This window comes from Aequorivita vitellina (assembly GCF_022008365.1).
In the GTDB taxonomy this organism is placed as follows: Bacteria; Bacteroidota; Bacteroidia; order Flavobacteriales; family Flavobacteriaceae; genus Aequorivita; species Aequorivita vitellina.
Genome location: NZ_JAIRBA010000021.1, coordinates 1 through 57,671 on the forward strand (window position 1 = coordinate 1; position 57,671 = coordinate 57,671).

The 57,671-nt window shown below is 37.5% G+C and carries 48 protein-coding genes and 2 CRISPR repeat arrays (1 of these 50 running past the window's edge); of the genes, 12 read left to right on the plus strand and 36 right to left on the minus strand.

Going from position 1 to position 57,671, the window contains the following annotated elements:
* The first annotated feature begins 49 nt into the window (after positions 1–49).
* Positions 50–1,157: direct repeats of the CRISPR family, unit length 46 nt; unit sequence GTTGTGAATTGCTTTCAGAATTGTAATTTAGTTGACTATTCACAGG.
* 121 nt (positions 1,158–1,278) lie between these two features.
* The 8 genes from cas2 (K8089_RS10840) to K8089_RS10875 form a co-directional block, all read right to left on the minus strand.
* Entirely contained in the window at positions 1,279–1,629 is a 351-nt protein-coding gene (gene cas2 / locus K8089_RS10840; RefSeq protein ID WP_237603310.1) for a CRISPR-associated endonuclease Cas2, read from the minus strand.
* Positions 1,630–2,544 (minus strand): type II CRISPR-associated endonuclease Cas1, encoded by a 915-nt coding sequence (gene cas1 / locus K8089_RS10845; RefSeq protein ID WP_237603311.1) that lies wholly within the window; start codon positions 2,542–2,544, stop codon positions 1,630–1,632. It abuts the gene before it with no gap.
* Positions 2,541–7,109 carry a type II CRISPR RNA-guided endonuclease Cas9 gene (gene cas9, locus K8089_RS10850; protein WP_237603312.1) on the minus strand — a complete coding sequence of 1,523 codons (4,569 nt, stop codon included), beginning with the start codon at positions 7,107–7,109 and terminating at the stop codon, positions 2,541–2,543. Before cas9 ends, cas1 (K8089_RS10845) begins: the two co-directional genes overlap by 4 nt.
* A 394-nt stretch (positions 7,110–7,503) precedes the next feature.
* Entirely contained in the window at positions 7,504–8,157 is a 654-nt protein-coding gene (locus K8089_RS10855; RefSeq protein ID WP_237603314.1) for a hypothetical protein, read from the minus strand.
* On the minus strand, positions 8,154–8,984 hold the full coding sequence (locus K8089_RS10860) for an ABC transporter permease (protein WP_237603315.1): 831 nt from the start codon (positions 8,982–8,984) through the stop codon (positions 8,154–8,156). Before K8089_RS10860 ends, K8089_RS10855 begins: the two co-directional genes overlap by 4 nt.
* Positions 8,981–9,835: an ABC transporter ATP-binding protein gene (locus K8089_RS10865; protein ID WP_237603316.1), complete on the minus strand. Its 855-nt coding sequence runs from the start codon at positions 9,833–9,835 to the stop codon at positions 8,981–8,983. The genes K8089_RS10860 and K8089_RS10865 overlap by 4 nt, the downstream gene beginning before the upstream one ends.
* Entirely contained in the window at positions 9,832–10,281 is a 450-nt protein-coding gene (locus K8089_RS10870) for a hypothetical protein (RefSeq protein ID WP_237603317.1), read from the minus strand. The genes K8089_RS10865 and K8089_RS10870 overlap by 4 nt, the downstream gene beginning before the upstream one ends.
* A 533-nt stretch (positions 10,282–10,814) precedes the next feature.
* Positions 10,815–11,231, minus strand: coding sequence for a helix-turn-helix domain-containing protein (locus K8089_RS10875; protein WP_237603318.1), 417 nt, complete (start codon positions 11,229–11,231; stop codon positions 10,815–10,817).
* Positions 11,232–11,592: 361 nt separating this feature from the next.
* Between K8089_RS10875 and K8089_RS10880 the strand changes: the two genes are divergently transcribed.
* From K8089_RS10880 to K8089_RS10890, 3 genes are all read left to right on the plus strand, one after another.
* Positions 11,593–12,396 (plus strand): hypothetical protein, encoded by an 804-nt coding sequence (locus K8089_RS10880; RefSeq protein WP_237603319.1) that lies wholly within the window; start codon positions 11,593–11,595, stop codon positions 12,394–12,396.
* A gap of 62 nt (positions 12,397–12,458) precedes the next feature.
* A complete protein-coding gene (locus tag K8089_RS10885; protein ID WP_237603320.1) occupies positions 12,459–12,788 on the plus strand; it encodes a hypothetical protein in 330 nt (109 codons plus the stop codon).
* Between the two features lie 49 nt (positions 12,789–12,837).
* The gene (locus tag K8089_RS10890; protein WP_237603321.1) at positions 12,838–13,191 is read left to right on the plus strand and encodes a hypothetical protein; all 354 of its coding nucleotides are present in this window, start codon (positions 12,838–12,840) and stop codon (positions 13,189–13,191) included.
* Positions 13,192–13,290: 99 nt separating this feature from the next.
* A CRISPR array of direct repeats spans positions 13,291–17,474; the repeat unit is 37 nt; unit sequence GTTTCAATCCTAGTTTCTAGATGGAGTGGTGGGGTAT.
* A gap of 194 nt (positions 17,475–17,668) precedes the next feature.
* Here the strand turns inward: K8089_RS10890 and cas4 are convergent.
* From cas4 to K8089_RS10945, 11 genes are all read right to left on the minus strand, one after another.
* Positions 17,669–18,244, minus strand: coding sequence for a CRISPR-associated protein Cas4 (gene cas4 / locus K8089_RS10895; protein ID WP_237603322.1), 576 nt, complete (start codon positions 18,242–18,244; stop codon positions 17,669–17,671).
* Positions 18,244–18,534 (minus strand): CRISPR-associated endonuclease Cas2, encoded by a 291-nt coding sequence (cas2, locus tag K8089_RS10900; RefSeq protein ID WP_237603323.1) that lies wholly within the window; start codon positions 18,532–18,534, stop codon positions 18,244–18,246. Before cas2 (K8089_RS10900) ends, cas4 begins: the two co-directional genes overlap by 1 nt.
* 10 nt (positions 18,535–18,544) lie before the next feature.
* Positions 18,545–19,537 (minus strand): CRISPR-associated endonuclease Cas1, encoded by a 993-nt coding sequence (cas1, locus tag K8089_RS10905; RefSeq protein WP_237603324.1) that lies wholly within the window; start codon positions 19,535–19,537, stop codon positions 18,545–18,547.
* Complete coding sequence (locus K8089_RS10910; protein WP_237603325.1) at positions 19,538–20,221, minus strand: CRISPR-associated endonuclease Cas6; 684 nt, start codon at positions 20,219–20,221, stop codon at positions 19,538–19,540.
* 19 nt (positions 20,222–20,240) lie between these two features.
* The gene (cas3, locus tag K8089_RS10915) at positions 20,241–22,601 is read right to left on the minus strand and encodes a CRISPR-associated helicase Cas3' (protein WP_237603326.1); all 2,361 of its coding nucleotides are present in this window, start codon (positions 22,599–22,601) and stop codon (positions 20,241–20,243) included.
* Positions 22,602–22,627: 26 nt separating this feature from the next.
* Positions 22,628–23,350, minus strand: coding sequence for a type I-B CRISPR-associated protein Cas5b (gene cas5b, locus K8089_RS10920; protein WP_237603327.1), 723 nt, complete (start codon positions 23,348–23,350; stop codon positions 22,628–22,630).
* A 1-nt stretch (position 23,351) separates the two neighbouring features.
* A complete protein-coding gene (gene cas7b / locus K8089_RS10925; RefSeq protein WP_237603328.1) occupies positions 23,352–24,239 on the minus strand; it encodes a type I-B CRISPR-associated protein Cas7/Csh2 in 888 nt (295 codons plus the stop codon).
* Positions 24,236–25,993 (minus strand): TM1802 family CRISPR-associated protein, encoded by a 1,758-nt coding sequence (locus K8089_RS10930; RefSeq protein ID WP_237603329.1) that lies wholly within the window; start codon positions 25,991–25,993, stop codon positions 24,236–24,238. The genes cas7b and K8089_RS10930 overlap by 4 nt, the downstream gene beginning before the upstream one ends.
* A gap of 874 nt (positions 25,994–26,867) precedes the next feature.
* Positions 26,868–27,221, minus strand: a complete 354-nt coding sequence (locus K8089_RS10935; protein ID WP_237603330.1) for a hypothetical protein — start codon at positions 27,219–27,221, stop codon at positions 26,868–26,870.
* Between the two features lie 319 nt (positions 27,222–27,540).
* Positions 27,541–27,855, minus strand: coding sequence for a hypothetical protein (locus tag K8089_RS10940; protein WP_237603331.1), 315 nt, complete (start codon positions 27,853–27,855; stop codon positions 27,541–27,543).
* Between the two features lie 91 nt (positions 27,856–27,946).
* Positions 27,947–28,555, minus strand: a complete 609-nt coding sequence (locus tag K8089_RS10945) for an alpha-ketoglutarate-dependent dioxygenase AlkB family protein (protein ID WP_237603332.1) — start codon at positions 28,553–28,555, stop codon at positions 27,947–27,949.
* Positions 28,556–28,735: 180 nt separating this feature from the next.
* On the opposite strand from K8089_RS10945, the gene K8089_RS10950 reads away from it, so the two are divergent.
* Together K8089_RS10950 and K8089_RS10955 are read left to right on the plus strand one after the other, a co-directional pair.
* Positions 28,736–29,296, plus strand: a complete 561-nt coding sequence (locus K8089_RS10950) for a LemA family protein (RefSeq protein ID WP_237603333.1) — start codon at positions 28,736–28,738, stop codon at positions 29,294–29,296.
* Between the two features lie 105 nt (positions 29,297–29,401).
* Positions 29,402–31,126, plus strand: coding sequence for a DUF2207 domain-containing protein (locus K8089_RS10955; protein WP_237603334.1), 1,725 nt, complete (start codon positions 29,402–29,404; stop codon positions 31,124–31,126).
* Between the two features lie 173 nt (positions 31,127–31,299).
* Here the strand turns inward: K8089_RS10955 and K8089_RS10960 are convergent, their stop codons facing one another.
* The 3 genes from K8089_RS10960 to K8089_RS10970 form a co-directional block, all read right to left on the minus strand.
* Positions 31,300–31,959 (minus strand): hypothetical protein, encoded by a 660-nt coding sequence (locus K8089_RS10960; RefSeq protein WP_237603335.1) that lies wholly within the window; start codon positions 31,957–31,959, stop codon positions 31,300–31,302.
* Positions 31,960–32,031: 72 nt separating this feature from the next.
* Complete coding sequence (locus tag K8089_RS10965) at positions 32,032–32,412, minus strand: hypothetical protein (RefSeq protein ID WP_237603336.1); 381 nt, start codon at positions 32,410–32,412, stop codon at positions 32,032–32,034.
* A 446-nt stretch (positions 32,413–32,858) separates the two neighbouring features.
* On the minus strand, positions 32,859–33,677 hold the full coding sequence (locus K8089_RS10970) for a 2,3,4,5-tetrahydropyridine-2,6-dicarboxylate N-succinyltransferase (RefSeq protein ID WP_237603337.1): 819 nt from the start codon (positions 33,675–33,677) through the stop codon (positions 32,859–32,861).
* 214 nt (positions 33,678–33,891) lie between these two features.
* Between K8089_RS10970 and ruvX the strand changes: the two genes are divergently transcribed.
* The 5 genes from ruvX to mazG all read left to right on the plus strand — a co-directional run bounded on the left by ruvX (position 33,892) and on the right by mazG (position 36,927).
* Positions 33,892–34,302, plus strand: coding sequence for a Holliday junction resolvase RuvX (gene ruvX, locus K8089_RS10975; RefSeq protein ID WP_237603338.1), 411 nt, complete (start codon positions 33,892–33,894; stop codon positions 34,300–34,302).
* A gap of 150 nt (positions 34,303–34,452) precedes the next feature.
* Complete coding sequence (locus tag K8089_RS10980) at positions 34,453–34,713, plus strand: four helix bundle protein (protein WP_338149251.1); 261 nt, start codon at positions 34,453–34,455, stop codon at positions 34,711–34,713.
* A 45-nt stretch (positions 34,714–34,758) separates the two neighbouring features.
* Positions 34,759–35,349, plus strand: coding sequence for a peptide deformylase (gene def, locus K8089_RS10985; protein ID WP_237603340.1), 591 nt, complete (start codon positions 34,759–34,761; stop codon positions 35,347–35,349).
* A gap of 63 nt (positions 35,350–35,412) precedes the next feature.
* Positions 35,413–35,958: a DUF5606 family protein gene (locus tag K8089_RS10990; protein ID WP_338149250.1), complete on the plus strand. Its 546-nt coding sequence runs from the start codon at positions 35,413–35,415 to the stop codon at positions 35,956–35,958.
* Positions 35,959–36,132: 174 nt separating this feature from the next.
* A complete protein-coding gene (mazG, locus tag K8089_RS10995; protein ID WP_237603341.1) occupies positions 36,133–36,927 on the plus strand; it encodes a nucleoside triphosphate pyrophosphohydrolase in 795 nt (264 codons plus the stop codon).
* A gap of 58 nt (positions 36,928–36,985) precedes the next feature.
* Here mazG and K8089_RS11000 read toward each other — a convergent pair whose 3' ends face one another.
* The 14 genes from K8089_RS11000 to recG all read right to left on the minus strand — a co-directional run bounded on the left by K8089_RS11000 (position 36,986) and on the right by recG (position 55,395).
* A complete protein-coding gene (locus K8089_RS11000; protein ID WP_237603342.1) occupies positions 36,986–39,139 on the minus strand; it encodes a DUF349 domain-containing protein in 2,154 nt (717 codons plus the stop codon).
* 102 nt (positions 39,140–39,241) lie between these two features.
* A complete protein-coding gene (locus K8089_RS11005; protein ID WP_237603343.1) occupies positions 39,242–39,973 on the minus strand; it encodes a shikimate dehydrogenase family protein in 732 nt (243 codons plus the stop codon).
* Entirely contained in the window at positions 39,966–40,988 is a 1,023-nt protein-coding gene (locus K8089_RS11010; RefSeq protein ID WP_237603344.1) for a DUF368 domain-containing protein, read from the minus strand. The genes K8089_RS11005 and K8089_RS11010 overlap by 8 nt, the downstream gene beginning before the upstream one ends.
* Positions 40,989–41,036: 48 nt before the next feature.
* Positions 41,037–42,014, minus strand: a complete 978-nt coding sequence (locus tag K8089_RS11015; protein WP_237603345.1) for a DUF368 domain-containing protein — start codon at positions 42,012–42,014, stop codon at positions 41,037–41,039.
* A gap of 36 nt (positions 42,015–42,050) precedes the next feature.
* Positions 42,051–43,451, minus strand: coding sequence for a tetratricopeptide repeat protein (locus tag K8089_RS11020; RefSeq protein WP_237603346.1), 1,401 nt, complete (start codon positions 43,449–43,451; stop codon positions 42,051–42,053).
* Between the two features lie 142 nt (positions 43,452–43,593).
* Positions 43,594–44,778, minus strand: a complete 1,185-nt coding sequence (locus K8089_RS11025) for an aspartate aminotransferase family protein (protein ID WP_237603347.1) — start codon at positions 44,776–44,778, stop codon at positions 43,594–43,596.
* Between the two features lie 74 nt (positions 44,779–44,852).
* On the minus strand, positions 44,853–46,568 hold the full coding sequence (locus K8089_RS11030; RefSeq protein ID WP_237603348.1) for an OstA-like protein: 1,716 nt from the start codon (positions 46,566–46,568) through the stop codon (positions 44,853–44,855).
* Between the two features lie 47 nt (positions 46,569–46,615).
* Positions 46,616–47,887, minus strand: coding sequence for an adenylosuccinate synthase (locus K8089_RS11035; protein ID WP_237603349.1), 1,272 nt, complete (start codon positions 47,885–47,887; stop codon positions 46,616–46,618).
* A 6-nt stretch (positions 47,888–47,893) separates the two neighbouring features.
* Positions 47,894–48,367: a Fur family transcriptional regulator gene (locus K8089_RS11040; RefSeq protein WP_237603350.1), complete on the minus strand. Its 474-nt coding sequence runs from the start codon at positions 48,365–48,367 to the stop codon at positions 47,894–47,896.
* Between the two features lie 136 nt (positions 48,368–48,503).
* A complete protein-coding gene (locus K8089_RS11045) occupies positions 48,504–50,708 on the minus strand; it encodes a RelA/SpoT family protein (protein ID WP_237603351.1) in 2,205 nt (734 codons plus the stop codon).
* A 154-nt stretch (positions 50,709–50,862) separates the two neighbouring features.
* Positions 50,863–51,189: a hypothetical protein gene (locus tag K8089_RS11050; RefSeq protein WP_237603352.1), complete on the minus strand. Its 327-nt coding sequence runs from the start codon at positions 51,187–51,189 to the stop codon at positions 50,863–50,865.
* 175 nt (positions 51,190–51,364) lie between these two features.
* Entirely contained in the window at positions 51,365–52,528 is a 1,164-nt protein-coding gene (locus K8089_RS11055) for a M28 family peptidase (RefSeq protein WP_237603353.1), read from the minus strand.
* Between the two features lie 215 nt (positions 52,529–52,743).
* A complete protein-coding gene (locus K8089_RS11060) occupies positions 52,744–53,115 on the minus strand; it encodes a hypothetical protein (RefSeq protein WP_237603354.1) in 372 nt (123 codons plus the stop codon).
* 150 nt (positions 53,116–53,265) lie between these two features.
* The gene (gene recG / locus K8089_RS11065; RefSeq protein ID WP_237603355.1) at positions 53,266–55,395 is read right to left on the minus strand and encodes an ATP-dependent DNA helicase RecG; all 2,130 of its coding nucleotides are present in this window, start codon (positions 55,393–55,395) and stop codon (positions 53,266–53,268) included.
* Positions 55,396–55,590: 195 nt separating this feature from the next.
* On the opposite strand from recG, the gene K8089_RS11070 reads away from it, so the two are divergent.
* On the plus strand, positions 55,591–57,168 hold the full coding sequence (locus tag K8089_RS11070) for a T9SS type A sorting domain-containing protein (RefSeq protein ID WP_237603356.1): 1,578 nt from the start codon (positions 55,591–55,593) through the stop codon (positions 57,166–57,168).
* Positions 57,169–57,258: 90 nt separating this feature from the next.
* A protein-coding gene (locus tag K8089_RS11075) for a M1 family metallopeptidase (protein ID WP_237603357.1) crosses the window boundary here: on the plus strand, positions 57,259–57,671 show its 5' end (the start). It continues 1,666 nt past the right edge of the window; 413 of the gene's 2,079 nt are visible here — the first part of the coding sequence; it begins with the start codon at positions 57,259–57,261; its stop codon lies beyond the right edge, outside the window.

Sequence of the window (57,671 nt, forward strand, 5' to 3'; positions counted from 1 at the left end):
TTAGTTGACTATTCACAGGTAGAATGAGGTCGCTGCCTTCATTTAAGTAGTTGTGAATTGCTTTCAGAATTGTATTTTAGTTGACTATTCACAGGCCATTGCTTTGTTAAATCTTTCTTGGCTTAGTTGTGAATTGCTTTCAGAATTGTATTTTAGTTGACTATTCACAGGTTTAGAAGTTGCATTAAATCACCCAATACTGTTGTGAATTGCTTTCAGAATTGTATTTTAGTTGACTATTCACAGGACACTTAATACCAAAAAGACAACATAAGTAGTTGTGAATTGCTTTCAGAATTGTATTTTAGTTGACTATTCACAGGTGCCATCTTTATTTAATGCTTCAATTTTGTGTTGTGAATTGCTTTCAGAATTGTATTTTAGTTGACTATTCACAGGTATATTGAAGCGTTTAAAATAAGCAAAACCAGTTGTGAATTGCTTTCAGAATTGTATTTTAGTTGACTATTCACAGGAAGCTCTTTTGTTCTACTGTACCAATAATCGTTGTGAATTGCTTTCAGAATTGTAATTTAGTTGACTATTCACAGGTTTTCTAACTGTTTTCTAAAGCTGGTCTCCGTTGTGAATTGCTTTCAGAATTGTAATTTAGTTGACTATTCACAGGAACTTCCCGAATTCCTTTTGCCAATCGTCGTTGTGAATTGCTTTCAGAATTGTAATTTAGTTGACTATTCACAGGCTGTAGCAACAACAACCGTACCATTTCCAAGTTGTGAATTGCTTTCAGAATTGTAATTTAGTTGACTATTCACAGGAGCCATTTTTAAGAGTTCTACTCTATCCTGTTGTGAATTGCTTTCAGAATTGTAATTTAGTTGACTATTCACAGGACTGTAGCAACAACAACCGTACCATTTCCAGTTGTGAATTGCTTTCAGAATTGTAATTTAGTTGACTATTCACAGGCAAATGAAATTTTCTACACATACGCATCCGTTGTGAATTGCTTTCAGAATTGTAATTTAGTTGACTATTCACAGGAATCTACAAATTCCCTAGTGGTTATCTTATGTTGTGAATTGCTTTCAGAATTGTAATTTAGTTGACTATTCACAGGAATAGAGGGTATATTAATCGAATTAAATAAGTTGTGAATTGCTTTCAGAATTGTAATTTAGTTGACTATTCACAGGATACCCGCCGTAAGTGGCTGGTATCCTGTTTTTTATAGGTCTTGTTAGAATTGGGAATGTCAGGTTGAGCGCAGTCGAAACCCTTTTGGAACGCCCGTTTTCTATTCCTGTTTCTGGGTTTCTAAAACAATTCCAACTGTTGCGATGGAGTATCTGGCTCTACTTCTTTTTGTCCGTGAAAAAGTTCCATCATGCCAAATTGCTTATCCGTTATCTGCATAATACACACTTTCCCCTTTTTTGGAAGGTTATTTTTAGTTCGTTTAATATGTACACTACTATTTTCTCTACTGGCGCAAAATCGCATATAAATACTGAATTGAAACATGCCAAATCCGTCGTCTAAAAGATTTTTTCGAAAACGTGCCGCCACTTTTCGTTCGGTTCGGGTTTCGGTCGGTAAATCAAAAAATACAAGTACCCACATACTGCGGTATTGGTTTAATCTTGAAAAATTGTTTTGGTCAATCATTTATACCGCACTAACTATAAATTGCGGATATAGAATCTTTCGGCTATCTCCTTTAAAACAGTCGTGTAAACTGTTAGTGGTTCTACTCACGGCATTCATCAACGGGCTCCATTTGTCGTCAATAAACACATCGAGTGCGGGAATTGTTAAAAGCTGTGATTTTATTGCAGTAGTAAGCTCCTCGATGTTTGCACCCGTTTCTAAAATTTCATAAACAACAGCATCCACATAAATGCGGTATGGCTCCATAATATCATCGGCCAAACAAAAGGCGTTGTATTTATTGCGATGGAAAATGCCCACCGATGGGAGCATACCACTACTTATTAATGCTCTTGCCACTACGGCCCTTAAAATGGCGTAACCGTAGTTCAATAAATTGTTAGGCGCGATGCCTTTCTGGTTTCGACTGAATCCGGATACCAAATCGCTATAAATATTCTGAAAATAATATGCCGCGGCATAAGCTTCGTGATTATCGCCATCGCCACTTTTTACTTGGGTTGCCCATCGTTTTAATTTTAATTCGTTTTTATCCCTGCCTTTCAAATGCGCAGCTTGGTTCTCAATTTTGGCCTGTACGGTCTGTTGCCACAGATTTTTCTTTAACGGCTGGCTTGCGTCCAGCTGATAGCGAATACGCTCCGTTTGCTCAGTATGGCCTACAAGAGGTTGCAAGAGCGAGCAGGGGAGGTGTTGTTTGTCGCAAGTTATTACAGCAGTTTTGTTTTGCACCAGTTTCATCAACAATCCATTAGTAATGGTAATCTGCGGATCTTCCAAAACAATATAGCCTAAATCCTCTATGGGGACGGTGGCTTCCTTCTTTTCATCATTAGGGAAATTTACCACTAACTGTTCATTTTTTGTGCTGAGGTAGGCGGGATTGCCGAAAAAGAGGGTGCGTTTTATCATTTAATTATTTGTTCAATTTTCCCTAAGCGATTTACAGTAAGTTTCCAGCATCTTTCCTTAACCATATTGCCCTCTATGTCTCTTTCTATTTTATTAAGAGCTGAAAACTCTCTTTTGTTCCAAATTGTTTTGGATATTTCATGTTTTATAAAGAAACACTGATTACCCGAGGAACTTACCATTTTATAAATTTTATTTAGTTGGCTACTTGAAAGGTTTTTCCCATAAGAGCCAGATTCATGTATCTCCTCGTCAGTTGGTACATAAACCAAATCATCTGGGGAAAGAGAGAATAAAAATTGTCCCAATTCTGGTTTAATCGGTATTTCTGTTCGTACTTCTTTTGGTAAGTGCAACCTTTGTTTTTGGTGTTCCACCACCTCATTTAAAGGTATGGTCTCATAATTTCTTTTTTGTTTTTCCTCATCCCAATAAACGGCAAAAAACAGATTGGTGCCTTTTGCGGCTTCCACATATTTGTCTTTCTTATTGCCCGTTTCTCCCAGTTTGAATTTATTGCCGACCTCCGATAGCCTGACTTTATAAATTGGTTGATGGGGCTTTCCGTTGTTCAAGGTCTGGATGTTCTTGTTCATCGCAAAAACTCCTTCAGGTGAAAAGGCAAGATCAAAGCTTTCATTCCCCTTCTCATCTTTATAATTTGCAAGATGTCTCTCCAAAATTCTCTGGATGCTGAGATCTGTAATGCTTACCAATTGCTTTCGGCTGGAAATGGATGTTACATATCTCCGAACCGCATCTGCTTCAATATATTCATACATCAATACTTTCGAAACTACTTCCTCATTAATTTTAATTGGAAAAGCCTTGAAGTGTTTTTTAAGATCCTTGATGTTGTCATTGTAAAAGAGTGCCTTGGGGCGAACAATAGATTTTACTTTTTTGTCAGCGATCATCTCCCAGTCCATCAGGGCTCGGTTTAAGGCAACCTCACCTTTAATTCTTTTTAACTTGGACTTGCTATAAACAGTTTCTTTGTGCATGGGTTTACGCACGGTACGCATATCTCCTTTTGTTTGCGGCACCATTTTCTTTTTGAATATTCCCTCGCCATCTTCCACCCATTTTTGATACTTATTATTGGTCTTGGTGAGGACTCTTTTATTTTGTTTAAAACTGACCACTATATTTTCTAATTTTTCTTGAGCTTCCGAGGCAAATCCTTTCCAAGGTTTTTTATATGACTTTGCAACTTTATATTTTGTGCCATCTTTTCGAACCATTTCTTTGGTATGTCGCAGTTTTTCAACTAAACTATAGTTCTTTCTTTTCGTATTTAATGATGTTATATAATTTGTATGATCCTTGGTTATACATGCAACTACAAGAGCATCCAATGCATGGTGTCTGTGGTCAATCCGTTTAGAGCTGAATCCTGACTTTAAGTCCTCTGGCACGGTAAGTCTATAAATGTTTCCGTCCTGAAAACCGAAATCATTTGTGTTCGTAATTTTGTTCAAACGCTTAAAGCGAGGAGCTATTAAATCATTCCATTTGTCATTGAGTCCCCAGTCCTGTCTCAACTTTGCCGTTATGGCACCAACAACTGGCACAAGTTTCTTGGCGGTAGATTCCTGTTCATTCTCTTCGCGCACAATATTGCTCAACAGGCTTTTGATTAATTTACTGATGTATCTACTATCATTTAATTGTCTTTCTGTAAAAGAATCTGGAATTTCTTCGCTTAAAAGTTTTTTGAGCTTTGAACGGCTTTTTGAAAAATATTGCTCACAATGAGCTTGATACTCTTCAAGAGTTAATAAAGAAGTGCTTCCGTTAAAAGATAGTTCTGGCACAAGGCTTCCACCCTGATTTTTGATAAATTCAAATGCGGTTTGGTTGCCTTTGTAGGGGTGGGGGTTTATGGCACTCTCACAAATTATTTTGTTGCTTAATGAATTATCAAAATAGCGAGATTGGGGAATAATGTGTTCAATTTCGTATTCTGTGGTAAATAGTTTTGATAGGGGTATAATTTTTCCGGTATAGGGAGAAACGTATCCCTGCTCCAGCCATAATCTGTATTTTTGGATTTCATTTTTGGAAGGGCTGTTTTTTCTTCTTATACTGTCAATATCTTCCAATGAGATATTCTGATATTTTTCAGGAGAATTATCATAAACACCTTCTTCATAAATCTTTAATATCTCCTGCTGCGAAGGAGAATATGATTTTGCGTCTTTATTGCCCGCATCATATATTTCTCGTAGGAGATGGCGCATTCGCTCGTTAGTGGTCTCTCTTTCGATATTGAGTGAAGATAACTTCTTACGTGATGCTTTATCCATTTTCATCTCCCGGCCCAGTTCAACATGGATTTCATCAAAAAAATCGAAATCACCATTCCCATATTCTTCCCAGATTGTTTTTACCATCCGCAAGGTCTCTAAAACCACCTGCTCTACAATTGGGTTTCGCAAACTGTGTTGTTTGAAATCCTTTAAAAAGTTTTCAATATCTTTGGGAGAACGCCAAGGGGTTAACTCTTTTATTTCCGAAAAACGGTTGTAAACTGCATAACTCGCTTGATACGTGTTGAGACCGCTATATGGATTTATTGTATTTGAAAAGCTTCTTAGTAACCGCAATGGAACATCATCATCACTAACGTTTTCAAGGGGAATATTGTTACTTTTTGCATCATCAATTCTTGTAATAATCTGTTGTATTCGATCTTTGGTTTTTTCGTCAATCTTATTTTCAACCCAATATTTTCCCATCCGCATTAATGGCAATAGTTTTTTGAGTGCTTTTTGTGAATAGGCACCGTAATCATTTGCAAAAGGAGGGAAACTTTTGAAAGCTTCGACAAAAACATCCTCATTGAGATTGTTTTTTTGTGCAAATGTTTTTAAAGCTTTTTTATATTCTTGTGGCTCCTTAACCGAATAAATAATATGCCAAAGATTAAGCTCCATCCGTTTAGAAAGAATTTCTTCCCTATCCACATTCTCCAAGTATGAGAGCCGGGAAACAATTTGGGATCTAGTTTCAAACGTGGGATAGGTCTTGTCCTCAGGGTAGTTCCATCGAAATTTTTTTAGGTTTAACCCAAAATATTTCAGTAAGACTTTTTGGTCAACTTCCTTTCTATGTGCCAAATAATCAAATAGTTTTACATAATCTTCCTGGTTCTTTACAATAGTATCCGTAATGGGATGGTTAAGGGTTGGTTTCCCTTTAATATTCACTTCTCTTTCATAGATACTCAGGTTTTGTATAAATTGCCACAATCGAAATTCTTGGAATAATGGATGTGATTTGGGTATGCATTTAAGTTCCTGTTCCTCTATTTTTCCTTCCTTGTTTCTATAGAATCGTGATTCAAATGGGCAATTGGCAATAGAGGATTTTTTGCTTTTGAGAGGCCGCTGATAAAAAATAAGATCATCTAAAAATAAATAAATAAAATCTTCATTGGCAATTTTAGATCGGTGCGCTTCATTTCGCGGATAGAGTTCCGTTATGCACGCTTGATAAATATCAGTATTTTGTAACTCCCGATGATGCTTTTTTTGTTCCTCAAGGATCTGCCTAAGTTCATTCTTGTAAAATTCTCTTTCGATAGTACGAATTAGCTTACCTCGAATTTTCTGATTCGGAACTTTCAATAAAGTATCATAAATATAACAACCTACGGTTTTATGGGCCTGTTCCAAATCTTGCTCTGTTTTCTTCTTTATGGCAATCCAATCGGCTTCGGAATTTACAGCCTTAAATGATTTTTTTATTTCACCCTGCTTATCGCGTTTTGGGTTTCCTTCATTATCTAATGTGGTTGTAACGATGAATTCTTTTATAGTTCCTATCCAGTCCGATAAGGATTCCTTACTTTGTCTCCTGTAGATCAGACCATTTTCCAAATGTACATTATACCAGATTCCTCTTGCATTTTTATCGGCTGTTGCTTCAACGTTTATCACTTTTAAGGCGTAATATTCCTCAAACTTCTTTGTGGATGTTTCATCTATTTCATCTCCCCTTAATTGGTAATACCCTCTTTTCTGATTGAAATTAAGAAGTATCCAAGCCAGTTCTTCTTTAGTTATTGGTTGGGTAAGTGCTTTTTTTCTTAAATAATATATTGTCCAGTCATAAGGAATTTTTTCGATACCTTGCTCTTGAAAGTCACTCACCATTTCATCGAAACTTTTTTTGAAAATAAACTCGAACCTTCCATTTTCGATTTCCTTATAATTTAATTTTGGTTCTTTATCTTCTTTAAATTGTCCAAATCTTGTACTGAAATCAATGCCCTTTTTGTAGTGCTCAGGAAGAAACCCTAAAATATTTAGCACTCTGTGCAAACGATCCCTTCTTAAATTCCTGCGTTCATATAGCCTACGAACACCCCTGTAATGAGTGCGTTCTGCAGTTTGGGAGACTGTTTTTCCACTATCAAATTTTCCCATTAATTCTTGACTCATAGGGATTATCCTGCTCCCGAGGTCAATTATGTTTCCTTCTTTTTTGTCAAAATCCTGTTCTATAAGTGCCCATCCAATAGAGTTCGTCCCCAAATCCAATCCTAAAATTTGTTTCATAATTTTATTACTTTAATAGATAAACCTTAAAAATATTAAAAACAATTCTTTATTCTTTACGGTTTTCCGTAAAGACCTTTAAATATTTTTTTAATATCTTTGATTCACAATTCTAAAAGCAATTCACAATAAGGATTATTCCGTTGTGAAAACATTTAAGGCGGTACATTAATTTGTGTCGCCTTCCTTTTTTAAATATTTCTCGAACTCCATAATCTAAAACGCCTTCGCAATCAAACCGATAGGATAGTAGTGCGTTTTTGAAGTTTAGCCACAATGATCGTAGTTTATTGCAAAATGCTTTTGACCAAAACAAAAGACCTTTACAACGAAGCAATTCCCGCATCCTATTTCCCACAGCAAAGCGAGTCCTATTTTCAGCAGAGAAGCGAATCTAACCGCCTTTCCCAATCCTACTATAATCTAAATCCAGAATAATTCTCCCCTTCTTTTCATCCTCTTCCCGCATCTTTTTACGATCTACTTTCACATCCTTTCCTGCAAAATTTAAGGGGATACGGATTTTTTCAATTTCGAAGGAAATAGTAAGATTACTAGGCAAAACGGCTTTATTATCCGGATATACTAATTTTAAAGCATAGGTACCGTCTTTTTTGGTATTGATCTCTGCCCAAACAATCCGCAGGTTTTTTGTGTCTATGTGAAGTGTTGCCAAACTAAAATCCGCCTTCTCGCTAGTAGGAAGTATGGAAACGGCGCGTAAATTAGCTTTATTAGAAATCTCACCCCTATCTACAGTAATAAAAGGATGTTCAAACAATTCCCGAAACGAAAGATCTAAACCGCGTTTGGGAATAAGTGTAAAGTCTTCGGAAGTAATAACAATGGGCTCTCCTTTTGTAAAAACCGCCGCAGCTTCCTTATCGGGCATTTGAATAAAAGATATGTCGGCATGCAATTTTATAGTCGCCGAAAAGCCTTCAATACTGTCTAGCCTTGATTTAACTTTTAACACATCTTCTTCGGCAGTTTGAGCTGTGGCTGTAAAGACTGTAAAAATTGCGACTATTATAAATAGTTGTTTCATGCGGTATCGTTTTTTTGAAATACAAAAAGCCCTATTCCTATGGTAAGTAAGGTATAGAAAAGCAATAATGCCGAATTAATAAGAATTAGCGGCCAATCGATTTTAAAAGTGAAAAAATGTTGCCAGGTATTATTCAATTTAAAATACACAATTTGGTTTAAGAAATCGTTCGGCAGGTCAATCTTCAACAAGAGTGTAGAGATAATTAAAAATAAAGCTGCAACGATTAATGTTTTAAAACTCTCTTTAAAAAGCACCGCCAAGGTTAAGCTCACCACCGAAAAGAAAACCAACGATAGCGCTCCCACCAAAAACGCATAACCCAACCGTAGAAAAGCATCCTCGTGCTGAAAGAATGAAAGACCATCGCTGTAAACTACCAAATCTCCCGTGCCGAAGATAGCATACGAAAATACAAATGAAGTGATGGCCAGAAAAAGCACTAAAACTACCGTAAAAAGGATGGCAGTAATATACTTTGCCAATAGATATTTCCACTTTACGATTGGCTGCATAAGCACAGTTTGCAGGGTTTTATCTTCGTATTCGGTGGTGAACATACCCGAAACTATAATCATACATAACAATGGCACGTGAAACCAAAAAGAGTTGAGAATAAAATAAATAACCAAGTTGCCGTTGAGTAAATTTCCTTCAAAATAAAAAGTGTCCTTTAAATTCGCCAAGACAATATCTAAAATTTCTGCACCTTGATAATAACCACTTACCATTACTACCGTTTCAATAAAAAGCAGCGCTAAAATTGCGTAGTAAGTGCGACTTTGTTTGCACAACTTGTAGATTTCTAAATACACCAGTTGCATCATACTGAAGTTGCCTTAAAAAGTTGCTCCACATCCAAGGCTGGCGTACAGGAGGTAATGGCAATCCCTTGTTCCGACAGCTTAAAAATTATATCTGAAATTTCTGTAGCCGAGGCAGGAATAGTGATACAATTGGAATGAGCAGCCACGCCGTATTTCTTCAAAAATGAAACAGTTTCAAGTTCATTTCCACAAAGTGTATAGCTTTTTACACATTTGTTCAATATGTCCTGCGTGGAGCCGTGTTGCAATATTTCGCCATTGTGAATTACAAATAATTTTGTGCAAAGTGTACTCAACACTTCAACGATGTGCGAAGAAATTAAAATTGCCATCCCGTGGTCCTTTGCCAAACTGACGATTAGTTTTCTTAAGGCTTGAATCCCTACCGGGTCTAATCCGGAAAAGGGTTCGTCCAACAGCAAACACGAAGGTTTATTCAATAACGCAACTGCAATTCCCAAACGCTGTTTCATCCCCATAGAATAGTTGCGGATTGGGTCTTTCCGGTCAAGCGATAAACCTACTTGTAATAAAGCTGCTTCAATTGTACTACTGTCTGAAGCTGCATTTTGCATCTTCGCAAAAACCTTTAAATTTTCTCGAGCGTTCAAATACGAGTATAAAGCAGGTTTTTCAATTATGCCTCCTATTTTTTTCGCACCATCGCCGTGAATGGTTACGGAACCGCTATCTGCAGAAACCAGCCCCAATAAAATTTTAAACAAAGTAGATTTTCCCGCGCCATTGGCACCTACCAAGCCACATATTTCGCCACTATTACAGGCAATACTAACATTTTGTAGCGCTTGCAGCTTGCCGTAATTTTTGGAAATATTATGTCCTGAAATCATATAGATTGTGTTTCGGCAAGGAGTTGATAGTTGTACCTCGGTTTATAGTAGTTTTCTAAAAAAGTACGTGACCAAAATTTTTTCTTAAAGAGGAAAAAAGGCTCCTCTATCATAAAATACGGGATGTAGTGAAACCATTTTACGCCACAATCCTTGTATAAGTCTTGCACCTGTTGCTTAATTCCCAACTCTTCTGCAGCGGTTTCTGCAGCCATACGCTGACATTTGGAACCAATATAAAGCATTGCAATTCGAGGGTTAAACCCGTGCTCAAAAAACTGATCCTTGGCGCGTTTATAATTTTGGTACCGCGACCAACCGTCCATAATCACCAAATAAATATGCACAAATGAAAAGAGAAAAAAACTCGTCCAAAATATTATTCCTATAACCGATAAAGAAGAAATAGCCTTGCTCAATTGCACCCCGTATATCCAAGATTCCAAAATAAATAAAAGCAGAGCGCCATACAAAAGCCTCCCAACCCGAAAATAGGAAACTAGGGGATGGGGCTGTTTTGGTATTTGACTTATCTTCATTAATGCTAAGATAGGCTATCTGCTTTCAAAGTGCAAGAGTTCAGTTTTGTAAAAAAGACGTATGGCACACAAGCAATGACCGATGAATAATAAATCTTAAACATTTTCAGTACCACGAGCAATAAACTGCATATGCTTTTCTTTACAATTGAAGAAACGCTGAGGTTCTTTATAACCATTAAATTTTCAGTTTCCAGTATATAATTTTCATCCAAAAGCTGCAACATTATACTGCTCGCAGTAGCGTATAAAAATAATTTCTTACACTCCTTTTTAGGCTTTAATGTATAACCGCTACCTGCACCCATAATTATATGATACAAGTATTTGCGAATAATGAAACCGGAAATCCGTGGGTGCGCAAATAGATAGATGATTCTGCCCAAAAACAAAAAACCTCAGCACTTACGCCAAGGCTCATTAAACAAAACAAACAGGAACTATTTTCCCAAAAGCTTTTCTAAATAAATATTCTTTTCCTGCTCTGCCTTTAACAAACGCTCGTAAAGTTTTTTGTTCTCTTCAACAACTTCCATTAGCTTTTCCAACGGATTAAAAGTGCAATTATTAGCATTAAATGTTCCTTGGCTATTGCTAAAACTATTATCGTTAAAGTTATTAAAGTAGTTGATCACATTTTCTTCTGAAAAATTCTCAATACCTTCTTTGGTAACTCCCAATGCCTTTGCCACTTTCCCCAGTTTTTCGGCTTCCAAAGTCTCACTGTTTTCAATATGCGAAATACTTTGTTGGCTTATACCCATTACCTCGGCAAGGGTCTCTTGCTTCATCCCGCGCAGTTCGCGTATGCGACTTATTTTTCGGCCTATATGGTTGGTTTTTGTTGTTGTGCTCATAGTTCCAAAAATAAGAAACTTTTTTTAATTTTTTAAGCCTTTGCTGTCACTTTGGTAAAATACTGAAAAGCAATTATCAATTAATAATTAGCTGTGAAGAATATAGAAAAATGATTAAAGAGTAGCGTAGTGGAACGTACACGTGTCACATTTCTTGAGTCTTGAGTCGGTGATTTCAGAGCTAGTGATCCTTGAGTTATGAGTATAAGGTCATGGGTCATGGGCCCAGAGATCATCAACTGTTGGTAAAATATCCACCCCCATTGGTTTTTTACCCTAGCTTTTGGTTTTATATCTCCCTAAATTACAGCAACTTGATGGTCAGAACTAAAAAATAAGTTTTACCTAAAACCCAGAAAGTATGGAAACAAAAACCCATCCCATAACGGCAAGAAAATTAGCACTAAAAGAAATTGGTAGCATCCTTCAAAAACATTGCGCTTTAGTAAGCTTGTACTGTTTTGGTATACATTGCAACAGTAACACCAAGCACGATATTATGGATGGTAAGTGTGCCTCCGAAAACCGGCACGATCATTTTTATCTTTTTGCCTGTGTGGAAAAGCTAGCCCACAATGCCACGGCAAACTTGATGGATATTGTGGCAACGGAAACCAAAGGAAGATACACCTGCACCTTGCTGATACATACCTACAAACAAATTGCAAAAGCGCAGCCTGAGCAGAAACATTTTTATAAAGATATTCTGGAAAAGGCCTGGTTGATAGCAGGGGAGGAGTTGGATGCGGAAAAACTAATCCTAACCGACATTCCAGAAAAAAACGAGGAGGGCATCAAAAAATATGTTAGCGACCGAAATAAGTTGGCTAGTAGCCTTTTAATTGAAATGGAAGAACATGTGGAAACCTTGCTATTGGCGGTAACTATGCATGATGTGTTAGAATTGCTGTTACTTTCTGGCATATACTCCCGTCTGCAGTATTATCCCAACCATTTTCACCTCAAGTATCTTTTCGGCCTCTTTCAGTTTTGCCACCCCATTCCAGATTACATCTTCCCAGCCTCATTATTTGAGCAGGATCAATATCAGGAAATTCTAAATGCCAATCACAATGACCTCCGCTTTCGTTCTAAAAATCTTTTTGAGCGGGAAGATGTTTTAACAGTTAGAACTTTTGTGAGGCACTTGTATAATTCTATGTAGACAATTGCTATTAAGACGGGACGATTGAAACATGAAATGATGAATTTTAAAATATCAAGATTATGAAAAAGAAAAAATTACTCAAAAAGTTGAATGCCTTGCATCAATCCAACCTTCACTTTCTCCAGCCAAAAGAAAGCAGAATGGGTAAATATTACGAAATCGCTATTCCCATGGATAGCCATTTGGAATTAATGTTTCTTATTTGTAACCTATTAAAGGTCTGTATACTCGCAATGGGAGAACCCGAATTAATAAATGACCGTCAAATTCCACAACCGGAACACAATGTTAAGGAGGTTCTAAGACATATTTTGCACTTAATCCCTTTGGAAGAACTTCAGTTTGTGGATGAGGTTAGTGAACTTTTAAAAAGTATAAAGCAGGAGTAGGGTAGTGAAAAGGTAGGTTGTACTTTGTTACGAATTAAAACTAAATATTATGAAAAAGAAGAAGCGAAAAATTGTAGCATTCGAGAAGATTAAAAATGAATTGTCTACACGAAATGAACTCTTAAGGCCTGCTGGATTCTCTTGCAATGCCAAGCCGATGATGAAAGGGGAGTTTTCGATAGGTGATAATGATGAGCTTCTGTTCAACATATCCTGCCTGCTCAAGACCTGTGTATTGGCACTGGATGGAGATGCTACTTTTACATTATCCGCTATTTCCAATTCGGATCCTAAGTCTGATATTATAGTTGCATTGGAATTTATTATCAATCTACTGCCCCGGGAACAGATGGTATCTTTGGATGAGATTACAAAAATTCTTGCAGAGGTAGAAAGCAATTAGGTATAGATTTCAAGATATATGAAAACTCGTTTTGGGTTTTCTAGTTTCTAAATGGAATGCGTCAGCAGCAACATAAGTTGACCCCAGTTGGTAGTTAGTGTTTCAATCCTAGTTTCTAGATGGAGTGGTTGGGTATAAAAGTACTTAACCAAGAAATTATTGTACACGCTTTGTTTCAATCCTAGTTTCTAGATGGAGTGGTTGGGTATGCCGCGGTAGGCATCGTTTTCAGTTTCGCCTAATTCGTTTCAATCCTAGTTTCTAGATGGAGTGGTGGGGTATTTAGAAAGCATTTTGAGAATTTTAATGTAACCTTTGAGTTTCAATCCTAGTTTCTAGATGGAGTGGTGGGGTATAACCATGAAAAATAAAAAACATATCGAAAATGTCTTGTTTCAATCCTAGTTTCTAGATGGAGTGGTGGGGTATGTTAATTTATCCAGACTGCCCAACTGGTGTCTTGGGTTTCAATCCTAGTTTCTAGATGGAGTGGTGGGGTATCTTATGTATCCATTTGCAGGGGGAAGGTCGCCCTGTTTCAATCCTAGTTTCTAGATGGAGTGGTGGGGTATTATGGCGTTGGTGCTATCATCTCCAATTAGTTTGTTGTTTCAATCCTAGTTTCTAGATGGAGTGGTGGGGTATCATTGCACAACCCTACATCAAAACTTTCAAGTGTTGGTTTCAATCCTAGTTTCTAGATGGAGTGGTGGGGTATGAAATTGTAAACCGATATAAGCAAAGAAATCAATAGGTTTCAATCCTAGTTTCTAGATGGAGTGGTGGGGTATTGCAGTTACCAACATTGAAAACAAATAATCTTCATGTTTCAATCCTAGTTTCTAGATGGAGTGGTGGGGTATATTATGTAACTATAATCTAATTCAATGACAGAATAATGTTTCAATCCTAGTTTCTAGATGGAGTGGTGGGGTATGAAAACGGTGTAGCCATCTTCTTCTACCCAATCTGGTTTCAATCCTAGTTTCTAGATGGAGTGGTGGGGTATCAAGCAGCCAAGCGCTATAATTAGTGCTATAATTAGGTTTCAATCCTAGTTTCTAGATGGAGTGGTGGGGTATATACCCGAAAATACAGGGGGTTCAACTGGTGTTGCAGTTTCAATCCTAGTTTCTAGATGGAGTGGTGGGGTATGATTGATTAGTTGCGGGTTTTATTGAATGCGACTTGTTTCAATCCTAGTTTCTAGATGGAGTGGTGGGGTATCTCGTTGATTTTCTTAAAATATTCAAGCGTTGAAGGGTTTCAATCCTAGTTTCTAGATGGAGTGGTGGGGTATACCGATGATATTGGAGCAACAGATATAGAAGTTGTGTTTCAATCCTAGTTTCTAGATGGAGTGGTGGGGTATTATTAGAGAGTTATACGGTGATTTTGTCGATGATTAGTTTCAATCCTAGTTTCTAGATGGAGTGGTGGGGTATACCATAACTATCTGCTCTGTACGGACTTAACGCTTGTTTCAATCCTAGTTTCTAGATGGAGTGGTGGGGTATTGTAAGTTTCCGTGTTTAAGTCTGAAATATCTTTTTGTTTCAATCCTAGTTTCTAGATGGAGTGGTGGGGTATAGCAACCTAGAACGGTTGCTTTTTTTATGTGCTTTTGTTTCAATCCTAGTTTCTAGATGGAGTGGTGGGGTATATAAGTGGCTTGGAGTTTTGTTTCGCCTTCGGGAAAGTTTCAATCCTAGTTTCTAGATGGAGTGGTGGGGTATAAGTCGTTCCTGCGCGGCTTTTACTTTTGCGGTACGGTTTCAATCCTAGTTTCTAGATGGAGTGGTGGGGTATAAACAAAATCGAAGTCTATATATTCACCACCCTTCAGTTTCAATCCTAGTTTCTAGATGGAGTGGTGGGGTATACTTTTCAGGTCGCCACCCAAACGGGTTGCTAAATCGTTTCAATCCTAGTTTCTAGATGGAGTGGTGGGGTATCAACAAACCATATACGAGTCACGTTACACATAATTGTTTCAATCCTAGTTTCTAGATGGAGTGGTGGGGTATCTTAACAACCTTTTCCTCATTCTGTTTAGCGGTAAGTTTCAATCCTAGTTTCTAGATGGAGTGGTGGGGTATAATTTCAAATTTAACAGGAAGTTTAAACGGAACAGTGTTTCAATCCTAGTTTCTAGATGGAGTGGTGGGGTATTGTGATTGTAACATCTGCGCTTGCAAGGTTAGTGATGTTTCAATCCTAGTTTCTAGATGGAGTGGTGGGGTATTTGTGCTGCTCCAAGTGCCGCAATCATTGCAATAAGTTTCAATCCTAGTTTCTAGATGGAGTGGTGGGGTATCATATCCCACGCATTGCTACTGCCATCGCCTTGGTGTTTCAATCCTAGTTTCTAGATGGAGTGGTGGGGTATATTTTTGAAACGTTGCTATCACTATAATTTGCGGTGGTTTCAATCCTAGTTTCTAGATGGAGTGGTGGGGTATTCCACGGCGTTTAATTCACTTTCTAACCAATAAACGTTTCAATCCTAGTTTCTAGATGGAGTGGTGGGGTATAAGTTTAGGTAGGAATGCAAGAAGATTTTCCACCGTGTTTCAATCCTAGTTTCTAGATGGAGTGGTGGGGTATTCCCGTTGCAAAAGAAACTGTAAACCCATCGTACTTGTTTCAATCCTAGTTTCTAGATGGAGTGGTGGGGTATGCTGTCTGCATCCAATCTCTTTAACTCAGCAAGTAAGTTTCAATCCTAGTTTCTAGATGGAGTGGTGGGGTATCAACACCCGCAAGAACCCACAGCCCTTTTTTCGCCAGTTTCAATCCTAGTTTCTAGATGGAGTGGTGGGGTATTGTAATTGCCACAATAGTAGCGGGTTACCTATTCGTGTTTCAATCCTAGTTTCTAGATGGAGTGGTGGGGTATAGGATAACCGGTGCCTACATTTTCCTGAGCGCCTACGGTTTCAATCCTAGTTTCTAGATGGAGTGGTGGGGTATAGTGGTTCCAAACTTCTTTTATTCAGAGAATTTTACGTTTCAATCCTAGTTTCTAGATGGAGTGGTGGGGTATCCAATAGCATCTAATATATCTGCAGGTACCTTATGTTTCAATCCTAGTTTCTAGATGGAGTGGTGGGGTATTTTGGTGATATTTGGGAGTGGACTAACGGTGTTAACAGTTTCAATCCTAGTTTCTAGATGGAGTGGTGGGGTATTTTTCCTGTTAATGAACAAGAAATTCAAGAATTAGGTTTCAATCCTAGTTTCTAGATGGAGTGGTGGGGTATACATCTGGAAGATGGGTTTGGGTTTACAAACGAAAAGTTTCAATCCTAGTTTCTAGATGGAGTGGTGGGGTATCACCTAATGGTATAACTCCATTTGTTGAAAATGGGAGTTTCAATCCTAGTTTCTAGATGGAGTGGTGGGGTATATTGATATAATTTTTTCATAATCCCCATCAAAGTGTTTCAATCCTAGTTTCTAGATGGAGTGGTGGGGTATACAAATAACAGCAAACCGCACCTTAACAATTTCTGAGTTTCAATCCTAGTTTCTAGATGGAGTGGTGGGGTATTGTCGCATTGGACACTATGACAAATGCAAGTTGGCGGTTTCAATCCTAGTTTCTAGATGGAGTGGTGGGGTATAGTAGTTACAGTTTTTTTGTAACCTTAGTTACAATTGTTTCAATCCTAGTTTCTAGATGGAGTGGTGGGGTATACCATCCCGCTTTTGGGAGCACCACCATAAGTAGCATGTTTCAATCCTAGTTTCTAGATGGAGTGGTGGGGTATGGAATTAGCACTTGAACTTCATCCACTAATCCGTCTTGTTTCAATCCTAGTTTCTAGATGGAGTGGTGGGGTATAGTTACTGCATATCTAGTGCGGGATATGGAAAACGCGTTTCAATCCTAGTTTCTAGATGGAGTGGTGGGGTATAAAGATACAAAAAAAAGTCGGAATTTCCGACCTTGTTTCAATCCTAGTTTCTAGATGGAGTGGTGGGGTATTTAGGGTGAAAGATTTTTGCCCGAAAGAGCAAAGGCGTTTCAATCCTAGTTTCTAGATGGAGTGGTGGGGTATAAACGAAAAGTGTCACAATAATGACACACCATTAATAGTTTCAATCCTAGTTTCTAGATGGAGTGGTGGGGTATGTGGTGTAGGATTTTACCTGTTTTGAAGGGGTGCAAGTTTCAATCCTAGTTTCTAGATGGAGTGGTGGGGTATATTCGCCCAAACCTTCAGTTTGTATGGTGGCTTCAGTTTCAATCCTAGTTTCTAGATGGAGTGGTGGGGTATCCGATTAAATGCCCCAAACCAACAGTAGCAGTACTTAAACACCTTTCACGATTTTTTAAATTCCTATTTTTCAAGATGTCAAAGAACGAAATATCGTTAAATATCAGTAGTTTTCCGTATTGCGTAGCAGCATCTATGCTTGCCATAAGCCCGTTTTTTTAAGGGTTAATAAATAAATCGTTTCCCGGAATCTGCTATTTGATGCAAATATTCCGATAAGTACAATTTACACATCTTTTCTTAAACTTGGTGGCTTTGGGAAATTTATTTTGCTCTATAATCTCAAGCATTTCTTCCATACTTGTTCTAATTTCTTTCTTTGCTTTCGAAGGAATGGATACCGTGACCAATTTATTTTTACTACGTGTATATACTAAATATCCATTCGCCACTTTCACCTTGAAATTTTCTTCAATCAAAACGGCATAACAATATAACTGCTGTTTATACGTATCATAAATTTTATCTTTCCATACTGCAAACTTATAATCTAAAGGTGCAAAATTTCCATCCTCAAGCTTTAATACTTCATCTACTTTTCCACGCAATCCGTCCATTCCCAAATATTGGTCGATCCATTTATCCACCACCCCAATTTTCTTCCGTAGATAATCCTTGTTACGCTCCAATTTCTCATTATGAACCTCACGACCTCGGGTTACTTTATAAAATTTTTCTTCGTACTGCGGAATGCGGAGTACATATTCAAAGTATGTATAGCGTGGACAATACAAGTATTCAATTATTTGGGATGGATAAAAGCTTTGCATTAAAAAAATAGGGATTTTACATCATCAGTTACCAGTTTTTCGTCAAACGCCTGCCCCATCATAGTACATCCTTTTAATTGCTCTTTGTTCATTCGGAATACGTATATTTTATCAGTATCCTCATTGATAACTTTTTCTATTTGAAGTTCTAAACTATCTTTTTCATTTGTGTTTAAAGTTCCCAAAAAACAAGAGTACTGAACCCGATATAACCCCGCCTTTAAACAGGCTTTGGAAACGAAAGTTCGTGCTGCATCGTTCTTTATGTCGTACAAAACCCAGATTATCATTTTTCTTTTATTACGAAATTAAACTGTTTGCAAATCGATGTGCCTCTAGTTGAACGGCATTCATTCTAGTTTGCAGTCTCCCTTTATACCTAATTTTTTCACTGTCTAAATACTCCAAATAAGGCGCTACAAAAAAAGCTTTTCCTTCTTCATTCAACGAAAACCCACCAGTAAATTCACTAAAATGTGCTTTGTTAATCCTTTTCCCTGTAAACAATCGAAATACAAAACGATCTGCATAAATGCGGTATGACTCAATAAAATCAAACACTAAGCTTTTTGTATTATAATCGTCTCGATGCATAAACCCTATAAATGGATCTAAGCCTGCTAACATTAATGCACGTTCTATCCGACTATATAAAATACCATATGCATAGTTGAGCATCGCATTAAACTCATCCTGTGCGGGGCGAAAACTCCTTCCTTTAAAAGCGAAAGTGTCTGGCATACATTTAGAAAGGGCTTCAAAATAATGTCTCCCGGCTGACCCTTCCCAACCTCTAAAAGATTCGTCCACTTCTTTAATGTCTTTTGCCTCAGTCTGTAGAATGTTTTTGCGAAACTCAAGGATAGCATTTATTTTTTGACCCAAAAACTCATGCTGTTGTGCTCTATGCTTCTTTAAGTCTTGTAAAAAGTCTGCTTGGTTCTCCAGTTTTTCACTTAACCAGCTTTTAATCCATGATACCCCAGTTGCATTTAACGAAGCTACTAACTGCTCCTTTCTTATTTTTGTAGTGCTACCCAGCTTGCTATGCCAAAAACGCCCTAAAGGATGACCGTTGTTCTCGACAATTACAATGTCAATATTGTGTTTTAATGCCAACGCAACAGCATCAGTACTAAGAGACGCTCCCTTACTCATCACAAATGAAGTGATTTTATGGGCGGCTATATGGTTTACTTTTATTGGCTTGTCCTTGTCCTCCCGGACTTTGACCTCGAACATCTCGTCCTTTACGTGTAGATAGGTTCCGTAAGTATTAATGAAGATTTGCATCTATCTTTTTATTATGGTTCCAAAACCTCTAGAAACTGCTTTCCCCAGGCCAATCTCGTCAGGAAGCAATGCATTGATAACAAAGCTACCCGAAAATGCGATCATCTTATTTTCCTTGAAATTAGTGCTATTCTCTTGTACGCTTACCTTCGCCATTAAACGTTCATGAGACTCTAATTCAATAGTTGTATTCCTGAAAAAGCTTAAAATATGTCCCACCAGTATGGCATTGAGCATATCCTGTTTTTCTACCTCACTATTGAGCTTTTGATATTTGGCGTAATTGGTCTGGTTAAGACCCATCCATAAGGTGACAAATTCGTATTCGTGTAAGTTCTGACTATAACCCACTTTCTCACTCTTTAATTCTATATTCTTCGTATTTACATCGAATTTCTCTCCATCGATATCCAGTTCCTTGATTTTTAAAAACAAACTAGGCAACAATTCAGCACCCTCATTAATGCCAATGAGTGTAGGCACATTCTTAATTACCTTATATTGGACACTTGGGTATTTATACCGAAACCGACCATCTTCATAGTGATTGTGCAAAATAGGGGAGTGCTGCCTAAAGAGATTGCCAAAATAGCCGCGAAGTTTATGGGCGTCGCGAGTTTGTAATTTGATCTCTGGGAATTTTATGCGACAGATTTGTATTTCTTTTGTAGTGGTTAACGACATTGAATTCTTCTTTTTAATTTTAAAAAACAGCAACGGAATTGGACTCGGTTTTGCTTTTATAGCCTTGTTTTATATTGTAAAACTCTTCCCAATCGTCTCTTTTTATTATAACCATTTCTTTTTCTTCTTCTGTGGGTAGAAAAATATAATCTGGAATATTCACTACAAATTTCATCAGCTTTGGCATCAGCAATTGTATTTCTTGCTTTCTTCTAAAAAAATCGTTTTCAAACTTTTTCATATAATCGTTCCATAAATCTTCCGCCTCTTTATTAACAGGTATGAAATAACTATAGGTTATATATTTCTCAACAAACAATCGGTAATTTTTATCTGTCCCAATATTTTCAAATTTTAGAGTAAGAATATCCTTAATCAAATTATTGCTGACGTCAGAACCTTCCTGAATCTTATTTTTTACAGCGGCGAAATATTTTTGATTTAATTCATAAAATTGATTTTCAGGAATTTGGGGAGAAAAGGAGTTTAAAACATTTTTGGTAATATCCAGTTGGGTGGGATCGTAAATTTTATCCTTGCCACTTCTGAACAGGATCACTTTAGATACGTCTTTTCCAGCATTTCGATTGCATCGCCCCGCTGCTTGATTTATGGAAGACAGGGGAGCAAAATCACGATAAACCGTGCCAAAATCGATATCTACTCCAGCCTCAACTACCTGAGTGGAAACTAGGATTATTCGTTGATTCCTGTCCAATTTTTTTCTGATAGAAGAAAGAGTTTTTTCGCGGAAAAAGGGAATTATAGAAGCAGACAAATAAAATAAACTGGTTTCTTCCACATAATCCGAAAGAAGTTGCCTTAGTTTTTGAGAGAAGCCAATGGTGTTACATATTATCAAAATAGATTTTTCATTTTCTTCATAATCTGTCAGAACAATTTCCATCAATTCTTCCTCATTCATCAATTCTTTCTTTTGTAGCAGAGAAGTGTCAAGAACAGTACGGTTCATTTGAGAGAAGAAGTAATCATCTTCATATTTAAAACACAATTCTTTGACTTTATTTTTCAGTAAAATGGGTTGAGTAGCAGTCACAAATATGAACTTAGTGTTGAAATATTTTGCCATGGCTTCCATCACAAATTCGAATGCACGAAATAGTTTTGGATTAATAGATTGAACTTCATCCAAAATAATAATACTGTTTACCAGATTATGAAACTTCCGAAGTTGGCGATTGTGATTGGCAAAAATGCTTTCCCATAATTGCACAAAAGTTGTAATGGTTATTTCACTTTGCCAGCCTTCTATAATATATTCCCAGTTAGGATAAAACCCTTCTTCAATATCTTCCTTTTTTTTAATATCAGGAATCGAAAGGTGATGATGAACTCCGATATTTCCCTTGTCAATAACAGCACCCTCTAAAATATCATTAAAAACGCTTGCATTTTGATCAATGATGGATGTAAAAGGCAAGCAATAGACAATCCTAAAATCAGGGGCGTATTTTTCCTTAATTTGAAGTGCTGTTTTATAAGCGGTAAGCGTTTTTCCCAAACCCGTGGGAAGCGTAATGGAGTAAAAGTTTTGATCTCCAAGAGCAATGACCCGAGAAACGGCAGTTTGATAAGCCTCCTCTCTCAGAGTATTTATGGAATGTTGGGTTTGTATGAATTTGGATTTATACTCATCAATTATTTGACTTTTAATTGGAAAGCGTTTCCATTCTTTTTTTTGAAGCATCATATCGCCTTTGTCAGCACTTAAAAGGAATGAATACAAAAACAAGGTTTGAAAATAAAATGAACTGTTCTTATTTTGTGAAAGATCCGAAACAACTTTCATATCAAATTTGAATCCTTTAAAACTTGTTAATAATTCAGAAATATTTCCGAATTGAAATGGCAAATCTAGTTCGGACATCGTTCTTGCATATTTCACAAAATCTATAGTTGCTCCAGTTTCAACGAGTGTGTCTCTATCATTTCTTGGATTTACAGAAGCTTGTTCAAAATTCTTAAGAGCACCGTGGTGGGCTTTCAGAATCTCTACAAACAGGAAGACTTCTTTGGAATATGTGATGGATTCATCCCATAAATACAAACTCATCCAAGCACCAAATAAAGCGTGATTTTTTAACGAGGGATTTTCTTTCCATTTTTTCAAATACACTTTGTTCTTCTCTATAAAACCTTCTAAAACCGCTTTAGAATAGTCCCTATGTTCTTTGTTATTTCCAAGAAGAGCATAAGCAAGATAAAGCTGAAAATAAACAGAAGCTTTAGCAAGATCGTGGTAGGCAATCAAAGCAAGAACCTTATTCTTTAATTCTTCCGATGAAAAGAAGTTTTGTTTTTTCTCTGGAAGAATTTGCTCAGAAACCTTCTTCAACCCAGCTAAATGCTCTTTCAGCAATCTGTCATCGTGAGAGATCCACTCCATTACATCATAATAATATTAACCGGCTGTCCTTTTAGAATTAGGCGATAGTATTTCTCAACTTCAGCCTGAATAGGATTACCATTTAGGTCAAATAAAATATTATCTCTCTTTGTAACCTCTCTGGTTGTATTCATTTCTAAAGGATACATTGCCTGTTCCTGAATGCGAACTTGATTTTCATTCCACGATGAAGTATCTAAACTTTTCACCTCGCTTTTCAAAAGAATGGAATCAATCACTGCAATCCCGTTATCTTCTTTTATCTCGTATTCTCCAAGAAACTGAAAATTCGCTAAACAATGTGCCAACCCTAAAACCGGAGTATAAACAGATTTCTTTTCCTCTAGGTTTTCTTTTAGCGAGTTATAAATTTCATCATTGGTGTGAGAGAAGAAAATCCGGTAACAAGGTTTGACAATATATTCCATTGTCGTCGGCTTTCGGTTATCTTTAATAGGTCCTGTTTTCGGTGAAAGATTGATATTAATCCTCAGAATCCGAATTGGATTGATAACCTGAATAGCCAATCGACAGTTAGCTTCATCAAAATAATCTAGATACTTGTTTTCTCTATTATCCAATCCGATTATGGCTCCAACCAATCCGAATATGGAAGTTTTAAACGGCAAAGAATAAGTGAGAGCAGAAGTGGTTACATAGATCTTTTTGAAATGAGCATAATCTCCCCAAATGTCGAAAACTAATGTCTTTTTAATTTCCATTTTAAAATTCCAGTTCCTGAGCTTTAAATATTGGCTCGCTTAGTTGAAGTCTGTCATCTATTTTTACTTCCACAGATAGAATTTTATCCTGATGCTTCTGAAGAACCTGATTTAGTTTTTCCGTTTGCAAAACAAATTCTGTAACGTCCTGTATTTGATCTACTTCTTTATCATTTTCTACTAGTAATTCTATGTTTTCAAGAAGGTCACCAATATAAAAACCAGGCTGGTAATTTACCTTTACCAATAGGCGCGGCATATGACCTTTCTTTGATCTTGAAATCAAATCTTTGGTGCCATTCCAAGTTCCTTCAATGAATAAATTCATATCTTCATCTGTCAGTTTCGTATGTTTTGCAGCGTTTTCATTAATGATTCCGTGAAACCCTATCAATCCATAGGTGATATTATACTCTTCCCTGAAGGTTTTTTGTTCTGCGCCTTCTTTTGTTGCGAAAGCTCCAGTTCCTTTAATAAAGTTTTCTTTTACAGGATGCAGGCTTTTCCCCATTCCAAATTGAACAGGACCAGTCAGGTTGAATTTTTTCCCTGTCGCGGCAGAAACCCCACCAAATAATCTTACATCAAGATATTTTTCGATAAACTCATCTTTGTCATTATAAGCTTTTGCCCTGGTAGCACCTGTTACTGGCTTGCCTCCTTCATCTCTGATAAAAATATCTTTATTGGCATCTGTTTGACCATCATATCCTTTCTCTAAAAAATAATCTCGGATGGTTCGTTTTAAACGCACATCTGTTACCAAACAATGATTGGAATCTTCATCGATTCTGGGGCGGTTCATATCCATCGGATCGCCGTTGGGATTGGCATATTTTACATCGTAGAGAAATAAAATCTCGCTTCGGTTTTGAATAATGTTACTCATTTTTCTTCTGTATTTAATGATTTATTGTCTTTATTAATTCTGTCGAAATCTTTTTGCAGGACTAATCCCATTGTAAATGCAAATGAAATTTCATCTTTACTGACTTTTTCTTCATTTGCAAAATAACGCATCGCTGCCGCTTCCAGAGAAGAGAACTCTTTGTCATATTGCCGCAGTCGCGCAATAAGTTTTGGAAATTTCTTTGAAATAAGATCCTTATCGATATTCAATCCATTCAGTTCTTTCATAAAAGCATTCCCAGGTTGATTGTATAACAACCGGGTGGTCAGACAGCCAAAAATAAAAGCTCCCTTTAGATATTCCTTCTCAAAATAAGCGGGATGAGCTTCTATAAAAGAAAACGCATCTTGCTTCTCTGTTGTTAAACTGTGTTTACTCATTTTATATTCAGATTTAAAAATTTCTAATGCATTTAAGAAAATGAGATTCCCCAATGAATATTTCACCAAATAGTTGAAGGTGTTTTCTTCATTATGATAATTCTCTTTGAACGATTTTTTCCAAGATTCTAATATCAAACGTATCACCTTGGAGTCATCATAAGGCTGTCCAGTGAAAATGCTTTGAATTAATCTAAAAAAAGCTGGTTGGATATTTTTTTGACCAGTAATAAAATATTCTCTGAGTCGAAATAATGTAATTTTTTGTTGTCTAACTTCTCCTTTTTTTGTTATATAGGTGGTGTAAATATGATAGTGGTTTTCAGCTTCTTTTTTTGCGTCCAAAACTTTAGCAATCCGTGATGGAAGAACATCATTCAGTTCAAGATATATCTTAAATTGAGCTTGTTGCTGCTCAAAGAACAACATTGTATAGTAGATATCGTTCCTCCTTAAATCTCCATCTTCTATAATTTCATTTAAAATTAATTCGGTATCATTAAAAAAACCATTGGCTCCATCATTATTATCAATATTAAGTGCGGCTTTATCCAAGAACTTGGAAGCTATGTATTGGGCTAAAGAGAGTTCCGGCTGAAATACGAAATGCGGGACTAGGGCATATTTAAAACTTCCGAAAAAATGGGCGCTTAATCTATTCAATAAAATCCCCCTTGCTCCTTCAAGGTATGGGATGGCCTCTTCAGAAACAGGAAACATTGTATAGGCTTTATTTGCATCAAAACTGTTTCTTCTAAAGGAATCCGCATCAACCGTGAAGCCCAATGTATCCACAAAACCATACACTGTGGCAGACTTATTTGTCAGCGCGCATAGCTGATTTTTCTTTTTGGTTTTCCCGTAATTCTTCTGATAATATTTTTTGTAAGCTTCTTCTTCAAATACACTTATATATTCTTCAAACTCACCGAAATATTTTCCGTCAATAGAAAAGGTAATGATGTAGTAGTAACCTTTATTAAAATCAAATTCTTCAAAAAGGTGAATCGCCTTTTCTAGATCCTCTTTGGAAGTAAAATCCAAATTGTAATTTTCTATACTTTGCCGGATTTTTTTAGAAGTTTTATTAGGATCTTTTGTATTTATATAAAGTGTAGGAACAGTATTAGTCCCATTAGCACCGGGAGGTCTTCTATATAAATATTTTGGAATAAAAGTAGAATTGAAATCCTCTAACTCAAAGTGTGAAAAACTTCCTTCTTCCACAATTCCCTTAAGAACTTTGCCGTTGATCTCTCTTCCTTCAAAGGGATTTTCTGCAGGAGAGAAGTATGGCTGCAGGTTTTCATCACTATATAATAATTTAGCAAAATTGTAGAGTGTTGTAATCATCTTTATATTTTAAGAAAAAATATTTCAGTTTATTTATTTCAATATTCGCTGTAGACATTCCTATTCTGAGCCCACTCACTTTTGCCCTGGCTGTGCCATTCCCCAATCGTTAATAATTTTTGTAACATAAATTAATTTTTTTCCATGTCAGAAAACATGAGTTATTCATATGACCAAAGCCACTATAAAAATGTGTTCGTTAAATTTACGGCTATTTTTAGCTCAAAATTTCTGGGGAGAAAGGCTAAATTATAAATAAATGTCAAAATAAAAAAACCATTAAGTCTTTTATTTTAATAAACTCAATAATTTTGATCCAGTTTTGTCAATTGTAAACCATATTATTTTTGGATGGACACTGGCTTATGAAAAAAATTTAACAAAAGATAATTAATACTTCTTGATGGTTTTATCGGGCTATAGGAATATTTATTACAATACCCGATAAAGTTTTTATTTGTACCCGCTAAGATTTTGAAATTATATATGTAAATATGTCAGTGCTTGTTTTTTTAATTAATGACAGGGATTTAGCATCTTTTTGATTCGTACACATCAGTTTAATACGTATTTTATATAATATATTTGTCTACAAAATCAGTTACTTAGGAAGAAGACACTACAAAACCTCTAGTGTTTGCTGTGCCATTAGATTCTTTAACTGTGAATCTATTCCAGCTTGGTACTCGCGGGCTTCTCTCCTTATGTCAAAGACGAATCGACTCCCCTCTCAGGTTGGGGGACCCTACCCCTTCTGTCAGCTGGGATTTAAAATTAGATAAACAATCAAAAGTATCTCCCAGCTGCCATCTTCCCCTTAGAGAAACATTGGTCTTTTAAATAACCTTGGTAGATAGGGGAAGGAACACACAGATTAAACACGAAGTTGCTTACTCAAACCAAACTCATCAAACGTCACCCTCAAAGGTGTCCGAGTGAATTTTAGAAAGTGCAGCGCGCTTACTAAAATTTGTATCGAGACCACCGGCTCCCAAAGCTCCAACAATAATTTGTGAATTCTTGCCCCATTCGAAGCGCCACGAAGGAAACAGTAGTGACATTCACAACCACCCATCGAACGTAGCGAAAGAAAATAAAATTCGTGTATTCGTGGTCCCCCAATCCCAATTCCCAAATCAACCAACCCCCAAAGCCCATTTTCAACTTCAACTTCGACTTCAACTTCGACTCCGAGGTAGTTAACCAACATCGTATATGAAGCGTCCATTCATAGCGTAGTGTGAATAAATTGTATAGTATATATATAGTACTGGTATAGTAAGATTATAGTAACTTTATAGTATATTTACAGTATGTTTATAGTATATAAAATATACCATATACCCCTTGCAACGCTACTACGCTCATTAATCTACAATAGCAATAAATGCCTTGCTAATCTAATTAGCATTAAAACGAGCATCCATCTCCTTAAATTTAAAAAGCGATACCCAATATTTGTACACACAGAAATTACACCCGAACCCACAAAGTAGGGGAGGTGTTTAAGTAATTAACGCTGGGTTTAAATAAAATGGTGAAGCAATCTAAACCAACAAAAGCAAAACCAAGCCAATAATAATTATGGTGTTGGTGAATAGGAGTGATTTTAGATAATAGGCTAGCTTCCTATCGTGAATCCATTTTTTTACAAGGATATACCAACTCGCAGCTGCAAGAAAGATGGTCGCAATAGTAAATACAAGCTCGAAGGTATTTTCAAAAGAGGGTTCTGTGCTAATGTCGGTGCTGTCTTGTGTGAATATTTTATCCAGCACCAAGGAAACAGAAGTAAACAAAAGCATAACTGTAATTACGTGAAATATAATTAAGGCTATTTTTTTTACTTCTGCAGTTCTCATAAAATTTTGATGCTTTCCTTTAAGTAATTCAATGTGAAAGATGGGTGGCGTGAGTGGCTGTTACCACATTTTATACGCTCGTAAACCTAGTCTATGTCTCAATCGTCCTAAAAGTTAAATTAATCCGTGGCGCATGCACTTTCCTTGTTGGTGGCAGTCGGTGCAGCCAATGGCTTTGGGTTGTGCCTTTCATTATCAAAAGGCTGCCGTTTTGTAGATTTAGTGAAACCGTTTCCTTCGTCTCTTTATGCTTAAACGCAAATTTCCGCTCCGCCCCAAAACTTACCGAGGCGATGGCGCTATTTCTTTTAAGATCTTTTTCGGCATCGCTGTGCCACGCCATGCCTTCTTCGCCACTGTGGTAAAGATTCAACAAACAACTATTAAAAGTATCGCCGCACTTGGCTTCAACCTGCTTTTTAAGTTGCAGCAACTCGGGCGTCCACAACTGTGCTTTTTTGGTGACTTTAGAATAGGTGTATTCAAACTCGCGTTCGCCGTACCACGCCACTTTTCGCTTTGTGATAATTTTTTTTCCGAAGATAATGGTTTCGTCGTTTTTCCAAGCAATTGTATTCAGTAATATATCGAAATAGCGGTTCGCTTCTTCTTCAGTAAAAACTGTTCCAAAGTAATTCACAGTGCCGTCTTTGGGAAGTAGGTTGCGTTGCGTATCCCTTTCAAAATCGAACAATTCCATAGCTTTCAAAACTATTACTTTCTATTTATATCAGGGCAAAATGACTTGTTAATTTTACACATATTCTTATAAAAGTTGAAGAGGAAACCTATTCAAAATCGGTTTTTGAACCGATGTTTTCTTCATTTCAAAAGAAATTATAGTATCTTAGTTATCCATTTTAAACTAACAACCAATACTATGAGTACCATTCTACTTTTATTAGGCGTAATTGTTGTCGTAGGGCTTTTGCTCGTGATCGTTTACAACCGTTTTGTGAAAAACAAAAATATGGTGAAAGACGCCTGGAGCAATATTGATGTCGCTCTTAAACGCCGTTACGACCTAATCCCGAACCTTGTTGAAACCGTAAAAGGGTACGCAGCACACGAAAAAACAACTCTGGAAAGCGTAATTCAAGCTAGAAACGCAGCCATGTCTGTCCCTTCTGATGAAATAAATGCGAAGATAAAGGCTGAAAACCAACTGCAACAAACCCTGCGAAGCATTTTTGCGTTAAGTGAAGCATACCCAGACCTAAAGGCGAATGCAGGCTTTATAGATTTACAGCAAAAGCTAAGCGAAATTGAGGAAAACCTTGAGCGAAGCCGCAGATACTACAACGGCACAGTTCGCGAAAACAATACCTATGGCGAAAGCTTCCCAGGAGTGCTTTTTGCAGGAATGTTTAGCTACCAACATTTCGACTATTTTGAAGTTGACCCAGCTACCCGCGAAAACGTAAAAGTGAGTTTTAATTAAAGGTTTTGGTTACAAAGCTAATAACCCAATACCTCAAAAACCCAGTAACCCAGTAACGCAATAACCATCAACTGAAATACCAGATTATTTTTAATAACTAATAAAGTGACAATAAGTAAGAAGTACACCCCGTGGTTCAATAAAAAACTGTTTCTGCTATTAATAGGAATGTTGTTTTTCTTGAAAACATCGGCTCAGGAATTTACCGTAAACCGATGCCAAGTAGATATCTACATCCACGAGGAAGGCTACTTTGATGTGGTTGAAAATTACGACATTACTTTTAATACATATAAACACGGTATATTTAGAAACATTCGCGTTAATTACGACTTGCTTACCGAAGATAGCATCCAAGAAAAACGCAGGATTAGAATTACCAAAATTAAAGTACCTGGCCATAAATTTGATGCCGATCCTGAATTTTTACAAAAACTTAGTGACAACCTACAAATAAAAATTGGCGATAAGGACGTAACGGTTATTGGCCCACAACACTACGAAATAAAATATCGGGTTTACAACGCTTTTCTTTTTGAAAGGGAAAAAATTCGGTTTTACTGGAACGTCAAAGCTTCTGACTGGAGCACGGTTTTTGAAAAAATAGATTTTAATATTCACCTGCCCGAAAATGTAGATGCTAACTTAGATGATTTTTTTGTTTACACCGGTTTTACGGGACAAGATGTTGAAAGTTCAGATTTCAATGTATCCTATAATGATGGGGTTTTTTCCGCGACAAGTGTTCCCGATTTTAAATCGTATAGCGGACAAAACGTAACTGTATTATTAAACCTACCCTTAAATTCAGTAAAGGAAATAAAACCGTGGTGGCCATTTTGGGCAGACTACGGCTGGACGCTTATTTTAGGATTATTGCTACTAGTATTTTACGCAATTTGGAACAAATACGGTAAAGATGATAGGGTAGTGGCAACAACCAGCTATTTCCCGCCAAGCGGCATCGATCCGTCCATGGCTGGGTTTTTAATAGACGATAGCGAAGATACACAAGACCTTATTTCATTAATTCCGTATTGGGGTTCGCGAGGATTAATTGCTATGGAAGAAATTCCAAAAAAAGGCTGGTTTGAAAAAGACGACACCAAAATTACAAGGTTACGCCCCTTACCGGATGGCGCGCCAGATTATGAAAAGAAAATTTTTAGTGGCCTCTTCGGAAGCGCTTCCGAGCACGGAGAAAAAGAAGTTTTAATAAGTAGCCTTAAAAATACTTTTTACACAAAAATGGCTAGTGCCAAAAGAATGTTGAAGAAAAAAGCTCAAAAATATTACGATCCAAAAGCCAAAAAAATACAAACCAGAACCATTATTGGCATGGTAATATTGAGCGGTATTCTCTTCTTTGCTTTTATAGTTACGTGGGGTTTAATTGCGGCCTTGGCGGTAATTCCCGTTACAATATTTCTACTTTTTATGAGTGTGCATTTGGTGAAGAAAAACGCCAAAGGCAATGAAATACTTTCAGAATTAAAAGGGTTTAGAAATTTTATAAAAATAGCCGAAGAAAACAAATTAAAAATGCTGCTTCAAGATAGCCCGTCCTATTTTGAAACTACGATGGGGTATGCACTGGCCTTTGGTCTGTTTGATCAGTGGGCAAAAAAGTTTGAAGCACTCAATTTACAACCCCCAAGTTGGTACACCTCATCAACTGGCGCCTTCACGATGCATAACTTTTCTAATTCGTTTGCATCTTCTATTTCGTCGGCAAAATCAACTATGGTAAGTTCGCCTTCAAGCAGCGGTTCTGGAGGTGGAGGTTCTTCGGGAGGTGGCTTTGGCGGCGGGGGCGGCGGAAGCTGGTAATGAAATTATTAAAGGAAGTTTCGAAACAAATCCATTACCTCGAAATTCACGCCAATCTTAAATTTTAACAGCAATATTTACAATGTACTGTAGTGAGTCTCGGTTTCTGATACTTGCACCGACCTTTAGTGGCCATAGTTTTAGCGGAGAAACAAGCGGTCCAGTTTCCAATTCTAATAATATAATTTAAATATCTGATACACTTTTTGCCCTTCCACTTCCGCGCTTACAACGTAATATTCCTTTGTCTTTTCAATTATTTCATATAAATACGCATCGCCCGGAATGCTTAAATTAGCACGGGTTTCGTTGTTGCTTTCTATAAATATAAGTTTAAACTTATTTTCGTCAATCCAGCTAAAAGTGAGTTTTGAATACGTATTATCTTCAAAATAATCCTGCCAAAACCCGTCGCTGATTTTCACCTTTGTTCGCTTCCCGTCGGCTTCCAAATAGCTGAAGTCTTCAGTTTTCTTAAAGTTCTTTAGCTCTTTCTTTGAAATCGTGGAAATAGGTTTCACAGAAGTTATTCTCGCGTCGTCTTTATGTGGTTCAAGCCTTTGCAATAACTCCTGAAAATCCACACAATTTCGCTGTAGCCTGTAATAAATACGCTTTTGAAATTCTTCAGCATCGGCCTCGGGGACGGCGTTTAAAGCGTCATCCATTGGGTCGCGAAAAAGAATATCCATTTTTATTTCGTCATTTTCAATATAATCTAAAGTGCCTAAATAGTTGCAAATCTTATAAGAAGCAGCATCAACTTCTTCTACAGTTTGCGAAAATAAAACTGTGGTAAAGCAAGTGAGGAATAACAAAAACAGCTTTTTCATTTCTATTTGTTCTATAGTATTTGCAAATAAGTTATCGCCAAACCAATTCAATTTTAGGTTGCGACGAAGAATTTACGGGTTTATTTTTAAAAAGGGTATTACTTCATCCATCGTATCGCTTTTGGCGTGAACTTTAAATTCATGGGCATTCGTTTCTACAATTTCACAATAAATCTTCTTCCCAATAATATCACTCGTATCATACTTGTAGTTTAAAATTTCACTATACGTTAAAATATATGTACAGTCCGATATCCATTCAATAGTTGATTTAATTACAACATTGTTGTCAAAATTTGTTTCAATTTGCATGGATTCGGTCCGAATTATTTTTTCGGGCATATTCTCTTCAACATAACGAAATTCTCCAATCCTGAAATTTGAACAGTTTTTTTCTTGCGAATAACCAATTAAAGCGAAACCTAAGATTATAAATGTAACTATATATTTCATAACAGTATTGCCGGATTTTAAAAAAACATGATGTCCCTTCGAGACATTTGTTTAGCTGCAATATCGTACTATTTTCCGACAAAATGCGGTTAGGTATTAAATATGGGTAGAAAATGGCAACCCGTCACTTCCAAGTCCCGTAGGGACTACTGGGGCATAATGCCGTTAGGCATTAAATATAGGTAGAAAATGGAAACCCGTCACTTCCTCGTCCCGTAGGGACTACTGAGGCATAATGCTATTAGGCATTAAATATTGGTAGAAAATAGAGGACCGTCACTTCCAAGTCCCGTAGGGACTACTGGGGCATAATGCCGTTAGGCATTAAATATGGGTAGAAAATAGAGACCCGTCAATTCTAAGTCCCGTAGGGACTACATATAACATGGGGCATAACAGAATTTGTCATTCCTTTTTTTGAACAATAAAACTATTTTAATTAATCTCTAAACCGCAACACTATATTCCCGCAACGCATCATTCAACGAGGTTTTTAGATTCGTGCTTTCTTTCCGCTGTCCAATAATGAGGGCGCAGGGCACTTGATACGCTCCGGCTGGGAATTTCTTAGTATAACTACCCGGAATTACAACCGACCGTGGTGGTACCGATCCTTTTATTTCTACAGGATTTTCACCAGTAACATCTATAATTTTTGTGGAAGCGGTCAATACCACATTGGCACCTAAAACGGCTTCTTTCCCAACCCGTACGCCTTCAACAACTATGCAGCGCGAACCAATAAAGGCACCGTCTTCAATAATTACTGGGGCGGCTTGTAGTGGCTCTAAAACGCCGCCAATGCCTACGCCACCGCTGAGGTGTACGTTTTTGCCAATCTGTGCACAGCTGCCCACTGTGGCCCAAGTATCTACCATAGTACCTTCATCTACATAAGCGCCAATGTTTACATAGCTTGGCATAAGTATTACCCCGCTCGAAATATAGGCTCCGTGTCGCGCAACCGCATGCGGCACAACGCGAATACCTTTTGCTTCGTACCCAGATTTTAAAGGAATTTTATCGTGATATTCAAAAATACCCACTTCCAAGGTTTTCATCTTTTGAATGGGGAAGTAGAGCACAATTGCTTTTTTAACCCATTCGTTTACTTGCCAGCCGCCCGATTCAGTGGGTTCTGCGCAACGCAATTTGCCTTGGTCGCAATAATTCACCACCTCACGAATGGCGACGATGGTTTCCGTTTCGGTAAGTAGGGAACGGTCTTCCCAAGCTTTTTCTATGGTTTTTTGTAATTCTTGCATTTTTTTATTTTTTCAAGTATTTTGTTTTGAACCAAGATTGAAGGACATTGCGAATCGCGAGTTTCTTATTGATAAACTCAATTTATACTTTTAAACTATCGTGTTTCCCTTATGTCGTGATTCGTGGTTCATATCCACAAATATAGGCTTCATAATTCAAAATTGTGGTTGATAATAGCATACTATTTCCGAATCCCTTATTTTTGCAGTCGTTATGGGAAGAATTTTGGCATTAGATTACGGTAGTAAACGCACAGGCATCGCCATTACAGACGAGTTGCAGTTAATTGCTTCGGGCTTAACAACGGTTGCTACTTCTGAATTAATTCCGTTTTTGAAGAAGTATTTCGCTTCCGAAAAAGTAGAATTGGTTTTAGTGGGCGAGCCAAAACAAAAAGACGGAACCCACTCTAATATTGAAGCGGAAATTCAGAAGTTTTTAAAGAAATTTGTAAATATTTTCCCCAATTTAGAAGTAAAGCGCGTCGATGAACGTTACACCAGTAAAATGGCTTTCCAAACAATGATAGACAGCGGTCTAAAAAAGAAACAACGCCAAAACAAGGCCTTAGTAGATGAAATTAGCGCAACGATAATTTTACAAGAATACCTTTATAATGTATAATGAATATTGAATAATGAAAATTGTTTAATGAATAAATTCATTTACAAAATTTTATAAAAATGGAAAAGGATATAAAACTACGCTCCAAAACTTTTGCGCATCGTTGTGTTAAATTGGCAATTTCACTTCCTATAACAAAAATGGGAAGTCATATGGAAGGTCAGCTTATCCGATGTCAAAGTCGGAGCTAATTATAGAGCAGTTTGTTTGGGGCAATCAAAGAAGAGTTTTATTGCTAAACTTAGTATTGTTGTTGAAGAAGCAGATGAGAGTAATTTTTGGATTGAATTTTTAATGGATGAAGATCTTTTACCTAAAGATAATTGTGAGCCATTGCTCAAAGAATCTGCAGAATTGACTTCCATTTTTATAGCCTCAAAAATTACCGCTGAAAAAAAATTAAACAGATAATAATTACTGAATATTCATTAGCCATTAAACATTATACATTAAAAAATGATTTTACCAATAATAGCCTACGGCGACCCAGTTTTAAGAAAGGAAACCAAAGAAATTTCCAAAGATTACCCAAATCTGGACGCAGTTATAAGTAATATGTTCGAGACTATGTATGAGGCTCACGGCATTGGTCTTGCAGCACCGCAAGTAAATATGCCTATCCGCCTGTTTATAGTAGATGCCACTCCTTTTGAAGATGATGAAGATCTCACGGAAGAAGAACGAAAATTTGTTTCTACCTTTAAAAAAGTATTTATCAACGCACAAATTGTTGAAGAATCTGGCGATGAATGGGCGTTTAACGAAGGCTGTTTAAGTATTCCCGATGTTCGCGAAGATGTTTTTCGCCAACCCAATATTACAATTGAATATTTGGACGAAAACTTTAAAAAGCACAAAGAAAATTTTAGCGGCATCGTGGCGCGTATAATTCAACACGAATACGATCATATTGAAGGGATTCTCTTTACAGATAAGCTTTCACCGTTGAAAAAAAGATTGATAAAAAGTAAGTTGACAAACATTTCTAAAGGTAAGGTGGGTATCGATTATAAGATGAAATTCCCCAATGCAAAAAAGAAACGTTAACAACCTTGTATATATTAACCAAACCAAAGATATTTGTATCCGAAAAAATTTTAAAGGTATTTTATGAGCTTAGAAAAAGTGCTTTCCATTTCCGGCAAACCCGGACTTTACAAATTAAAATCACAAACCCGTGCGGGCTTTTTAGCCGAATCGCTTTTAGACGGTAAAACTATAAATGTTAGCGGCCGCCACAATGTGAGCCTGCTTTCCGAAATAGCTATTTACACCCTAACGGAAGAAGTTCCTCTTCGCGAAGTTTTCAAGAAAATTTCTGAAAAAGAAGATGGAAAGGAAACCATAAGCCACAAAGCTTCTAAAGAAGAGTTGGAAGAATTCTTCTTCGGAATTATGCCAGATTATGATGAAGATCGCGTCTATGCAAGCGATATCAAAAAAGTGGTGCAGTGGTATAATATGCTTATCAAAAACGGAATCACCGATTTTTCTGAAACAAAGGATGAAACAAACGAAGAAGAATTAGAGGCTAAAGCAGCTAAATCTACAAAAGTTACTTCCCCGAAAGCTGCCGCTCCTAAAACAGCGACGCCCAAAGCGTCGTCCACTAAAAAAGGCGGAACAACAAAAAGCGCAGCTTCTCGAAAAACCTAAAATTTAATTACTGAACTAATAGGTAATTGAGTTATACAGTAAAAATCCCTAAGTCCTAAATGGATTTAGGGATTTTTTGTTACGTTTAAAACAGCAAACCCATTCCTCGAAAAATAGTGATAAATTATTTACATTGTAATACATAAATTCTAAATTAATTAATCCCAATTCAAAATGAATTCCAGAAAAGACCAACTAAAAGCATTCGACAGATTATTGACTATTATGGATGAGCTGCGCGAACAATGCCCGTGGGATAAAAAACAAACCATGGAATCGCTGCGCCATTTAACCATTGAAGAAACCTACGAGTTGGGCGATGCAATTTTAGAAAACGACTTGCAGGAAGTAAAAAACGAATTGGGCGATGTTTTGCTGCACATAGTGTTTTATGCGAAAATAGGCAGCGAAACTAACGATTTTGATATCGCAGATGTGTGTAACAGTATTTGTGAAAAACTAATTTCGCGCCACCCACATATTTATAGCGATGTAAAAGTGGAAGACGAAGAAGAAGTAAAACGCAACTGGGAAAACTTAAAGCTAAAAGAAGGAAAATCCAGTGTTTTAGGAGGTGTGCCAAAATCGTTACCCGCCCTTGTAAAAGCGAGTAGAATTCAAGAAAAAGTAGCAGGCGTAGGTTTTGATTGGGAAAAACCGCAACAAGTTTTTGAAAAATTACAAGAAGAATTAGGGGAACTACAACACGAAATAAACAGCGATAACCAAGACAAAATAGAAGCCGAGTTTGGCGATGTGCTATTTTCAATGATAAACTACGCCCGATTTCTAAAAGTGAATCCAGAAAACGCCCTGGAACGCACCAATAAAAAATTTATAAAACGTTTTCAATATTTAGAAGGCAAAGCCAAGACAATAAATAAATCGTTAAAAGATATGACCCTAGCCGAAATGGATGTGTATTGGAACGAAGCTAAAAAATCAGACACCCCGTCATCCCCCGCGTAGAGACGCACTGCCGCGCATCTCTGCGTAAAGGAGCTGCCGTGCGCTTCCTCAGGCCTAATTAATCTTCCCGAACCTCTTTAATTTTCGATAATTTAGCCTTCCAAACTTCCAATTGTTCTTTGTGGCGGGCAATGTTATTATGCACTTCCTTCACCAATGGATTGCTTTCATCAACGTGGTGGAAAAAACCTAAATTATTTTCCAACTGACGGATTTCATCTTTGGTTTCGTCTATCTTTTTCGAAATAAAGAAATGTTCGTTTTGCAGTTTTCTATCGTCATCGCGATTTACTAAAGTATTCAGTTTATTGTCAAATTTAATAAGCTCTGTCTCCTTCTTGCCCAAATCTAATTTAGAGAACAAGCCGTCTAAAGTTTTATTAAACTTTTGTTCAATATTGCGTTTGTTGTACGGTACGCGACCTATCTCTTTCCAAGCAGTAATCTTTTCTTTTATAGCCTTTAAATCGCTTTTGTGATCTCCGCTCAACTCAAAGGAAGCAAGTTTTTCAAGCATTTTTTGCTTTGCTTCAAAATGTTCAACTTCTTCTTTGTTAGCCTCGTTTTTCTGGGCGTGTAGCCTATCAAAATAATGATTACAGGCTTTTTTAAACTGCTTCCAAATTTTGTCGCTATCTTTTCGCGGCACGTGCCCAATGGTTTTCCAATCGTTTTGGATTTTCTTCATCAATTGGGTTGTTGCGTCAAAGTCTTCGCTGTCTTTGTTTTCTTCAGCAATTTTTATAAGCTCGCGTTTCTTTTCAAGATTTGCGTACTGCTCCTTTTTCTGATTCTTATAAAAACTGTTTTTTTGATGGTTAAAACTACCGGTAGCCTCTTTAAAAGCTTTCCAAATTTCCTTGTTGTTCGCCCGTGGAACTCTTCCTGTATTAAAAAATGAATCGCGAAGTTCTTGCACTTTTTTAATGGCTTTTTGCCATCCTTGATGCGTTGGTTTTGCCTCTTCCGAAGCCTTTTTTATATCTTCAACAATTTGCTTTTTCTTCTCGAGATTGTCTTCGTATTTTTTCTCTAATTCGGCTAATTGTACTTGGCGCTTGTCGTGAATTTCTTTGGTAGCTTCACTAAACTTGTCCCAAACTTCATCGCGATATTCCTTGGCAACAGGACCTATGTCTTCCTTCCACATTTTGTGAAGCATCTGCAGTTCGCGGAATGCTTTGTTGATGTCTGCTTCCTGCGTAAGCTCTTCGGCACGGGTAATGAGTTTTAATTTGGCGTCTAGATTGTGTTTAAAATCTAAATCGCGAAACTCACGGTTTAAATGTAAAAAGTCGTAAAAATTCTCAACGTGGTGATGGTAGGTATTCCATACGGTGTTGTACTTATCTCGCGGAATGGCGCCGGCAACGTGCCATTTTTCCTGAATTTCCTTAAAATGCTTGTAAGTGGTATTTATGTTTTCCTCAGCCCCCAAAAGCCCTTTTAACTCTTCTATTAACTCCCAACGCTTGTCTAAATTAGACTGAAGATCTTTTTTAAGATTCTTGTAGTGATTGTTGCGTTTTTCCTTATAGTCAAAATATAACGAATTGAATTCTTTCTTTAAAGGCGTGGTATAATGAAAGTCGATAATGTTTCCGCCGGCAGCTAAAAATTCTTCTTTTTTGCGCTCCAACTCCTCGTTGAATTTACTGTTAAATTCAGAACGAATTTCTTCAACATCGTGCTTTAAATCTTGTATTTTTTTCGTCTTTAAAAGCGTTTCAAATTCGGTGACCAATTCTTTTTCCGAAAGCGTGCTGTAATCTTTTTGAGCCTTCTCTTCAGAATCTTCCTCTTCCTCTTCATCTTCAGATGAGGCAATCTCTTCCTCGTCTTCATCTTCGGTTTTATTGCCTGTAACACTTTCGGCTGTTTCTATCTCTTCTATGATAGGTGCATCGGTAGTGGCTTTCTGCTCCACAGCCGTTTTTTCGGCTACCATCGCTTCTTCCACCACGGTACCCTTTTCAGTGTTTTTCTCTTCCTGCAAGGTTTTATCTGCCGCTGAATCTTCCTTTTCTAAACCATTTTCTGTGCTTTCATCGGCCGGTTTATCTGCCTGTTCCGTTTCGTTAGCAACTGCTTTATTTACAGTTTCTTCTTTTGAAGTATCTGCAGAATGGGTCTCTGCATTTGTATTCTCAGCCGTTTTATTCGCTGAAATTTCTTTGTCATTTTCTTCCTGCGGCAATTTTTCGTCAGACATTTTTTTCAATGTTTAGGTTCATTTTTCTTGGAGGGTCAATATACTAACAACTGCGCAATTGGCAAAGTACACAGCGGTTTTTTGAATGTTTTTATGCGAAATTTATGAATTCCAGATTTCCCAAGCTTTCTCGGCCTGCAGCACTAACATTTTCAGTCCGTTACTGGTTTGTGCGCCCTGAAGTCTTCCGCGTTTTAAAAACTCGGTTTCGGTGGGATTGTAGATTAAATCGAAAAGCAAATGGTTTTTTGTAAGAAATTGATACGGAATCCCCGGACATTCGGCACGATTTGGAAACGTGCCCAAAGGCGTACAGTTTACTATTAATAGGTGGTTTTCAATTATCGTTTCATTTAATTCTGAATACTTCAATGTATTAGAACCACTTTTCCGACTTACAAATTTATAGTGGAAACCCAAATTACCCAAAGCATACGCAATAGCTTTAGAAGCGCCGCCTGTGCCCAAAATAAGTGCGGTTTTTTGTTGAAGCGGTAAAAATACTTCAAGTGCTTTTTGAAACCCGAAATGATCGGTATTATAGCCCGTAAGTTTTTTGTCTTCGGAAATTTTAATGGTGTTTACGGCTCCAATTTTTTCAGCTTCTTCATTTAAATTATCGAGAAACCGAATTATTTCTTGTTTATACGGAATGGTGACGTTCAATCCTTTTAACGCTTCGGTTTCAGCTATAATCTTCGGAAAGAATTCAATAGTTTCAATATCGAAGTTCTCGTAGGTATGCGGAAGCTTTTCTTTTTCAAATTTTTCAGAAAAGTGCTTTCGTGAAAATGAATAGTCTATGTTTTTTCCTATTAATCCAAACTTAGCCATGCTGTTTCTTATTGTGATTGTCATACCAGTCTAAGCTAAGCACAATCAATATTCCGATGATAATAAAGACAATAGCGAGTATGGTTTCCAAGTTAATTTCTGAAGGTAAATACCTTGTATATCCAGTAATTATTTTTCTGCCGCTGGCATCAATTTGCATTACGTCAAAACGATCTACTGCAAATCTTTCTTCTTTCCAAGGCCAAACTACGCCCAAAGAACCAGCAATAAACCCAATGATAACGGCATAAGTAGCTTTTTTAAATCGCTTTAGCACATAGGCCAAAAGATGCGAAAGCGAAACTAAACCCACTATTGAACCCAATGAAAATACGGCTAAAACCTCTAAAAGTTCAACGCGCTGGGTGTTGTAAATCCAACTGAAATCCCACTGAAAAACATCTATAAAAGTATCGAACAACGCATTAACTGCGTCCACCAAAAGCAGTACATAATTTCCTAAAAGCATGAGAATAAAGGAGCCCGAAAGCCCTGGCAACGTCATTCCCGAAACGCTTATTATTCCACAGAAAAACACAAAAATTAAGTTGTTATTTTCCTTTGCGGGTTCCAGAAAACTTATGGCGACGCCTGCAATTACACCGCATAGTAAATAGGCTATATACTTTCGGTTCCAGTTGCCAAAATCTTTTGCAATAAAATAAATGGAGCCTATAATCATTCCGAAAAAAGCACTCCAAACGTAGAGCTCGTAATGAACAATTAAATAATCTAATATTTTGGAAATGCTGAAATAGCTTATCACCATTCCCATTATTAACAAACTTAAAAACTGCCCGTTCGTGTATTGATAAAAACTTTTAAATCGCCCATTGATAAGAAGTTTAAAAGCTTTTCTATTTATTTTTTGAAGCGAATAGATAAACTCTTCATAAAAACCTGCTACAAATGCCACCACGCCTCCTGAAACGCCAGGTACTTTATTTGCCGCTCCCATGCCCAGTCCTTTTAGAACGAGCCAAGTTTTATCGGAGAAGGAGCGATTTTCGTACAAGGTTTTATTTGTTATAAAGGTTTACTGAATTGAATTTTATCGGGTTTATTAATTAGTGACTGCTCCTTTTTTCACTGCTATTCGCTCTAATAAAAAGATTGTTAAAAAACCTACTACAGCGAATAGAAGCGCATATAAAATTTGAGGTTCTCCCTCAAAATTTTGTGGGAGTACACTGCGTTCAATAAACGGAACTTCGTGGCCAGAGTGACTAAGCCTATATTGCAGTACCTCTTTCCACGGCCAAATTTTATTTAGGGCGCCAATCATAAATCCTGTGAGCACCGCAAGAATTAGGTTTTTATGATGTTTAAACATCCAATTTAATATTTTTGAAAAGGTTTTTAGTCCCAAAATAGCACCTACACCAAAAATTAAAAGTTTCCCTAAAGCACCGGTGAAAAGTGAGCTGTTTAAGGAGGTAACACCTTCTCCCATTTGGGTTACAATTCCAATTACAGTTGTATAGGCTCCTAAGAGTAAAAGTATAAATGCGCCGGAAATCCCGGGTAATATCATTGCGATAATTGCGATAAAACCAGCGAAGAAAAGAAACCAAGTGCTGTCTGGAGAGCCAATTGGGTCTGCAATTGTAATTAAATATGACGCTACAGACGCCAGTATTAAAGCCACAACTACAGCCAATCGCCAATTGGTTATCTGCTTTCCCACGTAAACAATACTTGCAATCACTAAGCCGAAGAAAAAAGACCAAACCATGATTGGGTAAACGTCTAAAAGCCAAGTGATAAGTTTTGCAAGAGAAATAATACTGATAAAAACACCCGAAAATAGGGCGAGTAAAAATCCGAGGTTATAATGATTCCACGCGTGTAAAAAGCCTTTGTTTTTCCACACCTTGAAAAAGCCCAAATCTATATTGTGAATGGTCTCAATAAGCTCTTCGTAGATACCTGAAATAAAAGCGATTGTGCCGCCCGAAACTCCCGGGACCACATCGGCGGCGCCCATGGCAAGTCCTTTTGCGGTTATTATTAAATACTGAATAAAATTTCTTTGAGGCATAGATTTACTTTACATATAACCCCAAAAATACAGAAATTAAATCGAAGGATTTTTGTGTTGTTTAATTATTTCAACAACCGATTTCAAACTAAATATTTGCGGAAATAACTCCTCAATTATCATCAAAAATTCGGGCTCAGATTTTAAAGCATTCTTTAAATGAAAAGCTCCTTTGTCATTTTCATTTAGCGTGTAGTATAGTCCAGAAAGCCTATATTCTATTTCGGCATGTTCGGGATAGAATTCTAAAGCTTGGTTAAAATTGTTTACGGCGGCTTCGTACTCTCCAAGATTGGTTAAAATATCGCCACGGGTTAACCAAGATTCTATTTCGTAATTGCCTAATTCCAAGGCTTTTCTAAAGCCCACTTCGGCCTCTTCAAATAGATTTAACTTGTTGTTTATTTTTGCATAACGCTTCCAATAAAGTACGTTTTCAGCATCTATATTTATTGCTTTTTCAATGTAATAAAGTGCTTTTTGAAACTGTTTGTTCTTTATGTAAAAATCGGTTATGGCAATCCATCCTTTGTCTAACAGCGAATCTTCGGCTACACATTTGGTGTAAAATTGAATTGCCATTTCGTCATTGCCTAACTTTTCGTAACATTTGCCCATTCGCAACAAAGCGTAGGAGGTAGGGTCGTCTAAACCTAGGGTAATGGAATAACTATCTATGGCTTCGGTATATCTTTTTAATTTTTCAAGTACCCTGCCTTTTTCCAGATATGCGCCTATAAAACGGTCGTCACTTATAATAGCAAAATCGTAAGCTGCAAGGGCTTTTTTGTAGTCTTTAAGCTCGTAATATTGTTTTCCTACTTGATGCCAAGCAACCTCGCAATACGGGTTTTTATTCAGAAAATCATTTAGATAATCAATCGCAGCTTCGTGCTCGTCTAAATATTCAAAACAGTAAATTACATTGTAAAGCGCCGAATAATCTTCTTGATCTATTTCTAAACATCGCATAAAATAAAGCTTGGCGTGGGTGTAATCTTCCAAAAAAAGATATTCCATTCCCAAAAGCGCCAGCACGTCGGCTTTGTCGTCTGTAATTTGTAAGGCTTGTTCCAAAAGTTGAATGGCCTCTTTATGCTTGTCGCGGCGCGAAAATATATTTGCTTTTTGAATAAATATTTCCTCGTTGCTCTGCTCTAATAAATACAGTTGATCCAACAGTTCATCGGCGATGTCTAATTGGTTTTCAAAAATGTACATTTCAATTCTAAAAAGCTTCAGATTTGTAGAGGTTGGATGCTGTTCCAGTCCTAATTTGGTTGCTTTTTTAGCTAGCGCAATCTTGCCGTTTTCGAGGTAGTGGTGCACTATTTCTTCAAATTCCTCTGAGTCGAAAAATAGAACGCTGTTGGTTTTCAGCATAGATTCAAATCTTTCCAGCGAGAAGTTGTTATGCTCGTTTGAACTTAATTGCATACGCACGGTTTAACGGGTTTCTTCTATTTTAAAGATAATAATGTATAAATAAGTTCAATAGTTATGCCGCGTTTCTTGTTAACGTAGTTATTAACAACAATAACGACTGTAAAGCATTGTAAATAAAAGGTTTGCTTGTTTTTTATCGGGCTTTTACCGTGTTTAATACATCTGTCAGTATTTTACACCCCTCCTCAATTTCGTCAATGCTAATGGTAAGCGGTGGCGTAATACGGATTGCGCGACCTTCAAAAAGTAACCAAAAAAGTATCAATCCACGGTCTTTACACGCCAGAATTACTTCGGAAGCAATTTCGGGAGTTTCCATCATTGCCGCCAACATTAAACCACTGCCCCGTACTTCTTTAATTAAGGGGTGTTTCAGCAGTTTTCTAAAAAGCTTTTCCTTTTGAAGTGTTGCTGCAATAATATTGGTTTCCGTTAATTCCTGAAGGGTTGCCAAAGCGGCAGAAGCAATTACCGGGTTTCCGCCAAAAGTGGTAATATGACCCAATTTGGGGTTGTCTTGTAATAAAGCCATTACCTCGTGCGATGCTGTAAATGCACCAATTGGCAGGCCACCCCCCATGCCTTTACCCATTACTAAAATATCTGGCACTATGCCGAAATGTTCGAATGCAAAGAGTTTTCCGGTTCTACCGAACCCCGGTTGAATTTCGTCTAAAATTAATAGTGCTCCCGTTTCATCGCAACGTTGGCGAACCTTTTTTAAATAATCGTTTTCCGGCTGAATAAAACCTGCGCCACCTTGAATGGTTTCCAAAATAATTGCCGCAGTTTCTGAAGTGATTTTTTGAAGATCAGCTTCACTGTTAAAATTAATAGGGAAGCAGTCTGCCACCAGCGGTTTAAAAGCGTTTTTGCGTTCTTCAAAACCCATAACGCTCATAGCGCCCATGGTATTTCCGTGATATGCGTTTTTAGCATATAGCATTTGCGTTCGGCCCGTGGCACGTCGTGCGAGTTTTAGCGCGCCTTCTATGGCTTCTGTACCGCTGTTTACCAAATACGTGGTATTTAAATTTTCCGGAAGATTGGCTGCAAGTAGTTTTGCAAGTGCCACAGGTTGGTCTTGAATATACTCGCCATAAACCATGACGTGCAAATACTTTTCAACTTGATTTTTTATTGCCGAAGTTACGCGAGGATGACAATGCCCTAAAGTACAAGCAGAAACTCCAGCTACAAAATCTAGGTGCTTCTTGCCCGTAGTATCAAAAATATAGCTTCCGCGAGCATGCGATATCTCCATCGCCAGCGGCTGCGGGGTTGTTTGAGCTTGGTATTTATAAAAATCTTCTTTCATTTTTTTTTAGAATCTTCACGTCTTAACACCTTAGTGTCTTGGCGAGCCATTTTCCACGCAGAGACACAAAGTTTTTACCCCCCTTCAGGGATTGGCGGATTTTCAGTTTCAGGCTTTGGGTCGTCCGGTCTATTTTGAAGATCCTTCGGACTCAGTTTCGATTCTTCGGGCAGTTCTATTTCGTCTTCGGGTATATCTTCAAAGAATTCCCCTTCGTATTTCGGTAGCGGAATTCCCGTTATTTTTGGAAGCACGGGTGCAGGTTTTCCTTTGAATAAATCTTCAACTGAAAACAATCGTTCTTCTCCGCGCCACTGAAATCCCGGTAGCAATCGTGCATTTTCGGGTAACATTGAGGGCGGATACACTTTTCCATCGGCCTTTTTAATAAACCGAATTCCCGTGATTTGTTGCTCCGCTAAATACATCTGAATTGAGCTGGAAACCGTATTGTTTATCCCCACTAATTCGTCATTATCATTTCGAGAATAATAAATAACTTGTGTGTTTTTATTGATGTTTACAGTGTCTAATTCATTATTTGTAAAAAGCCCGATAAGCCGTTCGCCTTTCACTTGATTAAAACCCATACTGTCTTTTTGTACCAAAAATGCATTGTTAAAAACTTTTAAAGTATCGAGTTTGTCGGTAATTGTATCTGAAAGAAGATGGATTGTATCTCCCGTCATTTGGTTTTCACCGCTCCAAAGCACTGGATTTCGAAGTAGTTTGGTGATACCGCGTTTTTCATTTACATAAATAGAGTCGCATTTTCCGCTAGTAGGATCGTCTCCAGCTTTTCCCGGTTTAAACAGCCTAGCGCGATAAAATCCTCTAAGAATTCGGTTGTCAGGTTTTCCCGTTATTCGCAACGTGTCGGCGTGTACGTAAATAGAATCGCCATCGCGCACGGTAATTGCCACGGCGCGTTTGGTGATAAATACCGAATCTTTTTCGCGGAAAACTTCGGCATAATGCCCGCGAACTACACTTTTATTAATTGTGTCTAAAACGCGAATATTGTTGGTGGCCGAAGCAAAACTTTTATTTCGGTCAAAGTAAATACTGTCGCCGTAAAGCGTGCGGTTTTCGTAATCTACTTTTGAGTTTTTTACAAAATACCCCGTATCGCCACGGGTGTCGTAATACCCGCGCTCGCAGTAAACAGTACTGGTTTCGCTAACAATTGTGGAGGGCCCGTAAAGATAAGCAGCTCCCGTTTCTGAAAAGAAATCGAGTTGGTTGCTGTTTACGGTGTATTTGGGGTTAACTATTTTTACATTTTGAAGGAATTGATATTTTTTACTTTCGGCAAAATATCTTCCCGAACGGCTGGTTAATACGCTGGCCGTATCTTTAACCGTGCCGCCAGTTCGGTAATAGGCTTGCTGTTTTATACGGTCAAAATAGAGGGTGTCGGTTTTCAGGGTGGTTTTTGGTTCGGTTAAAACCACATCGCCACTGGCAAAGGCAAACTGAGTATTTCCGTTGTATTCAGCGTATTTACTGTTCATAGAAACAGTATCGCCCTGAGTAATTCGAACGTCGCCATAAGCTTTTACAAAGTTGCTCTTCATATAAACGAAGGCTTGGTCGCACCACATTTCTACCCCTTCGTGGACAATATAAACCTGCCCGGTATTGTCTTTGGTGTAGATGGCGGCATCGGGAAATTCAGGACGTATTTCCAAATACCCAGATTGAATATCGACTTTTTGTTTTTCTTGCGCGGAAAGATTTATTCCGAAGAAAAACAAAACAACAATACATATGAATGATGATATTTTCACAAAAGATTTATTTGTCATTAGCAACGAAAATATCAACAAAAAATTGATTACCGAACAATCGTTTGTTTTCTATCGGGTCCCACGGAAACAATCTTAATAGGTACTTCCAGTTCTTTTTCCAAGAAATCGATATAATTATTCAATTCTTTTGGCATTTTTGAAGCGTCGGTCATTTGGGTTAAATCTGCGTGCCAGCCATCCATTTCGGTGTAAACTGGCGTTATGTTTTCTGCTTCAATATTATACGGAAAATGATGAATTGTTTCTCCTTTATAATTATAGGCAGTACAAACTTTCAGGGTTTCAAAACCACTCAAAACATCGCCTTTCATCATAATTAATTGCGTAACGCCATTAACTTGAACTGCGTAACGCAAAGCCACTAAATCTAGCCAACCGCAACGTCTTGGACGGCCCGTGGTTGCGCCAAACTCGTTGCCGATGCGCCCCATAGATTCGCCAACTTCATCAAAAAGTTCAGTAGGGAAGGGGCCGCTACCAACGCGGGTGGTGTATGCTTTAAAAATTCCGAAGACTTCATTTATTTTTCCCGGTGCCACCCCTAAACCTGTACAAGCTCCAGCAGCTGTGGTGTTTGATGAAGTTACAAAAGGATAGGTTCCAAAATCGATATCGAGCAATGAACCTTGGGCTCCTTCCGCAAGAATGGTTTTACCATCTTTTTGAGCTTGATGTATATATTCTTCGCTATCAATAAAAGTTAGCGTTTTTAGCACTTCAACAGCTTCAAAGAAGTCTGCTTCAAGATCTGCCAAATCATATTGAACATCTACATTGTAAAAATCAATCATCGCTTCGTGCTTATCTGCTAAAGCGCGATATTTTGCTTGCCAGTTGTCCATTTCCAGATCCCCAACGCGAATACCGTTTCTACCTGTTTTGTCCATATAAGTGGGGCCAATGCCTTTAAGGGTAGAACCTATTTTCGCTTTTCCTTTTGATGCTTCGGAAGCAGCATCCAGCAAACGGTGTGTTGGTAAAATAAGATGTGCCTTACGTGAAATAAGTAAGCTTTTTGTAAGGTCTAAATTAAATTTTGCAAGGTTGTCCAGTTCTCTTTTAAAAATAACAGGATCAATTACTACTCCATTGCCGACCAAATTGATAGTGCCTTCGTGAAAAATTCCACTGGGAATGGTGTGTAGCACGTGCTTGTGGCCATCAAATTCTAAAGTATGTCCTGCATTTGGACCGCCTTGAAAACGCGCAATTATATCGTAGTTTTTTGTTAGGACATCGACAATTTTTCCTTTGCCTTCGTCGCCCCATTGTAGTCCAAGTAGTAAGTCTACTGCCATAATTTTTTATTGATTGTTCCCGTCATCGGTTGAAGCGGGTGTTTTTTTAGTTCCGTAGAAATATAGTGAATGGTTTGTTATTTCAATGTCAAAAACCTCTTCAATGGTTTTTTTAATACTGTGTATGCGCGGGTCGCAAAACTCAATTACTTCGCCATCTGCAAGAATAACGTGGTCGTGATTGCGATCAAAATACGATTTTTCGTAATGTGCTTGGTTTTGCCCAAATTGATGCTTGCGCACTAACCCACATTCCAAAAGTAATTCTATAGTATTGTAAAGGGTAGCACGACTAACACGGTAGTTTTTATTCTTCATATTTATATACAACGACTCAATATCAAAATGGTCGTCGTGATCGTAAATTTCTTGAAGAATGGCATAGCGCTCTGGCGTTTTCCGGTGACCTTTATCTTCGAGAAAACCGGTGAAAACGTTCTTTACAATTGCTTGATTTGTTATATCTGTTTTTGAACTCATAATTAAGGTTGCAAAGTTACTCAAATTTTGATTGTACGAGGAGGGAAAGTAAAGAAAAAGAAACTTTCAAAGTTGTCGCTAACATAAACATTTTAATCGGCATGTTTACTCCATAACCGTTTAAATGATTTTTTTATTATTCGCGTGTTACTTTATCAATTCCGTTTAATTTTTTAATATTTTCTACCAAGTTGTTTAAAATCGTTTTATTTTTTACAACAACAACTATCTTTCCTGTGAAAACCCCGTCATTACTATCAAAATGGACGCTTTTCATATCGATATGCAGGTTGTTTGAAACTACTTTTGTCACCCCGTTTACAAGCCCCATGGTGTCAATTCCTGTTATATTTAACACTGCTTTAAAATCGCGTTGCGTGCTGTCAATCCACTTGGCTGGCATAATGCGATAGCTGTAATTGCTTTGTAATTGTAATGCGTTAGGGCAATTGGTTTTATGGACCTTTATACCTTCGTTAACCGTTACAAAACCAAAAACATTATCACCCGGAATGGGATTGCAGCAATTTGCCATTTTGTAATCTAGCTTATCCTCGTTTTTGCCGAAAACAAGTTGGTCAAACTTTTCAGTTAATTCCTCTTTGTTTACATCTTCGGGCTTGTCTGGTTTTCTTATTCTATTTTTGAAGAAGCTAATAAAAGCGTTACTTCGCGATGCTGCAAAATCTTTTAATTTTGGATTGTCTATAATGCCTGCACCTACACGATAGTACAGATCGAGACTTGTTTTTACTTTAAAGAAAACTACTAACTGGTTGAGCAAGCTCTCGTCTAAATTGAGCTTCAGCGATTTTAATTTTCGCGCTAAGATTATTTTTCCTTCCTCGGCAAGTTGTTTCTTTTCATCTTTTAAAGAAGATTTAATTTTGGAACGGGCACGACCGGTTGTGGCGTAATTTAACCAGTTGGCCGTAGGTTTGGCGCTTTCCGAGGTTATTACTTCTACTTGATCGCCACTTTTAAGTTCATGGCTTAGCGGTACTAATTTGCCATTTACTTTGGTGCCGCGGGTATGCATTCCTATTTCGGTGTGTATGTGGAAGGCGAAATCTAAACCAGTGGCTCCTTTTGGCAACGAATACAAATCGCCCTTTGGAGAGAATACAAATATTTCTTTTGCATATAGATTCAATTTAAATTCTTCCACAAAATCTACAGCGCTAATCTCTGAATTCTCTAATGTTTCTTGCAATTTGTTCAGCCAGTTTTCAAGTCCCCCGTCGTCTTTTTCTTTGTTTTTGTATTTGTAGTGGGCGGCAAAACCTTTTTCGGCAATTTCGTTCATTCGCTCACTTCTTATTTGTACTTCTACCCATCGTCCTTTTGGACCCATTACGGTAATGTGCAAAGCTTCGTAGCCAGTAGATTTAGGTGAAGAAATCCAGTCGCGCAATCGGATGGGATTGGGACGAAAATGATCGGTAACGATAGAATATATTTTCCAAGCGAAGAATTTTTCGTTTTCAGGCGCGCTTTTGTAAATAATTCGAACAGCAAACTTGTCGTAAACCTCGTCAAAACTCACGTTCTGCGCTAGCATTTTTCTGCGAATTGAAAAGATTGATTTTGGACGACCTTTTATTTCGTATTCTAAATTTTCGGTATCTAGCGTGTTTTTAATTACATTGTTAAAAGCTTCAATATAAGCGTCCTGTTCTTCCTTACTTTCCTTAATTCTGCTTAAAATGTCTGCATAAACTTCAGGTTCAGTAAATTTTAATCCCAAATCCTCCAACTCCGATTTTATGTTGTAAAGCCCTATTCGGTGGGCGAGGGGTGCATAAATGTAAAGCGTTTCTGAAGCTATTTTTTGCTGCTTGTCTGGCGGCATGCTTTCCATAGTTTGCATATTGTGCAACCTATCTGCAATTTTTATGATAATTACCCGAATATCCTCATTCAGTGTAAGTAACATTTTCCGGAAATTTTCGGCTTGCATAGAAACATCTTCAGACATGTTTATATGAGCGATTTTTGTTAGACCGTCCACAATACGTGCAACCACAACGCCGAACATTCGTTCAATATCCTCTAACTTGTATTGGGTGTCTTCTACCACGTCGTGCAAAAGTGCGGCAGCAATAGATGTAGCGTCTAATCCAATCTCTGAAGCAACAATTTTAGCAACCGCAATGGGATGAAAAATATAAGCTTCGCCGCTTTTACGCCGCTGGTCTTTATGGGCATCTACGGCAAGGTCAAAGGCACTGCGAATAAGCTTTTTATCTTCTCTTGTAAGAGTTCTGTAGCTTATCTTTAGCAACTGTTTATACTGCTTTGCGAGCTCTTTTTTCTCTTCTTCTATTGCGGCTTCTGTCATAACCTAAATGTACTGATAACTAATTTAATTGACAAGAAAATTATCGCGACAGAATATAATTCGAAGATTTGTAAAACAAACACCGAAATTGCAGCTGGTTGAAATTATAGAAAGCCGTTTAGTATAATTTAACTGAGAATTAAAAATATGGCTTTTATCGTGCCAAAAGTTTATTCGAAACTTTATAGGAAGCAGAATATAAAAGTCCAGGTTGCGAAGTTTTAATCGTTAAAAACGCTCTTTTGTACCACCTTGGGTCTGTGGCTTTCTTTTTAAAATCGTCGTGGGCAACAGTTTCGTGAACTTCATTTTTTTGCCATGACTCAATGTTATAAATACCAATCCCGAAGTGTTGTGCACGTTCAAGAACAATTTCAAAATCCGCCTCAGAAAATAGATACACGTTCTCACTGTCGTCCCCATCATTCAAATTTTTCAAATCGGTAAAAATGTGTTTTTTTAAGAATTCAGCTTGTTCCATGTACTTGTTTCTATTGCGTTGTTTTGACACCTAATTGGTAATTGCAAAACTAATTGAAAATCTGTGAAGATTATAGAGAAGTTAGCTCGAATAATAATTTTCAAACTCAAGTAGTTTAACTTCCATCATTGTATTTATCGACAATATTTAATTATATCAATCTACAACAATTGCATCAGTTCAAAACAATCTTTTTGGTAACCAAATTTTTACCAGACTTAAAAACGCCGAGATAAATTCCAGTTTCCAAAGAGCTTAAGTCTATTGCATTAGTTGCGTTGTTAAGTGAAGATGTGTAAACCGTTTTTCCTAATATATTGAATACAGTAAGTTCAATATTCTCTTCGGAAAGTGTGTTTAATTTGACGGTAAATTTGCCATTGGAAGGATTGGGGTAAACAGTGATATTTTCAGCAAAACTGTTTTCAGAAACGCCTAACGGCTCGCGACCAACGGCAAAATGTAGGGCAGAACCCAAAGTGCCTTTCGTTACTTCAAAAACATAATTGGGATCCATGTTTTCAATAATGTCGTTGGGTCCGTGTGTGTAAGGCGATTCGTTATTTTCGTAAAGTCCCGTAATTACTTCACCGTTGTTTTCAAATGGAACATAGTCTGAACCGTAGGCGTATGAAATCTCGGTCTGCAAGCTTGAATACAGTCCAAAAGCGTTGGCCATTTCCTGCGTGGCTTGTGCAGATGCCGCATTGTTATAGTTTGGCGGACTTTCATCGCGTTCGCAAACAATGGTGTTGTTGTTCATACCTGCAACGCCGCCCACTTGGTCTATGTTTAAAACCAATTTAATGTCTAAGTTTTCGGGGATTACGGTATTATTCACATAAAATTCACTGCCAATTAGCCCTTCTTCTTCGCCGCTAAAGTGAATAAATTTAATGGAATATTCGGTGTCTACATCCTTCAGCAATCTTGCTAATTCCAGTATCAGTACGGTGCCGCTGCCGTTGTCGTTAGCGCCTGGACCGTTAACGGTGTCGTAGTGTCCATCAATTATTAAAAACGTATTTGGGTAAACGCTGCCCGTTTTTGTAACAATAATATTTGAAGTAGTTTGCCCGTAAACCGTAAAATCTTGCGTTTCAACAGCGGTATACCCCAAGGTTTGGTATCTGTTAATTATCCAGTCTTTTGCGTTTTCAATGGCGCCGGTTCCAGGCTCTTTAACACCAAAATCTACCAATGTAGTTAAATCGTCAAGTATGTTTGAAGCCGAAACGTTTTCGACAATTCCGTTGTAATAAGGATTGAAAACTTGGGCGCTACTAACCGAAATAGAGAAAAGAAAGAAGCAAAAAGTTAAGCGGAGTAGGGATTTCATTTAAAATATTTTTTGCGAAAGTATTTATTTTTCAATTAAAACGGATTTACATTTTAGGTTTTTGTGAAATATAATTCCAAATAACACAAACCCTTAGACAATTAACTAAAAGTTTTTGGCTCTGTGTATACTGAAAAATTCAGGTTTCTTTTAATCGGGAGAGGTAATTATAGCTGCGGTATCTTGTTATTTTAAGATGAAAATACTGCGATTTACTATTTAATTCTGGTGAAATAAAAGTCAGAAATATCGCTTAAAAGAAGATGTCCGTCTTCATTAATGGAATATTGTGTAGTTTCAATTTCGCCATTAAAATTGAGTGTTAATATATTTTGGTCTGTCGCCCACTCAAAGGTAACGGCGCTGGAAATACCTTGGGTATCATTTCCCTCACGTTGAATTTTAATACCGCTATTATCGGCGTGAAAAGTTAGTCTGTAATCAAACTCATCGTTAAAATCGCTTCGGCGCCACTCGCCAGTTAAATCTACTGTTTGCTTCTCGTCTTTTGGCTCGTCATTACACGCTATTACGGCAATTACAACAAAAAATAAGATGCTTGTTTTTAGTAATTTAAGGTTTTTCATAGCGTGTTCTATTTAGAATATTTACGGTTTATAAAGATTCGAATAAATACTATTTTAAATATTTTTATAATTGTGTTTAACTTTTTTCAAATGTAATCAAAAGCAGCAATTTTAGAATACGATTTTAACAGTTTCCAAATTATTTTTTTTTCACGAAATATAATTCCAAATATTCCGATACTTCACAAGCTGCGCATACGTATTTTTAATAGGAATATTTTCTTCCGCAGTAAGGTTGGGGTCTGCTTTTAGGGTTTGCATTGCGTAGCTACGGGCAATTTTCAATATTTCACTGTCTTTTACAATATCTGCGATGCGAAGGTTTAGCACGCCACTTTGTTGGGTGCCCATCAAATCGCCGGGGCCGCGAAGTTTTAAATCTACTTCGGCAATTTCAAAACCGTCGCTCGTGCGGACCATGGTCTCTAAACGTGTTTTTGCATCTGCCGAAAGTTTGTGGCCAGTCATTAAAATGCAATAACTCTGCTCTGCACCGCGACCAACTCTTCCGCGCAATTGATGTAATTGCGAAAGTCCAAAACGTTCCGCACTTTCAATAATCATTACACTGGCATTTGGTACGTTTACGCCAACTTCAATTACAGTTGTGGCTACCATAATTTGTGTTTCACCTTTTATAAACCGGTTCATTTCGTATTCTTTGTCGGCAGGTTTCATTTGTCCGTGAACGATGGAAACCTGAAATTCTGGCAACGGAAATTCGCGTACGATGCTCTCGTATCCGTCCATCAAATCCTTGTAATCCATGGTCTCACTTTCTTGTATTAAAGGGTACACAATATACACCTGTCTGCCCGTTAAAATTTCGTCTTTTATAAAGCGAAAAACCTTCAGTCTATTTGCATCAAAACGGTGCACAGTTTTTATGTCTTTTCTGCCCGGCGGAAGCTCGTCAATTACACTAATATCCAAGTCGCCATAAACACTCATGGCGAGGGTGCGTGGGATGGGGGTGGCTGTCATAACTAGGATGTGTGGGGGAATAGCCCCACCAACCTCCCCAGAGGGGCTTCCTTTATGCCATAATTTGCTGCGTTGCTCTACGCCAAAACGGTGTTGTTCATCCACAATTGCAAGCCCTAAATTTTTGAATTTTACCTTTTCTTCCAGTAGGGCATGAGTACCAATTAGGATGTCTAATTCGCCATTTTCTAGCTTTTCGTGAATTTCGCGTCTCTTTGAAGTTTTAGTTGAACCAGTTAATAACTCGATGCTGGTGTTCAGGTTTTTACATAATTCTAATAATCCATTATAGTGTTGGACTGACAAAATTTCAGTCGGTGCCATTAAACACGCTTGAAAACCGTTATCAAGTGCTATTAACATTGACATTAACGCTACTATTGTTTTCCCCGAACCCACATCGCCCTGCAAAAGCCGATTCATCTGTGCGTTGCTTCCCAAGTCGTTGCGAATTTCTTTGATTACCCGCTTCTGTGCGTTGGTTAATTCAAAGGGTAAATGTTCATTAAAAAAGGTGTTGAAGTTGTGCCCTATTTTATCAAAAGTGAAACCTTTAATCTTCGATTTATGGATGAGGTTTTTTCTTATTAATTGCAGTTGAATATAAAACAATTCTTCAAACTTTAATCGGTATTGTGCTCGTGCTAAATGCACCTGACTTTTTGGAAAATGTATGTTGAAAAGTGCCTCCTTTTTTGAGGCCAATTTTAACTGTTCTAAAAGTGGTTTTGAAAGGGTCTCGGCGAAGTTGTTTTTGCTCTCTAAAAACAGCTGCTGCATCAGCCCATTTATCACCCTATTTGTGATGCCGCTATTGGCTAATTTTTCGGTGGAAGGATACACGGGTTGCATCGCCGAACGAATACTTTTTTCGTGTGCCTCGAGCAATTCCATTTCGGGATGTGGCATAGAAAAACTGCCGTTGAAATAATTTGTTTTTCCAAAAATTACATAGGGAACATTCAGTTTTAAATTTTCGCGAATCCATTTTTGACCGCGAAACCAAACTAATTCGATGCTTCCTGTTTCATCAATAAAAGTTGCAACTAATCGTTTACCACGTTTTTGTTCTACAGTTTTAATGTGGGTAATTTTTCCCACAATTTGTACTTCGGCATTAGTTTGCTGTAATTGGCCAATTTTGTAGTATTGTGTTCTGTCTAAATATCTATTCGGAAAAAGATTCAACAAATCTTGAAAAGTGTGAATGCCCAATTCCTTTTTCAGTAGACTCGCTCTATTTGGGCCAACGCCTTTTAAGTAATCTATTGGAGTTTGCAAAAAATTGGCATTCATAAAACTAACTTGTTTTTTATTCGGAATAAAAATTTCATCCAAGATTACAACTAATGTAGTATAAAAGATATATTTGTTAAAATATTGGCTAATTTAATCATTCCAATCCATGAAATGTCCATCACAAAACATAAACTAATTTTTGGAAGTATTTTTAGACATTTCAACTTCCTTAAAACCTAACACTATTTAGAGATGAAAAAATGCTACTTTTTATTTGTTTTAACGTTTATACTCCAAGTTCCGGCATTTGCGGCTGCACTGGCTACACCGGAGCTGTCAACGAGGCTAACGGAAGATTACCCCCTTGAAATGCCCATTTTAAAACCGTACCCTATTTATATGAATGCTTCGGTAGATTCGCCCGATAGTATTTCGGAAGTAATTGTAAACATTAACGGCACAGATTACCCCGCAGTAGCTGAAACAGGTTTTTATTACTATTTGTGGACTCCAGCTAATTACGGAGCGCATACAATTGTAATTACCGCGAAAACAACCGACGGCGATGAAACTACACTTACCCGAAATATTACCGTAAATGATACCGCAACGACACAAGTAGTGCGAAGCTTGGAAGATGTGGTAATTGAATTTACCGGTCAAAACGACCGTTGGTATTACGGCACGCACACCTTTCCACAATTTGTGGGCGCTTATAACGATTTGAACGCTTTTTTGGAAGTGGAATGCCCAAATATTTCCGGAGGTTGCGACGACTGGGACCGTTGGGCTTTTATAGATGTAAAAGCACCAGATGGCAACTGGATTCAGTTAATTAGATACATTACCCCTTTTGGTGTAGGATGCAATCACCAATTAAATGTTACTGATTATTCGTCGCTGCTACAAGGTGAAGTAGAAATACGCGTTTTTATTGACACTTGGGGCACCGGAGGCTGGCAACTTACTTTAGACACAGAATATACCGCTGGCGCGCCACAATACGCTTACAGTAACGTTGTGGAAGTTTGGGACGACGGTTACGCCTTTGGCGATCCTGCAAACTTGCAACCCGTTGAAACTTTTAGTGTAGATATTCCTGCGCAGGTTGAGGCTTCGCATTTACGTGTTTCAAACACGGGTCACGGTTGGGGCGCTAATAACACTGCAAACGCAGCAGAATTTTTTAATGCCTATCACTATTTTGATATTGACGGTGTTGAAACTTTTGAGCAGCATCTTTTCAATTCCTGTAATCCCAATCCAGACAATTGTACAGAGCAGCAGGGGACGTGGCAGTATAACCGTTCAGGTTGGTGCCCAGGAGCCATTTCGCCACCGCATATTTACGATTTTTCACAATACGTAGGAACTACTTTTAATCTAGACTACCGATTTCATCCTTCGTATCAAGATTTTTGTCACCCAAACAATCCCGATTGTGTTTCGGGGCAAACTTGCCCAGATTGTAACGATGGTTACAACCCAATCTATTACGTAGATACGCACATTATTAACCATAGTAACAACCCAATGGTTTACGGTAATATTTTGGGTGTGAATAGTATAGATAACACACAGGTTTACGATATTTCGGTGTTTCCGAATCCTTCAAACGGCATCTTTCACATTAAAACGAAATACCCTGAAACTGAATCACGCTTGACTATTAATACGGTTGACGGCAAATCTGTAAAGGCGTATTACTTTAATTCGGTTGCCGAATTGAACAATTATTCTTTCGACGTTTCCAGCCTTTCAAACGGTGTTTATTTCATCAATCTTGAAAATTCTTACGGAACAGGTGTGAAAAGAATTATAATAGAATAGAAAAATATTTCATAGACTTTTAAAAAGGTTATTTTTGATATTCAAGAATAACCTTTTTTTATGCTTTATTTTTTGAAATTGAAGTCTACTATGTGGCAACGAAGATTTTCGACAATCCTATTTCTGCTATTTTTTGTATTTGTGGCAACCATTAAGTTGCAGGCACAGCAGACTGATGTTGTAAATTTTTTGAAGATTGAGGCTTCACTTGGTACGGTGGCTATTGAAAAGAAAATTGAAGGAAGATTTCTAACTACTTTTAAGATTTTAAAAGAAACGGATTCCATTTTTATGGATGCAATAAATATTCAAATTAATGATATTGAAACTGAAAATTTCAAAATAACTTCCGATGAAAAAAAGGTTTGGTTTGTTGGTGACTTTATCGCAGGGGAAACTTACAAAGCAGATTTTTATTATGAAATGAAGCCGAAACAAACCCTCTATTTTTTCGGTGATGAAATTTGGACTCAGGGACAAGGTAAATATACGTCGCATTGGTT

Bases quoted from the DNA above. Each gene is read 5' to 3' on its own strand.
- K8089_RS10855 (WP_237603314.1), bottom strand. From the start codon at position 8,157: ATGAAACAACTATTTATAATAGTCGCAATTTTTACAGTCTTTACAGCC.
- K8089_RS11005 (WP_237603343.1), bottom strand. From the start codon at position 39,973: ATGGCTAAGTTTGGATTAATAGGAAAAAACATAGACTATTCATTTTCA.
- mazG (WP_237603341.1), top strand. From the start codon at position 36,133: ATGAATTCCAGAAAAGACCAACTAAAAGCATTCGACAGATTATTGACT.
- K8089_RS10890 (WP_237603321.1), top strand. From the start codon at position 12,838: ATGAAAAAGAAGAAGCGAAAAATTGTAGCATTCGAGAAGATTAAAAAT.
- K8089_RS10880 (WP_237603319.1), top strand. From the start codon at position 11,593: ATGGAAACAAAAACCCATCCCATAACGGCAAGAAAATTAGCACTAAAA.
- K8089_RS11055 (WP_237603353.1), bottom strand. From the start codon at position 52,528: ATGAAATCCCTACTCCGCTTAACTTTTTGCTTCTTTCTTTTCTCTATT.
- K8089_RS10990 (WP_338149250.1), top strand. From the start codon at position 35,413: ATGAGCTTAGAAAAAGTGCTTTCCATTTCCGGCAAACCCGGACTTTAC.
- K8089_RS11015 (WP_237603345.1), bottom strand. From the start codon at position 42,014: ATGCCTCAAAGAAATTTTATTCAGTATTTAATAATAACCGCAAAAGGA.
- cas5b (WP_237603327.1), bottom strand. From the start codon at position 23,350: ATGGAAATTAAAAAGACATTAGTTTTCGACATTTGGGGAGATTATGCT.
- K8089_RS11050 (WP_237603352.1), bottom strand. From the start codon at position 51,189: ATGGAACAAGCTGAATTCTTAAAAAAACACATTTTTACCGATTTGAAA.
- K8089_RS10960 (WP_237603335.1), bottom strand. From the start codon at position 31,959: ATGAAAAAGCTGTTTTTGTTATTCCTCACTTGCTTTACCACAGTTTTA.
- K8089_RS10950 (WP_237603333.1), top strand. From the start codon at position 28,736: ATGAGTACCATTCTACTTTTATTAGGCGTAATTGTTGTCGTAGGGCTT.
- cas1 (WP_237603324.1), bottom strand. From the start codon at position 19,537: ATGCAAATCTTCATTAATACTTACGGAACCTATCTACACGTAAAGGAC.
- K8089_RS10935 (WP_237603330.1), bottom strand. From the start codon at position 27,221: ATGGACGCTTCATATACGATGTTGGTTAACTACCTCGGAGTCGAAGTT.
- K8089_RS10970 (WP_237603337.1), bottom strand. From the start codon at position 33,677: ATGCAAGAATTACAAAAAACCATAGAAAAAGCTTGGGAAGACCGTTCC.
- K8089_RS10865 (WP_237603316.1), bottom strand. From the start codon at position 9,835: ATGATTTCAGGACATAATATTTCCAAAAATTACGGCAAGCTGCAAGCG.
- K8089_RS10940 (WP_237603331.1), bottom strand. From the start codon at position 27,855: ATGAGAACTGCAGAAGTAAAAAAAATAGCCTTAATTATATTTCACGTA.
- ruvX (WP_237603338.1), top strand. From the start codon at position 33,892: ATGGGAAGAATTTTGGCATTAGATTACGGTAGTAAACGCACAGGCATC.
- K8089_RS10875 (WP_237603318.1), bottom strand. From the start codon at position 11,231: ATGAGCACAACAACAAAAACCAACCATATAGGCCGAAAAATAAGTCGC.
- cas4 (WP_237603322.1), bottom strand. From the start codon at position 18,244: ATGCAAAGCTTTTATCCATCCCAAATAATTGAATACTTGTATTGTCCA.
- K8089_RS10930 (WP_237603329.1), bottom strand. From the start codon at position 25,993: ATGATTACAACACTCTACAATTTTGCTAAATTATTATATAGTGATGAA.
- cas7b (WP_237603328.1), bottom strand. From the start codon at position 24,239: ATGAGTAACATTATTCAAAACCGAAGCGAGATTTTATTTCTCTACGAT.
- K8089_RS10860 (WP_237603315.1), bottom strand. From the start codon at position 8,984: ATGATGCAACTGGTGTATTTAGAAATCTACAAGTTGTGCAAACAAAGT.
- K8089_RS11000 (WP_237603342.1), bottom strand. From the start codon at position 39,139: ATGTCTGACGAAAAATTGCCGCAGGAAGAAAATGACAAAGAAATTTCA.
- K8089_RS11040 (WP_237603350.1), bottom strand. From the start codon at position 48,367: ATGAGTTCAAAAACAGATATAACAAATCAAGCAATTGTAAAGAACGTT.
- K8089_RS11045 (WP_237603351.1), bottom strand. From the start codon at position 50,708: ATGACAGAAGCCGCAATAGAAGAAGAGAAAAAAGAGCTCGCAAAGCAG.
- K8089_RS10965 (WP_237603336.1), bottom strand. From the start codon at position 32,412: ATGAAATATATAGTTACATTTATAATCTTAGGTTTCGCTTTAATTGGT.
- cas2 (WP_237603310.1), bottom strand. From the start codon at position 1,629: ATGATTGACCAAAACAATTTTTCAAGATTAAACCAATACCGCAGTATG.
- cas1 (WP_237603311.1), bottom strand. From the start codon at position 2,544: ATGATAAAACGCACCCTCTTTTTCGGCAATCCCGCCTACCTCAGCACA.
- K8089_RS11025 (WP_237603347.1), bottom strand. From the start codon at position 44,778: ATGAAAGAAGATTTTTATAAATACCAAGCTCAAACAACCCCGCAGCCG.
- cas9 (WP_237603312.1), bottom strand. From the start codon at position 7,109: ATGAAACAAATTTTAGGATTGGATTTGGGGACGAACTCTATTGGATGG.
- def (WP_237603340.1), top strand. From the start codon at position 34,759: ATGATTTTACCAATAATAGCCTACGGCGACCCAGTTTTAAGAAAGGAA.
- cas2 (WP_237603323.1), bottom strand. From the start codon at position 18,534: ATGATAATCTGGGTTTTGTACGACATAAAGAACGATGCAGCACGAACT.
- recG (WP_237603355.1), bottom strand. From the start codon at position 55,395: ATGAATGCCAATTTTTTGCAAACTCCAATAGATTACTTAAAAGGCGTT.
- K8089_RS11070 (WP_237603356.1), top strand. From the start codon at position 55,591: ATGAAAAAATGCTACTTTTTATTTGTTTTAACGTTTATACTCCAAGTT.
- K8089_RS10885 (WP_237603320.1), top strand. From the start codon at position 12,459: ATGAAAAAGAAAAAATTACTCAAAAAGTTGAATGCCTTGCATCAATCC.
- K8089_RS11060 (WP_237603354.1), bottom strand. From the start codon at position 53,115: ATGAAAAACCTTAAATTACTAAAAACAAGCATCTTATTTTTTGTTGTA.
- K8089_RS11035 (WP_237603349.1), bottom strand. From the start codon at position 47,887: ATGGCAGTAGACTTACTACTTGGACTACAATGGGGCGACGAAGGCAAA.
- K8089_RS10945 (WP_237603332.1), bottom strand. From the start codon at position 28,555: ATGGAATTGTTCGATTTTGAAAGGGATACGCAACGCAACCTACTTCCC.
- K8089_RS10910 (WP_237603325.1), bottom strand. From the start codon at position 20,221: ATGTCGTTAACCACTACAAAAGAAATACAAATCTGTCGCATAAAATTC.
- K8089_RS11020 (WP_237603346.1), bottom strand. From the start codon at position 43,451: ATGCAATTAAGTTCAAACGAGCATAACAACTTCTCGCTGGAAAGATTT.